The sequence below is a fragment of the Deinococcus murrayi DSM 11303 genome (assembly GCF_000482805.1).
GTDB lineage: Bacteria > Deinococcota > Deinococci > Deinococcales > Deinococcaceae > Deinococcus > Deinococcus murrayi.
This window is the reverse complement of the sequence record NZ_KI519503.1, coordinates 34620-90826: the sequence shown is the minus strand read 5'-3', so window position 1 is coordinate 90826 and position 56207 is coordinate 34620. Positions and strand designations below refer to the sequence as shown.

The 56207-nt window shown below is 68.9% G+C and carries 51 protein-coding genes and 1 riboswitch (1 of these 52 only partly in view); of the genes, 31 read left to right on the top strand and 20 right to left on the bottom strand.

Features of this window, described 5'->3' with window-relative positions; translation table 11 throughout:
* The 4 genes from H565_RS0111965 to H565_RS0111950 all read left to right on the top strand — a co-directional run.
* Positions 1 to 454: the final stretch of an MATE family efflux transporter gene (locus H565_RS0111965; RefSeq protein ID WP_027461242.1), read on the top strand. 908 nt of this gene lie to the left of the window's left edge; 454 of the gene's 1362 nt are visible here — the last part of the coding sequence; its start codon lies off the left edge, out of view; it ends in the stop codon at positions 452 to 454.
* Between the two features lie 53 nt (positions 455 to 507).
* Positions 508 to 1554 carry a UDP-glucose 4-epimerase GalE gene (galE, locus tag H565_RS0111960; protein WP_027461241.1) on the top strand — a complete coding sequence of 349 codons (1047 nt, stop codon included), beginning with the start codon at positions 508 to 510 and terminating at the stop codon, positions 1552 to 1554.
* A gap of 51 nt (positions 1555 to 1605) precedes the next feature.
* Complete coding sequence (locus H565_RS16145; RefSeq protein WP_245576222.1) at positions 1606 to 2895, top strand: sugar transferase; 1290 nt, start codon at positions 1606 to 1608, stop codon at positions 2893 to 2895.
* 160 nt (positions 2896 to 3055) lie between these two features.
* A riboswitch (cyclic di-GMP riboswitch) is annotated at positions 3056 to 3135 on the top strand.
* A gap of 8 nt (positions 3136 to 3143) precedes the next feature.
* The gene (locus tag H565_RS0111950) at positions 3144 to 4403 is read left to right on the top strand and encodes a hypothetical protein (RefSeq protein ID WP_027461239.1); all 1260 of its coding nucleotides are present in this window, start codon (positions 3144 to 3146) and stop codon (positions 4401 to 4403) included.
* Between the two features lie 78 nt (positions 4404 to 4481).
* Here H565_RS0111950 and H565_RS0111945 read toward each other — a convergent pair whose 3' ends face one another.
* The 3 genes from H565_RS0111945 to H565_RS15305 all read right to left on the bottom strand — a co-directional run bounded on the left by H565_RS0111945 (position 4482) and on the right by H565_RS15305 (position 8338).
* A complete protein-coding gene (locus H565_RS0111945; protein WP_027461238.1) occupies positions 4482 to 5777 on the bottom strand; it encodes an AMP-binding protein in 1296 nt (431 codons plus the stop codon).
* 99 nt (positions 5778 to 5876) lie between these two features.
* Complete coding sequence (locus tag H565_RS0111940; RefSeq protein WP_027461237.1) at positions 5877 to 7028, bottom strand: ABC transporter substrate-binding protein; 1152 nt, start codon at positions 7026 to 7028, stop codon at positions 5877 to 5879.
* Positions 7029 to 7228: 200 nt separating this feature from the next.
* Positions 7229 to 8338, bottom strand: coding sequence for a PucR family transcriptional regulator (locus H565_RS15305; RefSeq protein WP_034409438.1), 1110 nt, complete (start codon positions 8336 to 8338; stop codon positions 7229 to 7231).
* 134 nt (positions 8339 to 8472) lie between these two features.
* Here H565_RS15305 and H565_RS0111930 point away from each other — a divergent pair, with 134 nt between their 5' ends.
* Genes H565_RS0111930 through hpaI form a run of 9 tightly spaced genes read left to right on the top strand, consistent with a single transcriptional unit; the run spans position 8473 to position 16871 of the window.
* The gene (locus H565_RS0111930) at positions 8473 to 9273 is read left to right on the top strand and encodes a fumarylacetoacetate hydrolase family protein (protein ID WP_027461236.1); all 801 of its coding nucleotides are present in this window, start codon (positions 8473 to 8475) and stop codon (positions 9271 to 9273) included.
* On the top strand, positions 9258 to 10019 hold the full coding sequence (locus H565_RS0111925) for a hypothetical protein (protein WP_034409435.1): 762 nt from the start codon (positions 9258 to 9260) through the stop codon (positions 10017 to 10019). The genes H565_RS0111930 and H565_RS0111925 overlap by 16 nt, the downstream gene beginning before the upstream one ends.
* Positions 10016 to 11569 (top strand): 5-carboxymethyl-2-hydroxymuconate semialdehyde dehydrogenase, encoded by a 1554-nt coding sequence (hpaE, locus tag H565_RS0111920; RefSeq protein WP_027461234.1) that lies wholly within the window; start codon positions 10016 to 10018, stop codon positions 11567 to 11569. Before H565_RS0111925 ends, hpaE begins: the two co-directional genes overlap by 4 nt.
* On the top strand, positions 11566 to 12372 hold the full coding sequence (locus tag H565_RS0111915; protein ID WP_027461233.1) for an NAD-dependent epimerase/dehydratase family protein: 807 nt from the start codon (positions 11566 to 11568) through the stop codon (positions 12370 to 12372). Before hpaE ends, H565_RS0111915 begins: the two co-directional genes overlap by 4 nt.
* A 1-nt stretch (position 12373) precedes the next feature.
* Positions 12374 to 12751 carry a VOC family protein gene (locus H565_RS0111910; protein ID WP_027461232.1) on the top strand — a complete coding sequence of 126 codons (378 nt, stop codon included), beginning with the start codon at positions 12374 to 12376 and terminating at the stop codon, positions 12749 to 12751.
* A gap of 13 nt (positions 12752 to 12764) precedes the next feature.
* The gene (hpaB, locus tag H565_RS0111905) at positions 12765 to 14252 is read left to right on the top strand and encodes a 4-hydroxyphenylacetate 3-monooxygenase, oxygenase component (RefSeq protein ID WP_027461231.1); all 1488 of its coding nucleotides are present in this window, start codon (positions 12765 to 12767) and stop codon (positions 14250 to 14252) included.
* Positions 14245 to 15258, top strand: a complete 1014-nt coding sequence (gene hpaD, locus H565_RS0111900; protein WP_051363591.1) for a 3,4-dihydroxyphenylacetate 2,3-dioxygenase — start codon at positions 14245 to 14247, stop codon at positions 15256 to 15258. The genes hpaB and hpaD overlap by 8 nt, the downstream gene beginning before the upstream one ends.
* Positions 15248 to 16117: a 2-oxo-hept-4-ene-1,7-dioate hydratase gene (gene hpaH / locus H565_RS0111895; RefSeq protein WP_200870670.1), complete on the top strand. Its 870-nt coding sequence runs from the start codon at positions 15248 to 15250 to the stop codon at positions 16115 to 16117. Before hpaD ends, hpaH begins: the two co-directional genes overlap by 11 nt.
* Positions 16107 to 16871: a 4-hydroxy-2-oxoheptanedioate aldolase gene (gene hpaI / locus H565_RS0111890; RefSeq protein WP_027461228.1), complete on the top strand. Its 765-nt coding sequence runs from the start codon at positions 16107 to 16109 to the stop codon at positions 16869 to 16871. Before hpaH ends, hpaI begins: the two co-directional genes overlap by 11 nt.
* A gap of 89 nt (positions 16872 to 16960) precedes the next feature.
* Here the strand turns inward: hpaI and H565_RS0111885 are convergent, their stop codons facing one another.
* The 3 genes from H565_RS0111885 to H565_RS0111875 form a co-directional block, all read right to left on the bottom strand.
* Positions 16961 to 18367 (bottom strand): DEAD/DEAH box helicase, encoded by a 1407-nt coding sequence (locus H565_RS0111885; RefSeq protein ID WP_084542977.1) that lies wholly within the window; start codon positions 18365 to 18367, stop codon positions 16961 to 16963.
* A gap of 296 nt (positions 18368 to 18663) precedes the next feature.
* Positions 18664 to 18858 carry a type II toxin-antitoxin system antitoxin gene (locus H565_RS0111880; RefSeq protein WP_027461226.1) on the bottom strand — a complete coding sequence of 65 codons (195 nt, stop codon included), beginning with the start codon at positions 18856 to 18858 and terminating at the stop codon, positions 18664 to 18666.
* Positions 18859 to 18872: 14 nt separating this feature from the next.
* Positions 18873 to 19790 (bottom strand): SPFH domain-containing protein, encoded by a 918-nt coding sequence (locus tag H565_RS0111875; protein WP_027461225.1) that lies wholly within the window; start codon positions 19788 to 19790, stop codon positions 18873 to 18875.
* Positions 19791 to 20010: 220 nt separating this feature from the next.
* On the opposite strand from H565_RS0111875, the gene H565_RS0111870 reads away from it, so the two are divergent.
* From H565_RS0111870 to H565_RS0111850, 5 genes are read left to right on the top strand one after another with little or no spacing between them, the layout of a single operon-like run.
* On the top strand, positions 20011 to 21060 hold the full coding sequence (locus H565_RS0111870; protein ID WP_027461224.1) for a branched-chain amino acid ABC transporter permease: 1050 nt from the start codon (positions 20011 to 20013) through the stop codon (positions 21058 to 21060).
* The gene (locus H565_RS0111865) at positions 21057 to 22835 is read left to right on the top strand and encodes a branched-chain amino acid ABC transporter ATP-binding protein/permease (RefSeq protein WP_034409432.1); all 1779 of its coding nucleotides are present in this window, start codon (positions 21057 to 21059) and stop codon (positions 22833 to 22835) included. The genes H565_RS0111870 and H565_RS0111865 overlap by 4 nt, the downstream gene beginning before the upstream one ends.
* Positions 22832 to 23581, top strand: a complete 750-nt coding sequence (locus H565_RS0111860) for an ABC transporter ATP-binding protein (protein WP_027461222.1) — start codon at positions 22832 to 22834, stop codon at positions 23579 to 23581. The genes H565_RS0111865 and H565_RS0111860 overlap by 4 nt, the downstream gene beginning before the upstream one ends.
* 9 nt (positions 23582 to 23590) lie before the next feature.
* The gene (locus H565_RS0111855; RefSeq protein WP_027461221.1) at positions 23591 to 24313 is read left to right on the top strand and encodes an HAD family hydrolase; all 723 of its coding nucleotides are present in this window, start codon (positions 23591 to 23593) and stop codon (positions 24311 to 24313) included.
* Entirely contained in the window at positions 24307 to 24975 is a 669-nt protein-coding gene (locus H565_RS0111850; protein WP_051363590.1) for an MBL fold metallo-hydrolase, read from the top strand. Before H565_RS0111855 ends, H565_RS0111850 begins: the two co-directional genes overlap by 7 nt.
* Before the next feature lie 10 nt (positions 24976 to 24985).
* Here the strand turns inward: H565_RS0111850 and H565_RS0111845 are convergent, their stop codons facing one another.
* The 3 genes from H565_RS0111845 to H565_RS0111835 are packed head-to-tail and all read right to left on the bottom strand — an operon-like array spanning position 24986 to position 28105.
* Positions 24986 to 25864, bottom strand: a complete 879-nt coding sequence (locus tag H565_RS0111845) for a ParB/RepB/Spo0J family partition protein (RefSeq protein WP_027461219.1) — start codon at positions 25862 to 25864, stop codon at positions 24986 to 24988.
* Positions 25861 to 26652, bottom strand: a complete 792-nt coding sequence (locus tag H565_RS15300; RefSeq protein WP_034409430.1) for a ParA family protein — start codon at positions 26650 to 26652, stop codon at positions 25861 to 25863. Before H565_RS15300 ends, H565_RS0111845 begins: the two co-directional genes overlap by 4 nt.
* 34 nt (positions 26653 to 26686) lie before the next feature.
* On the bottom strand, positions 26687 to 28105 hold the full coding sequence (locus tag H565_RS0111835) for a replication initiator protein A (RefSeq protein ID WP_027461218.1): 1419 nt from the start codon (positions 28103 to 28105) through the stop codon (positions 26687 to 26689).
* A gap of 632 nt (positions 28106 to 28737) precedes the next feature.
* Here H565_RS0111835 and H565_RS0111830 point away from each other — a divergent pair.
* Together H565_RS0111830 and H565_RS15835 are read left to right on the top strand one after the other, a co-directional pair.
* Complete coding sequence (locus tag H565_RS0111830; protein ID WP_027461217.1) at positions 28738 to 30297, top strand: nucleotide-binding protein; 1560 nt, start codon at positions 28738 to 28740, stop codon at positions 30295 to 30297.
* Entirely contained in the window at positions 30294 to 31895 is a 1602-nt protein-coding gene (locus H565_RS15835; protein ID WP_157469041.1) for a hypothetical protein, read from the top strand. Before H565_RS0111830 ends, H565_RS15835 begins: the two co-directional genes overlap by 4 nt.
* Positions 31896 to 31950: 55 nt before the next feature.
* Here the strand turns inward: H565_RS15835 and H565_RS16905 are convergent, their stop codons facing one another.
* Genes H565_RS16905 through H565_RS15275 form a run of 4 tightly spaced genes read right to left on the bottom strand, consistent with a single transcriptional unit; the run spans position 31951 to position 38210 of the window.
* The gene (locus H565_RS16905) at positions 31951 to 34419 is read right to left on the bottom strand and encodes a glycosyltransferase (protein ID WP_051363588.1); all 2469 of its coding nucleotides are present in this window, start codon (positions 34417 to 34419) and stop codon (positions 31951 to 31953) included.
* A 13-nt stretch (positions 34420 to 34432) separates the two neighbouring features.
* Positions 34433 to 35755 (bottom strand): O-antigen ligase family protein, encoded by a 1323-nt coding sequence (locus H565_RS15285; protein WP_034409423.1) that lies wholly within the window; start codon positions 35753 to 35755, stop codon positions 34433 to 34435.
* Positions 35752 to 36912 (bottom strand): glycosyltransferase, encoded by a 1161-nt coding sequence (locus tag H565_RS15280; protein WP_051363587.1) that lies wholly within the window; start codon positions 36910 to 36912, stop codon positions 35752 to 35754. The genes H565_RS15285 and H565_RS15280 overlap by 4 nt, the downstream gene beginning before the upstream one ends.
* The gene (locus tag H565_RS15275) at positions 36909 to 38210 is read right to left on the bottom strand and encodes a lipopolysaccharide biosynthesis protein (protein ID WP_157469038.1); all 1302 of its coding nucleotides are present in this window, start codon (positions 38208 to 38210) and stop codon (positions 36909 to 36911) included. The genes H565_RS15280 and H565_RS15275 overlap by 4 nt, the downstream gene beginning before the upstream one ends.
* 61 nt (positions 38211 to 38271) lie before the next feature.
* Here H565_RS15275 and H565_RS16975 point away from each other — a divergent pair, with 61 nt between their 5' ends.
* Complete coding sequence (locus H565_RS16975; protein WP_051363585.1) at positions 38272 to 39588, top strand: LCP family protein; 1317 nt, start codon at positions 38272 to 38274, stop codon at positions 39586 to 39588.
* Between the two features lie 12 nt (positions 39589 to 39600).
* Here H565_RS16975 and H565_RS0111790 read toward each other — a convergent pair whose 3' ends face one another.
* The 6 genes from H565_RS0111790 to H565_RS0111765 form a co-directional block, all read right to left on the bottom strand.
* Positions 39601 to 40794 (bottom strand): hypothetical protein, encoded by a 1194-nt coding sequence (locus tag H565_RS0111790; protein WP_027461215.1) that lies wholly within the window; start codon positions 40792 to 40794, stop codon positions 39601 to 39603.
* A 139-nt stretch (positions 40795 to 40933) separates the two neighbouring features.
* Positions 40934 to 41410, bottom strand: coding sequence for a DUF6691 family protein (locus tag H565_RS0111785; protein ID WP_051363584.1), 477 nt, complete (start codon positions 41408 to 41410; stop codon positions 40934 to 40936).
* A complete protein-coding gene (locus H565_RS0111780; RefSeq protein WP_027461213.1) occupies positions 41407 to 41982 on the bottom strand; it encodes a YeeE/YedE family protein in 576 nt (191 codons plus the stop codon). Before H565_RS0111780 ends, H565_RS0111785 begins: the two co-directional genes overlap by 4 nt.
* Before the next feature lie 263 nt (positions 41983 to 42245).
* On the bottom strand, positions 42246 to 43043 hold the full coding sequence (locus H565_RS0111775; protein WP_027461212.1) for a sulfite exporter TauE/SafE family protein: 798 nt from the start codon (positions 43041 to 43043) through the stop codon (positions 42246 to 42248).
* Positions 43040 to 43357 carry a rhodanese-like domain-containing protein gene (locus H565_RS0111770; RefSeq protein WP_027461211.1) on the bottom strand — a complete coding sequence of 106 codons (318 nt, stop codon included), beginning with the start codon at positions 43355 to 43357 and terminating at the stop codon, positions 43040 to 43042. Before H565_RS0111770 ends, H565_RS0111775 begins: the two co-directional genes overlap by 4 nt.
* 94 nt (positions 43358 to 43451) lie before the next feature.
* Positions 43452 to 44858: an MBL fold metallo-hydrolase gene (locus tag H565_RS0111765; RefSeq protein ID WP_027461210.1), complete on the bottom strand. Its 1407-nt coding sequence runs from the start codon at positions 44856 to 44858 to the stop codon at positions 43452 to 43454.
* Positions 44859 to 44963: 105 nt separating this feature from the next.
* Here H565_RS0111765 and H565_RS0111760 point away from each other — a divergent pair, with 105 nt between their 5' ends.
* From H565_RS0111760 to modB, 3 genes are all read left to right on the top strand, one after another.
* On the top strand, positions 44964 to 45347 hold the full coding sequence (locus H565_RS0111760) for a rhodanese-like domain-containing protein (protein WP_027461209.1): 384 nt from the start codon (positions 44964 to 44966) through the stop codon (positions 45345 to 45347).
* Between the two features lie 114 nt (positions 45348 to 45461).
* Positions 45462 to 46226, top strand: a complete 765-nt coding sequence (modA, locus tag H565_RS0111755) for a molybdate ABC transporter substrate-binding protein (RefSeq protein WP_027461208.1) — start codon at positions 45462 to 45464, stop codon at positions 46224 to 46226.
* Positions 46227 to 46889 carry a molybdate ABC transporter permease subunit gene (modB, locus tag H565_RS0111750; RefSeq protein ID WP_027461207.1) on the top strand — a complete coding sequence of 221 codons (663 nt, stop codon included), beginning with the start codon at positions 46227 to 46229 and terminating at the stop codon, positions 46887 to 46889.
* Here the strand turns inward: modB and cas6 are convergent.
* Entirely contained in the window at positions 46853 to 47863 is a 1011-nt protein-coding gene (gene cas6, locus H565_RS15260; protein ID WP_084542973.1) for a CRISPR system precrRNA processing endoribonuclease RAMP protein Cas6, read from the bottom strand. The two genes, modB and cas6, sit on opposite strands and share 37 nt — an antisense overlap.
* A 156-nt stretch (positions 47864 to 48019) precedes the next feature.
* On the opposite strand from cas6, the gene cas3 reads away from it, so the two are divergent.
* Genes cas3 through cas4 form a run of 7 tightly spaced genes read left to right on the top strand, consistent with a single transcriptional unit; the run spans position 48020 to position 55964 of the window.
* On the top strand, positions 48020 to 50554 hold the full coding sequence (gene cas3 / locus H565_RS0111740) for a CRISPR-associated helicase Cas3' (protein WP_027461206.1): 2535 nt from the start codon (positions 48020 to 48022) through the stop codon (positions 50552 to 50554).
* Positions 50551 to 52284: a hypothetical protein gene (locus H565_RS0111735; protein ID WP_245576221.1), complete on the top strand. Its 1734-nt coding sequence runs from the start codon at positions 50551 to 50553 to the stop codon at positions 52282 to 52284. Before cas3 ends, H565_RS0111735 begins: the two co-directional genes overlap by 4 nt.
* The gene (locus H565_RS15255; protein ID WP_034409417.1) at positions 52281 to 53297 is read left to right on the top strand and encodes a DevR family CRISPR-associated autoregulator; all 1017 of its coding nucleotides are present in this window, start codon (positions 52281 to 52283) and stop codon (positions 53295 to 53297) included. The genes H565_RS0111735 and H565_RS15255 overlap by 4 nt, the downstream gene beginning before the upstream one ends.
* Positions 53294 to 54025: a hypothetical protein gene (locus H565_RS0111725; RefSeq protein ID WP_027461204.1), complete on the top strand. Its 732-nt coding sequence runs from the start codon at positions 53294 to 53296 to the stop codon at positions 54023 to 54025. The genes H565_RS15255 and H565_RS0111725 overlap by 4 nt, the downstream gene beginning before the upstream one ends.
* A gap of 54 nt (positions 54026 to 54079) precedes the next feature.
* A complete protein-coding gene (cas1, locus tag H565_RS0111720; RefSeq protein ID WP_027461203.1) occupies positions 54080 to 55090 on the top strand; it encodes a CRISPR-associated endonuclease Cas1 in 1011 nt (336 codons plus the stop codon).
* A gap of 3 nt (positions 55091 to 55093) precedes the next feature.
* Positions 55094 to 55387: a CRISPR-associated endonuclease Cas2 gene (cas2, locus tag H565_RS15250; RefSeq protein WP_027461202.1), complete on the top strand. Its 294-nt coding sequence runs from the start codon at positions 55094 to 55096 to the stop codon at positions 55385 to 55387.
* Positions 55380 to 55964: a CRISPR-associated protein Cas4 gene (cas4, locus tag H565_RS0111710; protein WP_027461201.1), complete on the top strand. Its 585-nt coding sequence runs from the start codon at positions 55380 to 55382 to the stop codon at positions 55962 to 55964. The genes cas2 and cas4 overlap by 8 nt, the downstream gene beginning before the upstream one ends.
* The last annotated feature ends 243 nt before the right edge of the window (positions 55965 to 56207 follow it).

Below are 56207 nucleotides of genomic sequence, written 5' to 3'. Positions count from 1 at the left end.
GGGGGGCGGCGCGGCAGACCGGGTGCGCCGCGCCGGGCTGACCGGCATCGGGCTGGCGGCGGGGGTGATGCTCGCCTTTGCTGCGCTGGAACTGCTCGCCCCCCGGCTCGTGCTGGGCGTCTTCGTAGATGCCGGGGACCCCAGCAATGCCGCGCTGCTGGCGACGGGCGCGGGCCTCCTCGCCATCGCGGCCCTCTTTCAGACGGTAGACGGGGTGCAGGTCACCGCGAACGCGGCCCTGCGCGGCCTGCAAGACACCCGCGTGCCCCTCCTGATTTCGCTCGTCTCCTACTGGGGGGTGGGGCTGGGGGTGGGAGCGCTCCTCGCCTTTGGGCTGGGGCTGGGGCCGCGGGGGTTGTGGTTCGGGCTGACGGCGGGCCTGAGCACGGCGGCGGGGCTGCTGCTGGGGCGCTTCCTGCGGCGCAGCCGAAGGCTCCTGCGGCCCCCCGCCTAAAGGCCACCGCGCCATCAAGAATGCTGTCAGGTCCTGGGGGCTATGCTGCCCCCATGAAAGTTCTGGTGACCGGCGGGGCCGGGTACATCGGCAGCACGGTCTGCTCGGCCCTGGAGGACGCGGGGCACGTTCCGGTTGTGCTCGACTCGCTGGTGACTGGGCCGGAGGCCTTCACGCGGGGCCGCACCTTCTACCGGGGTGACGTGGGAGACGCGGCCCTGGTGCGGCGCGTCTTGGCCGAGCATCCCGACATCGCGGCCACCCTGCACTTCGCGGCGCTCATCGTGGTGCCTGAATCGGTCGCGCACCCGGCCCGCTACTACCGCCAGAATGTGGTGGCCAGCTTGACCCTCTTCGAAACCCTGCGGGAGGCGGGGCAGACGCGGGTGATTTTCAGCTCCAGCGCGAGCCTCTACGACTCACCACCCGATTTCCGGGTCACCGAAGACAGCCCGCTGCGGCCCCTGAGTCCCTATGCCCGCTCCAAGCGCATGACCGAGGAGATGCTGGAGGACCTGTGCGCGGCTCCCGGCAGCGCGCTGCGGGGGGTGGCGCTGCGGTATTTCAACCCGCTGGGCGCTGACCCCCAGCTCCGCAGCGGGCCGCACCTTGCCGAGCCGTCGCACGTGCTGGGGCGGCTCGTCGCGGCCTCGCAGGGGCGGCAGGTGGCCTTTGAAATCACGGGCACCGACTATCCCACCCGTGACGGCACGGGCCTGCGCGACTACGTACATGTCTGGGACCTGGCGCTGGCGCATGTGGCGGCCCTGGAGGGGTTTGAGCGGGCGTTCGAGCGGGCCGCAGCAGAGGAGCAGGGGGCGAGCGGCTTTCTTCCCATCAACGTGGGCACTGGACGGGGGGTCACGGTGCGCGAGCTGGTGACGGCCTTTCAGGAGGTGTCGCCCACGCCCCTCACCGTGCGCGAGGGACCGCGCCGCCCCGGCGACAGCGCCGGAGCCTACGCCGACATCTCCCGCGCGCGGCGCTGGCTGGGCTGGGAACCCCGCCACACCACCGCCGAAGCCCTGGCCTCTGCCCTCGCCTGGGAAGCGGTGCGGGGGGAGCGGCTGGCGGGGGGAGCGGCCCTTGCCGGGACCTAAGCCCCTATGCTTGGCCACAGGGTCCCCGACATCCGCTAGGGTGACGCCGAGATGCAGGCTTCTCGTCCCCTCACTCCTGGCCGCTCCCGCGCCACAGTGACGCCCCGTGCTCGGCTGCGAATGCTGCGGTTCCTGCGGTACGCCGCCCCAGTCCTGGGCGGGGGGCTGCTGTGGGCGGGGCTGGTGGGGCGGGACCTCCCCGCCGAGCAGGTCCGCTCGGCGCTGTGGCTGTGGCTGATTGCCGCCGCGCTCGCCCTGCGGCTGGGGCGGGAGGCCGGGGGGCGGCCCTCTCCCCTGCCGTCCCATTGGCCCGTGCTCGCCCCGCCGCTGTGGGGGGCAAGCATCCTGGGGGCGACAGGGCTGGCGCTGGGCTGGACCGAGGTCCTGCGGGCCGCGCTGCCAGCGCTGGCGCTGTGGGGGGCACTCGCGGCGCTGGCGCTGATAGGCCAGGGCCGCCTTCCCCCGCGGCGGCTGGGACTGCTCAGCACCCCCGGTGTGCCCCCGCCGCCCCCCCACCCCCAACTGGAATACCTTCCTTTGGCCCCGCACGAACCCGACGTGCTGCGCGGCCTCGACGGGTTGGTTGTGGGGCACCGCGGCGGGCAGGTCCCCGCCGAGCACGCCCGGCTCCTGCATCATGCCCGCGTCATCGGGATGCCGCTTTACTCGCGGGAAATGCTCGCTGAGGTGCTTACCGGGCGGGTATCGCTCGACCTCGTCGAGCGTGACTGGCTGGATACCGAACGCTTCCAGTCGGGCTACCTGCCGCTCAAGCGGGGGCTGGACGTCGCCCTCACCCTGTTGCTGCTGCCCGTGCTGCTCCCGCTGATGGGTGCGGTGGCCCTCGTCGTGCTGGTGGGGGACGGGCGGCCCGTGCTGTTTTGGCAAGAGCGCATCGGCCTGGGGGGGCGGCCCTTCCGGCTGGTCAAGTTCCGCACGATGACCCGCGACTCCGAGCGGCGCGGCGCGGCCTTCGCCCAGCGAGGAGATGCCCGCATCCTTCCCGGCGGGGCTTTCCTGCGCAAGTTCCGGCTCGACGAGTTGCCGCAGTTTTACAACGTGCTGCGCGGCGAGATGAGCATCATCGGTCCCCGGCCAGAGCAGTTCGCCTTTGCCGCCGACCTCGAAGAGAGCATTCCGCTGTACGCCACCCGGCACTGGGTGCGGCCCGGCATCACCGGCTGGGCACAGGTCACTCAGGGCTACACCGGCAGCATGGACGAGTTGCACGAGAAGCTGCAATACGACTTTTACTACGTCAAGCACCTCTCGCCGCAACTTGACCTGCTCATCCTCTGGAAGACCATTCTGACCGTGCTGACGGGCTTCGGCGCTCGCTGAGGGCCGCCACAATCGGCCCACTGTGAACTTCCCCGCAGCGGGAAGGGACAGCTGTGCCGATTTTGTTAGAGGGTTTTCTTAAGCTGGTCTTGAGCTGAGGGACATCGGAGCTTCACCGGTCAATCCCCTCAGCGCCCGTCTCCTCCTTTTCCTCCCGTCTTCTCGACAAAGGCAAACCTCCCGTGAGGGAGGGACGCAAAGCCACGGGACTTCTGTGACGAAGTCAGCCGAGCCACCGAAGGAAGAACATGCACAAACTCGCTCCCCTCGCCTGCGCTCTGACCCTGTTTCTTGCGGCCTGCTCGGCCCCCTCGCCCACCAAGATGACGCTGCCCGCGCCGCCGGACACCGCCGCCCAGTCCGGACCCGCCGCAGAAGTTGCCACCGAGCAGGAAAGCGCCCCCGCCAGGGCCGCCCTCGAAGCCCTCAGCTTGAACCCTGCGCCGCTGGGCGCGGCGAGCGTACGGCCCGACGGCACGCTGCTCGTGGGCGGGGCACCGCTTTTCCCGCTGGGCTTTTATCACGTGTCGTGGGCGGCCGAGAAAAGCGTGCGGGTGCAAAAGCGCTTGCGTGACCTGCATGCGGTCGCTGACCTGGGCTTCAACACCATGAACGTGACGATGTTTGACCCTGAAGCGGACATTGCAGAGTTCGGAAAGCTGCTCGACGCGGCGCAGGGGCGGGGCATGAAGCTCCTGGTCGAGGACTTCGGCGAGGCGTCCATCCAGGCCTTCAAGACCCATCCCGCCACCCTGGGCTGGATGATTGCGGACGACTGCAACACCCGCATCACCCCCCAGGAGCTGGAGCGGCGGCACCGCGAGGTCAAGGCCCTCGACCCCCACCACCTCACCTACACCAGCATGGCGATTTCCTTCACCAACAGCCATCCGGAGTTTTTTGGGCGGGCCGACGCGGTGGGCAACCAGTCCTATCCGGTCGGCCCGGAAGGCTACGGCGACTCGCTCGCGGTGGTGTACCCGGTCATGCAGCGGCTGGTCGCCGAGGCGGCCCGCACGGGCACCCTGCCGGTTGCCAACCTCCAAAGCTTCCGCTGGCCGGGCGGGCGCTACCCCACCGCCACCGAGCTGAACTCGATGACCAACCAGGCCCTTGGCGCGGGCGTCAAGGGCATCTTGTACTACACCTACCTCGACCCCACCAACGACCTCTCGACCCACACGGGGCTGCGCACCGAACTGAGGACGCTCGCCGCCGAGATTAAGCTGCTCGCGCCCGTGTTGCTGAACGGCGAGCGCCAGACGCTGGCCCTGACCGGCAACCTGGGGGAAGCCCGCGCCACCCTTTGGAGCCATGAGGGCCGCCGGTACCTCCAGGTCCTGAGCCTCAACGAAACCCAGCGCCAGACCGTGAGCATCCGGGTGCCCGGCGGGGCCAGCACCCTCACCCCCCTCTTTGCGGGGCGGCCCAAGAGCCTCAGCCTCAAGGCCGGAGCGGTCAGCGGCAGCCTGCCCCCCCTCACCGCCCAGTGGTACGAGGTGCGCTGAGGCCCGCTCCTCGGTGAAGGCCGGACGGGAAGCCGCCCCCTGTCAGCGTGAGCGGGGGCGGCTTCCCGTCTGCCGGGGCTACAGGGCGGCTTCCCCCCGCAGGTCTGTCACCCGCCGCAGTTTGCCGCCCTCGCTGCGGGGCAAAGAGCCGGGCACGCACAGCTCGCAGCGCACGGTCACGCCAACTTGCACCTTGACCAAGCGCTCAATCTCGTGCCGCAGGGCGGCGCTCTCTTCTTCAGCTTCGACCCGCAGCAGCAACTCGTCACGGGTGCCGCTGCGGGTCAGAATCACGTGGTAGTGGGGGCTGACCTGGCCCAGGCTGACAAGCACGGCCTCCAGTTGGGTGGGGTACACGTTGACCCCCCGCAGGATAATCAGGTCGTCCGCGCGGCCCCGAATGGCGTCCATGCGGCGCAGGGTGCGCCCGGTGCGGTTGGGTTCGTCCGCTTCGGGCAAGAGGCGGGTGATGTCGCCCGTCCAGTAACGCAGCATGGGCAGAGCGGTGCGGCTGACCGAGGAGAGCACCAGCACGCCCCACTCGCCGTCGGGGAGGACTTCCCCCGTTTCGGGGTCCACGATTTCGGGATAGAAGTGGTCCTCCCACAGGTAGCTGCCGCGCTGCTCGGTCGCGTCCTCGTTGGCGACGCCGGGGCCGATGATTTCGGACAGGCCGTAGATGTTGGTCGCTGTAACGCCCAATCGGGCCTCCACCTCGCGGCGGGTCTTTTCGGTCCAGGGTTCGGCCCCCAGCACCGCGTAGCGCAGGGCGGTGTCTTCCGGCCCCACCCCCCGGCGGGCAAACTCGTCGGCCAGCACCAGGGCGTAGCTCGGCGTGCAGGCAATCACTGCAGGTTCGAGATCGAGGATGAGGCTGACCTGCCGCTCGGTGCTCCCGCCCGACACGGGCACAGTACACAAACCTAGCCGCTCGGCCCCCCCGTGCAGCCCCAGCCCCCCGGTAAAGAGGCCGTAGCCGTAGGCGTTGTGAAAGGTCATGCCGGGCCGCGCCCCCGCCGCGTACAGCGAGCGGGCGACGACCTCGGCAAAGACGGCGAGGTCATTCTCGTCGTAGGCGACCACGGTGGGCTTGCCGGTCGTGCCACTGCTGGCGTGCAGGCGGCGCAGCTCGTGGCGGGGCACGGCGCTCAGGCCTAGGGGGTAGTGGTCGCGCAGGTCGCTCTTGCGCGTGAACGGAAAACGGGTGAGGTCCTCCAAGGAGCGCAGGTCGTCCGGGGTGACCCCCGCCGCCTCAAAGCGGGCGTGGTGGGCGGGCACCCGTTCGTACTGCCGGGCAGCGGTCTCTTGAAGGCGGGCGAGTTGCAGGGCGCGGAGTTCGGGGAGGGGCATGGCCTCACGGTCGGGTTGGAACATCGGACCTCCGGGAGAAGTGAGAATGTCAGCGGGGAGAGCGGGGGCCAGGCTCCGGGCACCGGCCCCTGCTCGCGCCAACTTTCCTGGCTGACTTCTGGCTTACCTGAGCATCTTCCAGGTGCCGTTGACGACCTGCACCATCACGCGGCTGCGGGCGTCGAGGCCGAGGTGGTCGGTCGCGCTCATGTTGAAGATGCCGTGCGCGCCTATCACGTTGCGGGTGCCCTCGATGGCGTCGCGCAGCGCCGAGCGAAACTGCGGGGTACCGGGCTTGGCCTTTTTCAGGGCGGCCGGAATCGCCTTTTGCAGGATGAGGCCCGCGTCCCACATATGCGCTCCAAAGGTGCTCACGGTGCCCTGGCCAAAGCGCCGCTCGTAGGCCTCGGTGTAGGCCAGCCCAACTCGGCGGGTGGGGTTGGTCGCGGGCAACTGCTCGGCCACGAGCACCGGTCCGGCGGGCAGAATCGCGCCCTCCACATCTTTGCCGCCCACCCGCAGGAAGTCGGCATTGGCGACCCCGTGGGTGTGGTACACCTGGCCCGCGTAGCCGCGGTCATTCAGGGTCTTTTGCGGCAACACGGCGGGCACCCCGGAGGCCCCGATGAGCACCGCGTCGGGCCGGGCCGCCACAATCTTGAGAATCTGTCCGGTCACGCTGGTGTCGGCGCGGTTGTACTTCTCAACCGCGACCACTCGGATGTTGCGGGCTGCCGCCGCCCGCTGAAGCTCATTCAGCCAGCCTTCGCCGTAAGCGTCGTTGAAGCCGATGTAGCCCACCGTCTTCACCCGGTTTTGCGCCATGTGCGCGACAATCGCGTTCGCCATAATCGCGTCGGTCTGCGGGGTCTTGAACACCCAGCGCCGCCGAGCATCCACCGGTTTGATAATCGCTTCTGCGGCAGCGAGGCTAATCATGGGCACCTGCGCTTCCGCCACCACGTCAATCATGGCGAGGCTGGCCGGGGTGGTCGTCGTGCCGATAATCACGTCCACCTTGCTTTCCTGAATCAGCTTGCGGGTGGCCGTCACGGCGGCAGTCGTATCCGAAGCGTCGTCGAGGACCGTGTAGGTCACTCGTTGCCCGCCGATGGTCTGCGGCAGCAGGGAAACGGTGTTTCTCTCCGGAATCCCTAGGCTCGCCGCCGGCCCAGTGGCCGAAACGACCACTCCCACCCGAATCTCGGCGGCAGCGAGGGAGGAGGTCAGCAGCAGAGCGGTCACGAGCAGGCGGGCGGGGCGCAGGTGCTTCATGAAAAACCTCCACGGTGGGGAACGGACCGCCCGCGGGGAACGGACGGCAGCTGAGCTGAGGCTTGGTTCATGAAGCTTAACAGAAGGGAGCGGCCCCTAGCTCCCCCTCTCGAATCCTGCTGGGGGCGGCGGAACGCTCCTCACGGCGGGTTTGTCCAGCATGCTCGGCCACTGGGACGCAGCGCGGCCCGGCACCTGCCCTAGCCATCTGCAGCGGCTGTGGGGTCACTCTCTTCGGCCTCAAAGGCGAGGTAGAGCCGGGCGAGGAGCGAGGGGTCACGCAGGCTGCCCCCCAGCACTTCCTCGGCGCGGCGCAGGCGGTAGCGCAGGGTGTTGACGTGCACGTGCAGCCGCGCCGCGAGGTCAGGCAGCGGCCCGGTATGGGCGAGGTAGGCCCGCAGGGTGGCCTCGGTGCGGCCCCCGTCTTCCAGCGCGGCGAGGCGCGACCGCACCTGCCCCCGCAGCAGGGCGAGGGAGCCGTCCGCGAGCAGGGCATAGAGGGGGTCCATCGCGTGATAGGTCGTCATGCCCCGCGCCTGCCGGGTCGCGGCCAGGGCGTGCCGCGCCTCGCCCTCGGCGGTGCGGGCGTGCCGGGGGCCAGGATGCACAGCGCTGACGCCGAGGCGCACATCCTGCGCGGTGCTCGCGAGCAGGGCAGCGTGCAGGTCCCGCGCCTCCCGCGCCAGGTCATGGGCAGGCCACAACCACACCGCCCGGTCTCCGCGCACGGTGGAGTGGGCGGTCAGGCCGCGCTCCAGAAAGTACCCCTCCCCCACCGCTGCGAGCACGTCGAGGGCGTGGGCATGGGCAGTGCGAGCGGCGGAGCCGGGTGCGGGGGGGCGGGCCAAGGCCGCGACCGCCACGGCGACGGGTTCGGTATCGGGCCAGTGAGCTTCGGGCACGGTGCCGGAAAGCAGCGCGTCGAGCACCCTCTCCCCCACCCGCCGCCGTGCGGCTCCTGCCGCTGCCGCCTGCAAGCGGGCGAGCAAGGCGTATTCCGCCGCCACGGGCACCAGCGCGGCCCACGCTGGAGGCACCGCCAGGGTCAGGCTGCCGACATGCCGCTCGCCGCTCGCGTCCCCGTAGCTCAGTCGGCGGGTGACCTCTGGCCCTGCCGCCGCGCCCGCCGCCGCCACCACGTCCCCCCAACTTGCCCGAATCTCGGCCCGTCCCCCCGTGAGCCGGGCCAAGCGGGCCACGAGTTCGCGCTCTGGCTGCGGCCCGGCGACCGCCTCCCGCAAAAAGCTGAGCAGGGCCGCGACCCCCGGCAGCGCGAGCAGGTCGGGGGTGGGGGGCACTGGCTCCGCCATTTGTCTCAATCTACAAAAGGTGGGGGGCAACTTCACGTCTCCGCACAACCCAGGAGCGGACGAGCGGGCCGTATGCTGGGGGAACCTATCACCCCGCACCACTCAGCAAAGACCAGCAAGAACGGAGACCTGCTTTGAAATACGCCCGCTTTATCGCCGGGGGCCGCCTGCTCAACGGCCACCTGCAAGACGGCCACTTGATTGACCCCGCTGGCGTCGCCCACCACCCCGACTCGGTGCAGTTTCGCCTGCCGGTGGACCCCCCCAAGGTCATCGCCCTCGCGCTGAACTACCACGACCACGCGGGCGAACTGGGCCTCACGCAGCCCAGCGAACCGGCCCTGTTCTGGAAGCCGAACACCACCCTGCTGCCGCACCGGGGCACGGTCATCTACCCGCGCGGGGCCGAGTTCATGCACTACGAGGTCGAACTCGGCGTGATTATCGGGCGCGACGCCCGCCGGGTGAAGGCGAAGGACGCGATGGACTATGTCGGCGGCTACACGGTTGGCAACGACCTGGTGGTCCGCGACTACGTCACGAACACCTTCCGCCCGCCCCTGCGCGGCAAGGGCTGGGACACCTTCGGCCCACTGGGGCCGTACTACGTGACCGCCGACGAGGTGAAAGACCCGCACGACCTCGCCCTCACGGCGCATGTGAACGGCGAGCTGCGGCAGCAGGGGTCCACCCGCGACATGATTTTCTCGATTCCCGAACTCATCGAGCATATTTCCCGCTTCATGACCCTGAAAAAGGACGATGTGATTCTGACCGGGACGCCCAAGGGCATCAGCCACGTGCATCCCGGCGACGTGATGCGGCTGGAGGTGGAGGGCCTGGGCGTGCTGGAAAACGACATCCAGGAGGAGGACGAGGGGGCCGAACCCATCAAGGGGAAGGAGGCGAAGGAAGGCGAGTGGGACGGACGGTGAAGCGGGCGGGCGCGGTGCTGACCGCCCTGGCCCTGGCCGGGGCTGGCCTCGCCACGCCCCTGCGCTTCGAGATGCGCTCGTTCGTCAACCCGACTGGAGCGGTGGGCGGCGTGCGCCCCGCCTTCGCGTGGTGCGACGCGCCCGACCGGGTGCTCGCCGTCACCCTGCCTGCTCGCGCCCCTGGGAACTCCGCCCAGCCCGTCACCCTCTACCGCTGGCTGAAGCGCCCGCCCGCCGGGATGCTCGCCACGCCCGCCCGGCTGGGACCGAGCGAGGGGGCTGCTGGAAGCGTCTTTACCCGCCTCTCCTTTCCCGGCCTCTCCGGGCCGCAAGCGGACTTCTATATCCGCACCAGCAACGTCGAGAACGTCCTCGACCCCGCCTACCGCCTGACCCGCGTCAACGAGTTCCGCACGCCGGAAGGCTCCTTCCGCTGCCGCTATCAGCCGCAGGCCGCCTTTATGGGCGCAACGGCGAAGCGGACCGTCATCGTGTGGGACAACGGCAGGACAGCGACGTATGCCACCCGCAACTTTGACGGGACGCCGGGCGTGTCTGTGACGGGCGGGAAGGTGAGTGACGACGACCTGGGGCCGGAATACACCTTCCGCAGCGGAAGCTATACCTACCTCGTCAAATACCACCCCTACGCGGCCTTCGTCCTCGTGCAGCGGGGCGGACGCACCCTGCGAACCGAAACGTTTCTCGCGTACTCGTACAGCCAAGCAGTCAAGGAGAACCCATGACCCAGACCCTCAGCCCCAACCATGAGCTGGCGGCCCGCCTGCGCGAAAGCCGCCTGAAAGACGGCCTGAAGCACTTCATCGGCGGCGAATGGGTGGACTCGCAGGGCGGCGAGACCTTCCAGACCCACACGCCCACCGACAACTCGCCCCTGACGACGGTGGCGAGCGGGGACGCCACCGATATTGACCGGGCCGCCCGCGCCGCGTATGACGCCTTTCAAACCTGGCGCGAGGTGGGTGGAGCCGAGCGCCGCAACATCCTGCACAAGATTGCCGACCTCATCGAAGCGCGGGCGCAGGACATCGCGGTGCTGGAGAGCCTCGACACCGGGCAGGCCATCCGCTTCATGAAGTCGGCGGCGGTGCGTGGGGCCGAAAACTTCCGCTTCTATGCCGACCGCGCCCCCGCCGCCGGGGACGGCCAGAGCCTCCCGGCTCCCGGCTTCCTGAACTACACCCTGCGCCAGCCCATCGGCCCGGTCGGCGTGATTACCCCGTGGAATACGCCGTTCATGCTCTCGACCTGGAAAATCGCCCCGGCGCTCGCGGCGGGCTGCACGGTCGTCCATAAACCCGCTGAGTGGAGTCCGGTCACGGCCACGTTGCTCGCCGAAATCATGGACGAGGCAGGGCTGCCGAAAGGGGTTCACAACCTCGTCCACGGCTACGGCGAGAGTGCGGGCAAGGCGCTCACCGAGCACCCGCTGATTCAAGCGATTGCCTTTGTGGGCGAGACGGTCACCGGGAGCCACATCATGCGGCAGGGGGCCGACACCTTGAAGCGCGTGCATTTCGAGCTGGGCGGCAAGAACCCGGTCGTGGTCTTCGACGACGCGGACCTCGACAAGGCCCTCGACGCCGTGGTGTTCATGATTTACAGCCTGAACGGGGAACGCTGCACCTCCTCCAGCCGCGTGCTCATTCAGGAAGGCATCTACGACGAGTTCACCGCCCGCATCGCCGAGCGGGCGCGGAACATCCGCGTGGGCGACCCCCTCGACCCCGCCACCGAGGTCGGGCCGCTCGTGCACCCCCGGCACTTCGAGAAGGTGATGTCCTACTTCAATAAGGCCCGCGAGGAAGGGGCGACCGTCGCGGCGGGCGGCGAGCGCGTGGGCGGAGAGGGGAACTACGTCTCCCCCACCCTCTTCACCAGGGCCAGGAACGACATGCGGATTGCCCAGGAGGAGATTTTCGGCCCGGTCCTGACCGCCATCCCCTTCCGCGACGAGGCCGAAGCCCTGCACCTCGCCAACGACGTGAAGTACGGCCTGGCTGGGTATCTGTGGACAAACGACCTCACGCGGGCGCACCGCTTCGCGCACGGCCTGGAAGCGGGCATGATTTGGGTGAACTCGGAAAACGTGCGCCACCTCCCGACCCCCTTCGGCGGGATGAAAAACAGCGGCATCGGGCGCGACGGCGGCGACTATTCCTTCGAGTTCTACATGGAAACGAAGAACATCGCGATTTCGCTGGGGACGCACCAGACGGCGCGGCTGGGGGTAGGACAGCCGCCAAAGGTGCCGCAGGAGGGGGCAGGAGAGTGACCCACCGCGTCCTCCTCACCGGAGCCGCCGGACAGGTCGGCTCGGCCCTGCGCGAGGGCCTGCGCGGGCGCTTTCCGGTTCTGCGGCTGAGCGATACCCGCGACCTGGGTGAGGTGCGGGACGGCGAGGAAATCGTGCCCGCCGACCTGACGAACTTCGACGAGGTCCGCGCCGCGATGGAAGGCGTGGACGCCGTCATCCACCTCGGCGGCATCGCGGACGAGCACACCTACGAGCGCATTCGCGACGTGAACATGGACGGCACGTACCACGTCCTCGAAGCGGCGCGGCAGGCGGGCGTGCGGCGGGTCGCCTTTGCCTCCTCCATCCACACGGTCGGCTTTTACCCGCGCTCCGAGACCATCGGGCCGGACGTCCCCGTACGCCCGGACACCTACTACGGCGTCAGCAAGGTCTTTGGCGAGGCGCTGGGGCGGATGTATTTCGAGCGGTACGGCGTCGAGTTCGTGGGCGTCCGCATCTGCTCCTTTCAGCCGAAGCCGAAGGACGCCCGGCACCTCTCGACCTGGCTCAGCCCCCGTGACGCGGTGCAGCTCTTTGAGAAGGCCGTCACCGCGCCGAGCGTGGGCTTCCTCATCGTCGCGGGCATCAGCGGGAACACCCGGCGCTGGATGACCGAAGAGGGCTGGGATGTGCTGGGGTACGTGCCTCAGGACGATGCAGAAGCTTACGCCACCGACGTTGAGCACCTGCGCGGCGACCCTGCGCACATCACCGAGCAGCGGCAGGGCGGGATTTTTGTGGACCCGGAGTACCGGGGGCTGGCGGGGAAGGAGGGCTGACGTGGCCGTGCTGGAGCATGTCGCATTCAAGGCAAGTGACCTCAACCGAACGCGGGCTTTTTACGACCTGCTGGGCGCGGAGACTTCGCTCCACCGCGGGGGCCAGCGCCTCTTCGCCAGCTTTGGGGGCGGCACGCGGCTGATCTTCGACCACAGCGAGCAGGCCCCGGACGTGAGCGCCCTGACGTACCTGGGCCTGGAGCTGGACTCTTTTAACGAGGTGGACGCCCTGTTCGCCCGGCTTTCCAAACACATCCGCATCCAGCGTGACGTCCGTGAACAGTACCGCCACGCGACCGGCCCTTACGGCTTTTTCGTGACCGATCCCGACGGCTACGTCCTCAAGGTCTTCAAGTATCACGACGCCGACGAGGCGTAAGGAGGCACCCACCATGGCCGCCATCACCGGACAGCAGTTTCTCGACCGCCTGCGGAAAAACCCGCCCACCCTCTACATTGACGGGCAACGGGTCGAGGACCCCACCACCCACCCCGCCACGCGCAACATGGCTCACTCGCTCGCGGGACTGTACGACCTTCAGCATGACCCGGCGCTGCGCGACAAGCTCACCTACGAGGAGGGGGGCGAGCGCTACCCCATGAGCCTGATGGTGCCGCGCACCAAAGAGGACCTCGCCCGGATTGGCGAGGCGCACCGCATCCGCGCCAACTCCTCGCTGGGCTTTCTGGGCCGCGCCCCCGACTACATGAACGCGAACGTGATGGCCGCCGGGATGGGCGCGGAGTACTTTGCCCGCTGCGAGGTCGAAGGTGACCACCAGCCCGACTTTGCCGGAAACATGCGCCGTTACTACGAGTATGTGCGCGACCACGACCTGTGCCTGACGCACGCGCTGACCAACCCGCAGGTCAACCGCGCCAAGCTCGCCTCCGAACTGCCCGACCCCTATATCGCGCTCGGCATCGTCGAGGAGCGCGACGACGGCGTGGTGCTGCGCGGCGCGCGCATGATGGCGACCCTGCCCATCGCGGACGAACTGCTGGTGTTCCCCTCTACGGTCCTCAAGGAAAACGCCGACAAGAGCCGCTACGCGATGGGCTTCGCGATTCCCACGAACGCGCCCGGCCTGAGCTTCCAGTGCCGCGAACCCTTCGACGTGGGCCGTGACCCCGAAGACCATCCCCTCAGCAGCCGCTTTGACGAGCAAGACGCCTTTGTCATCTTTGACGATGTGCTCGTGCCCTGGGAGCGGGTGTTCCTGCTGTACGACGTGAACCTTGCGAACGGAGCCTATGCCGCCACCGACGCCGTGCTGCATATGGCCTATCAGGTCGTGAACCTGAAGGTCGCCAAGACGGAAGCCTTCTTGGGCACCGCCCAGAGCATTGTGAACGCCATCGGCTCCGGGGGGTTCCAGCACGTCCAGAGCAAGGTCGCGGAAATCATCATCATGCTCGAAATCATGAAAGCGCTGGAGGTCGCCGCCGTCGCGGGGGCCACCGTGAACGAGTACGGCGTGATGACGCCCGCCCGCGGCCCCCTCGACGCCGCCCGCAACTACTACCCGGCGGTGTACGCCCGATTGCCCGAACTGCTGCAACTCCTCGGCGCGTCGGGCATCATCATGATGCCGAGCAAGGCCGACCGCGAGGGACCGCTGGGGCCGCAGATTCAGAAGTACCTGCAAGCCGGAAACGCCAGCGCCGAGGACCGCCTGAAGCTCTTCCGCCTCGCCTGGGACATGTCCATGAGTTCTTTCGGCGGTCGCCAGAGCCTCTACGAGAAGTTCTTCTTCGGGGACCCGGTGCGGATGCACTCGGCCCTGTACGAGGTATACGACAAGGGGCCTTACGTGGAGCGCATTCGGGCTTTTCTGAACCGGAGTGCGAAGCCGGAGGGGGTGGCTGCCGATGACTGAGGGGAGCCGCCAGCAGCCAGCGGTCAGCGGCCAGCAAGGACCTGTCTCCGATGTGGTTCGCATCGCGCAAGCGGTCTTCACCGTCACCGACCTGGAGGCCTCGCGGGACTTTTACGTCAACCTGCTGGGCCTGAACGTGCTCCACGAGGAAGGGAGAGCGCTCTACCTGCGGGGCGTCGAGGACCGCGAGTGGACGCTGAAGCTGGAGCAGGCCCCCGAAGCGGGCGTGCGGCACCTGGGCTACCGGGTCAGGACGGACGCTGACCTCGACGGGCTGGTCGCCCTGGCCGAGCGCGAGGGTCTCCCCTACCGCTGGGAGGAGGAACTCGACCGCCCCCGGCTGCTGCGGATGCAGGACCCCTTTGGCGTTCCAGTGGCCTTTTACCGCGAAAGCCGCACGCATCCCTGGCTGCTCCAGGACTACCACCTGCACCGGGGGCCGGGCCTGCAACGGGTGGACCATGTCAACGTGATGACGCCCGACGTGGCCGCGATGATGGACTGGTACGGCTCCCGGCTGGGCTTCCGCACCTCCGAACTCACGGAGGACGAGGAAGGGCGCATCTGGGCCGCCTGGATTCAGCGCCGGGGCGGGGTGCACGACCTCGCCCTCACGAACGGGGCCGGGCCGCGGCTGCACCACTGGGCCTACTGGATGCCCGACGCCATGAGCATCATCCGGGCTTGCGACATCCTGGCTGGAGCGAGGCAGCCCGAACGCATCGAACGCGGACCGGGGCGGCACGGTGTCTCCAACGCCTTTTTCCTGTACGTCCGCGACCCCGACGGCCACCGCATCGAGCTGTACACCTCGGACTACATCACCGTGGACCCCGACTTCGAGCCGATTCGCTGGCAGCGCGACGACCCCCGGCGGCAGACGCTGTGGGGCGCCAAGACGCCCCGGAGCTGGTTCGAGGAAGGTTCGCGCATGGAAGCCTTTGGCGGCGGCTGGCAGGGGCTGACCGAGAGCGAGCTGAGGGGGATGCCCATTCATGTCATCTGAGGTCGAAGCGGCCAGCGGCCAGCCGCCAGCGGCCAGGGTGATTCCCCAGGAGGCGCTCTCCGGCCTGGCGGCTGAGCTGGAGGGGGCGGAGGCAACCGGGGTGCAGCTTCTCCCCTTCTCCGAGCGTTTCCCCGCCATGACGATTGCCGACGCCTACGCCGTGCAGCGGGCCTGGGTCGCGCAGAAGGTCGCGGGGGGGCGGCGCATCCTGGGGCACAAGATTGGGCTGACCTCGCGGGCGATGCAGATGGCCTCGCAGATTACCGAGCCGGACTACGGGGCGCTGCTCGATGACATGTTCTTCGAGCCGAACGGGGACATCCCCCTCTCGCGCTTCGTGGCCCCGAAGGTGGAGGTCGAACTCGCCTTCCTGCTGAAAGCCGACCTGCACGGCCCCGGCGTGACCGTGTTCGACGTGCTGCGGGCGACCGAGTACGTGACCCCTGCCGCCGAAATCATTGACGCCCGCATTCAGCGGGTCAGCCGGGAAACGGGCAGGCCCCGCCGGGTGACGGACACCATCAGCGACAATGCCGCCAACGCCGGGGTGGTCGTGGGTGGGCGGGCGATGCGCCCCGACGACCTCGACCTGCGCTGGGCGGCGGCCCTGTGCCTCCGCAACGGCGTGGTCGAGGAAACCGGGGTGGCCGCGGGCGTGCTGGGGCACCCGGCGACGGGCATCGCGTGGCTGGCGAACCGCCTCGCGCCGCACGGGGAGGGGCTGAAGGCGGGCGAACTCGTCCTCGCCGGGTCCTTCACCCGCCCGGTGGACATTGCGTCCGGGGACGTCTTCACCTTCGATTACGGGCCGCTGGGCAGCTTCTCGTGCCGCTTCGTGGGGACCGCGCGTGCCCGCTGAGAACCTGTTCAAAACGGCCCTCGCCCGTGGCGACACGCTCTACGGCTTCTGGCTCGCCCTCGCCGACCCCTACAGCGCCGAGGTCTGCGCGGGGGCGGGCTTTGACTGGCTGGTCGTGGACGGCGAGCACGCGCCCAATGACCTGAGGAGCATCCTCGCGCAGCTTCAGGCGCTCGCCGCCTCCCCCTCCGCTCCAGTTGTGCGCTTGCCCGTGGGGGACCCGGTGCTGGTCAAACAGGCCCTCGATATCGGTGCCCGCAACCTCCTGATTCCGATGGTGGAATCGGCGGCGCAGGCCCGCGAGCTGGTCGCGGCGACCCGTTACCCCCCGCAGGGCGTTCGGGGTGTGGCGAGCGCCCTGGTGCGGGCGAGCGGCTTCGGGCGGGACGCGGGCTACTTGCAGCGGGCGAATGAGGGCGTCTGCCTGCTCGTGCAGGTGGAGTCCGCGACCGGGTTGGAAGTGCTGGACGACATCGCCGCGGTCGAGGGCGTGGACGGCGTGTTCATCGGCCCCGCCGACCTCGCCGCGAGCCTGGGCCACCTGGGGCAACCCGCCCATCCGGACGTGCAGCAGGCCATCCGGGAGGCGGCCTCCCGCATTCGCGGGGCGGGCAAGGCGGCGGGCATTCTGGCGACCGACGAGGGCGCGGCGCGGCGCTACCTGGACTGGGGGTACACCTTCGTCGCGGTGGGCGTGGACGTGCTGCTGCTCAGCCGCGCCAGCACGGAACTTCTGGCCCGCTTTCGGGGCTGAGCGCGGCTGCTCGTCACGTGACGAGCAACTCCAAAGGGAGGGGAAAGCCATCCACGGCTCTCCCCTCCCTTCGTCTTGAGACCCTGCGGTCAGCGGCGGCGGCGTGCGGGCTGCGGCCCGACGCGCCCGGCTCCCGTGCCCGCGTCGGTCCGCTGGGACCCCTGCGGTTTGGCGGCCCGCTTCTGCCCCTGCTCGGCGTGGGGGCGGTTGGGCGCGGCGGCGTCACGCGGGGGGCTACTCCTGCTGGGGCCGCGGCCCTGACCTCCCCCGCGCCCGCCGCCGCGGCCCTGGCCCTGCTTTTCCTGGATGGCCCGGTCAATCTGGCCTTCTTCCGGGGTGAGGGGGGGCTGGAGGGCCGCGGGCAAGCTCCGGCGCACCGTGCGCCACAGCTCGCGCTGCTCAGGAATCAGGAGAACGAGGTTCACGCCGGGGCGACCCGCGCGGGCGGTGCGGCCCGAACGGTGCACGTGGTCTTCGGCGGTGGCGGCCACGTCCATGTGGATGACGAGCCGCACCTCTGGGAGGTCGATGCCGCGCCCGGCAATGTCGGTGGCCACCAGCACCCGCGACGCGCCGGAACGCAGCAGGTCCATCGTGCGCTCGCGCTTTTTCTGGTCCATGTTGCCCTGGAGGGCCGTGACCGTCTCGCCGGGCAGCAACTCCCCCAACCGCTCGGCCCGCCGCTTGACGAGGGCCTTGGTCCGGCAAAAAATCACCACGCAGCCGCCGGGAAGCCGCAGCGCCTCCCGCGCATGCTCGGCAGCGAGGTCCAGCACCGCCTCGCGGGTGGTGTGCCGCAGCTGGTGGGTCGCGCCCGTCGCCCCACCGAGAACATCCCCGGCAGCGGGCGCGGCGGCGGGGCGAGCCGGAGCGATGTCGATGCGCTGGGGCGAGCGCATAAACCGCTCGGCGACCTCGCGGATGGCGGCGGGAAAGGTCGCGGAGGCCATCGCCACCTGGAGACTCTCCCCCGCCGCCTGCCGCGCCAAGCGCAGAATGTCCCCCACGTCCCGCAGAAAGCCCAGCGAGAGTAGCTCGTCGGCCTCGTCGAGAACCACGTAGCGCAGCCCGGCGAGGGACAGTTCGCCGCGCGTGATGAGGTCCTTGAGGCGGCCCGGTGTCCCGGCAATCACGCCCTTGCCGCTCGCCTCGGTGCGAGTTTGATTGGGCGTGATGCCCCCGGTAATGCGTCCGGCGGGCATGCCGAGGTCGCGGGCCACATCGCGAATCTGCACGGCAAGTTCGCGGGTGGGCGTGACCACCAACACTTCGGGGCGCATCCCCCGCGCCGGGGTCATCCCGATGCCACGGGCCGCCGCCGGAATCAGGAAAGCGAGCGTCTTGCCGCTGCCGGTGCGGGCGGTGGTTATCACGTCGTGGCCCGCGAGCAGGGCGGGAATCGCTCCGGCCTGCACGGGCGTGGGGGTGCGGCCCCCCAGCCACTGCTGCCAGTCGGCCAAGGGGATAGGGCGGGGTGAGGTGGAAGAAGGGGTCATAGCAGTCCTGTCAGCAGAACACGCCGGAAGGGCACGGGAGAGCCACCGGCGGGGCGCGGCGCTGGAGAGAAGCGCCGGAAACAAGGAAAGGGCAAGCGCTGCAACCGCCGCGTCTGGGGGCTGGCTCTCCGCGCCCGTAGAGGAGGGGGTCTGCCTGCTGGAGATCTGTTCTGCCTAGGGACGCCGACTTCACAGACAAACCCCGGCAGTATGCCGCATCGGGGCGGGGAAGGGGGAGAGGCAGAAGGCCGGGGAGGGCCACTGGAGACCGCCGCCCCCTCGTGCTGGGGCAGCGGTCATTCCTCGGTGGGGGCCGGGGCCTCCTGGGAGTTCGGCGGCTTAAGTCGGCCCGCCCGGCGCACGCTTTGGGTGAGCAGGTACTCGATTTGGGCGTTCACCGAGCGCAGGTCATCGGCGGCCCAGCGCTCCAGAGCGGCGTAGAGGTCGGGGCTGATGCGCAGCGGAAAGTTCTTCTTCGGGCGGGCGGGCATCTCTGGCCCTCCCGCTAGTACAGGCTGCCTGCGTTGACGACCGGCTGAGTACCGCGCTCGCTGGTCAGCACGACGAGCAGGTTGCTGACCATCTGCGCCTTGCGCTCCTCGTCGAGCTGAACGATGCTCTGGCCTTCGAGCTGGCGCAGGGCCAGCTCGACCATCCCGACCGCCCCCTGCACAATCTGCTGCCGCGCGGCGATGATGGCGCTCGCCTGCTGACGCTGGAGCATCGCGCCCGCGATTTCGGGCGAGTAGGCGAGGTGCGAGAGCCGCGCTTCGAGGACCTCGACGCCCGCGTGCCGCAGCCGGGCGGCGAGTTCGCGGCCCAGGGCCTCAGCAACCTCGTCGGGGTTGCCGCGCAGCGAGAGGGTGCGGCCATCGTAGTCGTCATAGGGGTACCCGGCAGCGAGGTGCCGCAGAGCGGTTTCGGACTGGATGGCGACGAACTCGGAGTAGTCCTCGACGTCAAAGACCGCCCGCGCCGTGTCCACTACCCGCCACACAATCACGGCGGCGATTTCGATGGGGTTGCCCATCTGGTCGTTGACCTTGAGGCGCTCGGAGTTGAAGTTGCGGATACGCAAGGAGACCCTGCGGCGCACCGTCAGCGGGTTGGTCCAGAAAAACCCGTTGCGGCGCTCGCTGCCGACGTACCGCCCGAAGAGGGTAATCACGCTGGCTTGATTGGGCTGAACGATGAAAAAGCCCCCCAGCGCGACGAGCAGCAACGTGCCCAGCAGGGCCGCTGGGAGGACCCACCCCGGCCCCAGCCACAGCCAGACAGTCAACCCCAAAAGCCCCAGCCACAGCAGCACGGCGGGCATCCCCGGCAGCCCAAAAGCCGGGCGCTCAGCGCTCGCCACGCCGGGAATGGGGGAGACCCCTCCCGCAGGACCGACGGTAGGGGGCGCTTGCTCCAGTTTGCTCATGCGAACCTCCCAGCACCGGGAAAGAGTCGGCACCTATCAAAGTGATATCACATTGACACAGCTCGTAGGGCGACAAAGGACATGAGCGATGGACAGGACTGTTGCCGAGGCGGGGGACAGCCCGTATCGTGAAGGTATCCACAATCTGCCGGACCTTGCCGGGAGGGGTTTTCCCGCTGTTCTCCCCCGTTCTCTCAGGAGCGCCCTATGGAGTCACGTCATGGATATCTTTGACCCTGCCATCTTTCCCGTCTTGGCAGCGGACGGCCTGACCAATGGGGCTGTTTACGCCCTGCTCGCGCTCGCGCTGGTGCTGGTGTTCGCGGTGACGCGGGTGGTCTTTATCCCGCAGGGCGAGTTGGTGGTGTTCGGAACGCTGACGCTGGCCGCGCTGCAACTGGGACGGGTGCCGGGGACCCTGTGGCTGCTGCTGGGGCTGCTCGCGCTTGCGGCGGTGCTGGAAGCCGCCACGCAGGTCCGCCGGGGACAGGCGGGCCGCGGCCTGCTGACCTTGGCGGGGGCCGCCGGGGTGGGGGGAGTGGTGTGGGCACTCACGACCTGGGCCGCGCCGCTGGGCTGGCCGCTGTGGGCGCAGGCGCTGCTGACGCTGGCGCTCGTCACCCCGCTGGGGCCGCTGCTCTACCGCACGGTGTACCAGCCGCTGCGGGACGCGACGGTCCTCGTCCTGCTCATCGCGTCGGTGGCGCTGCACCTCGCGCTGACCGGCCTCGCGCTGGTCTTTTTCGGACCGGAGGGGTCGCGCACGCCGCCCTTTGCCCCCGGCACGCAGACGCTGGGGCAGGTCACCCTCAGCAACCAAAGCCTGCTCGTCATCCTGCTCTCGGCGGGGCTGATGCTGGGGCTGTTCTTCTTCTTTGGGCGCACGATGGCGGGCAAGGCGCTGCGGGCCACCGCCGTCAACCGCCTCGGTGCGCGGCTGGTGGGCATCAGCCCGGCCTCAGCGGGCCTGCTGACCTTTACCCTCGCGGCCCTTATCGGCGCGGTTGGCGGCATGATGATTGGCCCCAGCGTGGCTCTGAACTACGACTCCGGCTTCCTCATCGGCCTCAAGGGATTTATCGGGGCGATTATCGGCGGGCTGGTGAGCTACCCGCTCGCGGCGGCGGGGGCGCTCCTTGTCGGCCTCATCGAGAGCTTCGCCTCGTTCAGCCTCTCGGCCTGGAAGGAGGTCATCGTGTTCACGCTCATTCTGCCCGTGCTGCTGTGGCGCAGCCTCACCACCCGGCACGTTCCGGAGGACGAGGAATGAACGGGCGACTCGTGCTGTCGGTCGTCGCGGCGGCGGTCGCGCTCGCGCTGCCGCTGGTGCTGCCGCTCTTTCAGGTCACGCTGCTCGTCAATATCCTGATTTTTGCCGTCGTCGCCGTGGGGCTAGTCCTCCTCACGGGCATCGTGGGGCTGACCTCCTTCGGGCAGGCGGCCTTTATGGGGGTGTCGGCCTACACGACCGCCCTGCTGACGACCCAGGCGGGATGGAACCCCTGGCTGGCCCTCCCCGCCGGGCTGGCTCTCACGGGCCTGGTCGCCTGGCTGTTGGGGCTGCTCACCCTGCGGATGCAGGGGCATTACCTCCCGCTTGCCACCATCGCTTGGGGCATGAGCCTCTATTACGTCTTCGGCAACACGCCCGCGCTGGGGGGCTTTACCGGGCTGACGAATATCCCTCCGCTCGCCGCGTTCGGCATGAACCTGACCTCGCCCCGCGCCTTTGCCTACCTCGCGCTGCTGGCGCTGGGGCTGACCGCCCTGGGAGCGCAGTTTCTGCTCTCCAGCCGCACCGGGCGGGCAATGCGGGCGCTGCGGAGCGGGCCGCTGGTCGCCGAAGCGTTCGGGGTGAATGCCTTCCGGCTGCGGGTCCAGGTGTTCGTGCTCGCGGCCCTGATGGCGGGGCTGGCCGGGTGGCTCTACGCCCACAGCCAGCGCTTCGTCAACCCCACCCCCTTCAGCCTTCAGGCAGGGATTGAATACCTCTTCATGGCGGTCGTGGGCGGCTCCGGCTACGTGTGGGGGGCGCTGCTGGGGTCGGGGTTGATTACCGGGCTGCGCGAATGGTTGCGGGGCGTGCTGCCAGAGCTGCTTGGGGCGCAGGGCAACTTTGAGGTCATCGTGTTCGGGGTGCTCGTCATCCTGACCCTACAGTTCGCCCGGCGGGGGCTATGGCCCCTGCTGGAGCGTGTCCTTCCCCAAGCGCCCCTGCGCTTGCTGCCCGAACGAAATCGGCTCCCCGCGCGCCAAAAGCCCGTGCCGGGCACGCCCCTGCTCACCGTTGAGCACGCCGTCAAGCAGTTTGGCGGGCTGCGGGCCGTGAATGACGTGTCCTTTGAGCTGCGGGCCGGGGAAATCCTGGGCCTGATTGGCCCGAACGGCGCGGGCAAGAGCACCCTGTTCAACCTCGTGACCGGGGTGAATCCCGCGACCTCCGGGCGGGTGACTTTCATGGGCCGCGATATTACCCGGCTCACGGCGGGGCAGATTCATCGGCTGGGATTGAGTCGCACCTTTCAGCACGTCCATCTGCTCCCCGAACTCTCCTTGCTGGAAAACGCGATGATGGGCGGCTACGCACGGGGCCGAGCGGGGCTGCTCGCGAGCCTGCTGCACCTGGAGCGGAGGGAAGAAGCCGCCCTGCAACACGAGGCGCTGCGGCAACTGGAGCGGGTGGGGCTGGAGGAGCAGGCCCACATCCTTGCCGGAAACCTGCCGCTGGGACAGCAGAGGGTGCTGGAGGTGGCCCGCGCCCTGGTCGCCGACCCCGCCCTGCTGCTGCTCGACGAACCCGCCGCCGGGCTGCGCTACGGCGAGAAGGGAGAGCTGGCGGCCCTCCTGCGGCGGCTGCGGGACGAAGGAGTGACGGTTTTGCTCGTCGAACACGACATGGACCTGGTGATGGGCCTGGTCGACCGCCTCGTCGTCATGAACTACGGGGAGAAGCTCGCCGAGGGCACCCCCAGCGAAATCCGGGCGCATCCCGCCGTGCGTGAGGCGTACCTGGGCGCGGACGTCAGCGGGGAGGAGGTCGCGTGACGGCCCAGCTCGCTGGAACACCACTGCTGGAGGTGCGCGGCCTGCACACCCGCTATGGCCGGGTGGAGGCTCTGGGCGGCGTCAGCCTGGAGGTGCCCGCCGAGCACATCGTGAGCGTGATTGGAGCGAACGGGGCGGGGAAGACCACCCTGCTGAACTCGGTCATGGGGATTCTGACTCCGGCGGCGGGGGAGGTGTTTTACGCGGGCGAGCCGCTGCGGGGGGTCCCGCCCGAAGCGCGGGTGGCGCGGGGCATCACGCTGGTGCCGGAGCGCCGGGAACTCTTCGCGTCCATGACGGTGGCGGACAACCTGCAACTGGGGGCCTACACCCGGCGGCGGGGGGGCTGGCGCAGCGACCTTGACGGCGTGTACGCCCGCTTTCCGCGCCTCGCCGAGCGCCGCCGCCAGCTTGCGGGGACCCTGTCGGGCGGCGAGCAACAGATGCTGGCGATTGGCCGAGCGCTGATGGCGCGGCCCCGGTTGCTGCTGCTCGATGAGCCGTCCTTGGGCCTCGCTCCCCTGATTGTGCGCGACATCCTGCGCATCGTGCAGGGGCTGCGGGAAGAGGGCGTCACCGTCCTGCTCGTCGAGCAAAATGCCCGCGCTTCCCTCGCCATCAGCGACGAAGGCTACGTGCTGGAAACTGGCCGGGTACGGCTGAGCGGCCCCGCGCACGAACTCGCCCGTGACGAGGCGCTGGGGGCAAGCTACCTGGGGGGTGAGGGGCGGGCGCAAGGGGCGTAGAGTGCCCGCATGGTGGTCGCTTTTGTCAATCCTGCCGGACTCCTGACCCGTCCCCAACCGGACGACCCTGAGGACGCCGCGTCCGCCGCGCTCGCGAACTTGCTGGGAGCTGGGGCGGAGCTGATTCCCGTGACCGGGCGGGACGAGGAAGAGCTGCTGGAGGTGCCCGCCCCCTTCACCTCCTGGCAGATTCTGCGCCACGGGGCGGTGGTGCTCACGCCGGAGGGCGAGGAGGACCCAGCCTGGCGGCGCCTCACCCGCGAGACGCTGCGCGAGCGGGAAGCAGCCCTGCGGCTGGCGCACCAGGCGGCGCAACACATCGGCATGCTCCTTCACCTCGGCACCGAAACCGAGCTGCAAGAGCGCGGCGGCCTTCCCCTGCGGGTCACCTTGCGGCACCCCCAAGGGGTAGCCCCCGCCCTCGCAGCGGCGGCGCGAGAATGGCGGGCTTGGTTGGAAGAAAGCCCCTTTGCGGGCGAGTTGCGGCTTCTCGAAGACGCCGCAGAGCTGGTGCTCTTGCCCCGCGAGATTACCCCCGAAAGCGCCGTGAACTACGTGCTGGAGCAGCTCCCCACCGAGGTGAGCTTGCGCCTGGGCATCAGCGCGCTCCCCAGCGACGCGCCCTTTCTGGCCCTGTGCGATTACGCGGTCGTGCCGGGCGGAGGGGCGCTGCTGCGGGCGGCGCTGGAAGCGGCAGAGGCTCCAGAGGAGGGGGAGGCCCCGGCTTGGTAACGCCCCCGCTGCCCCCCTTCATCCGGCGCTTTTCCCTCTACGCCAATGTCTACCTGCTGGACACCCCCCATGGCCGCCTGCTGGTCGATACGGGCACCCTGGCCCACCTGCCCCGGCTGGCGCGGCTGCTGACCGAGTTCCAGCCCGATGCGGTGGTGCTCACCCACCACCACCCCGACCACGCGGGGGGTGCCCCCCTCGCGGCGCGGCGCGGGCTGCCCGTGCTGGCCCACCCGCCAGAGCACCCCTACCTCACGGGCGAGGCGCACGATCTTCCGTATCCGGCGGGACGCCCGCAAGTTGGGCGGGCCATCTCCCGACTGCACCCCAAGGTTCCGGCGCAGGCCCTGCGTTCCATCTTTCCCGGTGAGGAGGTCCTGGGGTGGGAGGTCGTCGCCCTTCCCGGCCACACACCGGGGCAGATTGGGCTGCTGCGCGCCGGGATTCTGATTGTGGGTGACGCGCTGGTGAGCGGCCCTGACGGGGCGCACTTGCCCCGCGCCGCCTACAACCACGACCACCACGAAGCGGTCCGGACCCTGCGCCGCGTCGCCGCCCTGGACCTCCAGTGGGTGCTGCCGGGCCACGGCCAGCCGCTCACGCCGGAGCAGGTGCACCACCGGGCCGCACGCGACCAAGACCCCGCCCTGCTCGTCACGTGACGAGCAGGGGTTATTCGCCGTCCAGCAGGGCTTGCACCTGCGCCAGCAAGCGCTCCAGCTTGCGGCGGCGAGCAGGGTCAAGGGCGGCGAGGGCGCGGCGGTCAGTGAGGCGGCGAGCCACCGTCCGCACCGGGTCGGCAGCAGTGTCGGCGGGCGGAGAGACCTGCTCGCGCAGGGCCTGCACGGTCGCGCCGTCCGCGGCGGCCCGCAGCAGCTCGGCGCGGCGGGCCGCGTCCTCCACCCGCCCGATGACGAGCGCCTTGCGGTAGTCCAGCCCCCCTTCCACCGCCGCTTGTACGTCCTCTGGGAGTGACAGGAGGGCGGCGCGATTTTTCACGAAGGAGCGCCAGCTCTCGCGGCCCAGCGCCCTGAAGACCGTGTCCAGACGTTCGACGGCCTGCGGGTCAGCGTCCGGGCGGCGGTCAAGGGCGAACAGGCGGGGCACCGCCTCGGCGGGGGGCAAGCCCAAGACCGCCGCGGCGACGCTCAGGCGGGCACGGACCTCCTCCAGCGGATTGAGGTTCTCGCGCTGGAGGTTTTCGACCGCCGCCGCGAGCCTCGCTTCCTCGTCGCCGAGGTCGCGCAGCAAGACGGGTACCTCGGCCAATCCCGCGAGCTGGGCCGCCCGCCAACGCCGCTCGCCCGCCACAATCTCGTAGGCGCCGCCGGGCCGGGGCCGCACGAGCAGCGGCTGCAAGACGCCCTGCTCGCGGATGCTGGCGGCGAGGGCCTCTAAGCCCTCCGGGGCGAACTGTACCCGCGGCTGGAACTGGCCCGGCTGGAGGGCCTCCAGCGGCAGGGTGGTCGTCGCGGGCTGGCCCAAGGCCCCCACCCCTTCCACCAACCCGCTGAGGCGAGCGCCGATGGCCGGACGGGGTCGGCGGGTCACGCGTTCCCCCGGCGCTCTGAAAGGGCGGAGGCGGCATAGGGAAGCCCCACCGCCCCGGCGATTTCGGCGGTCACCCGCTCTACATCGCGGTGCACGGGCGAACCGGGCGCGTACACGCCTACGGGCTGTCCTGCGCTCGCGCTGTCGTTCCACACCGCTCCCCGGTCGGGGATGGGGCTGGCGAGGGGCCGCAGCATCCCTTGGAGGGCGGCGAGCGCCTCGCGGTCGTGCGAGCGCCGCGCGTCGTACAGGGTGGGGACGTAGAGGGCCACCGTCAGGTCTGGGCGCAGCTTGCGGTAGGTCGCCATCGCCTCGGAGAGGCCCGCGAGGGCATTCATCCCCTTTTGGCGGGTGGGCACTGGAACAATCAGGTGGTCGGCGGCGAGTGCCCCCAGAATCGAGAGCTGGCCCAAGCTGGGAGGGCTGTCAATCAAGGCCACGTCGAAGGCGTCAGCGACCCCTTGCAACGCCTGGCGCAGGTGCAGGTGTGCCCCCACCACCCCCATCATCTGCCCTTCGGCGAGCGCAAGCGACACGTCGCTGGGAATGAGGGCGAGGTCGTGTACCCACACGGGGGAGGGGAGAGCCTCGCCCCGCGTGGCGGTGGCAAAGACCGTTTGCTCTGGCCCCACGCCCGTCACGCCCAGCCAGTCGGTGAGATTGGCTTGCGGGTCGAGGTCCACAAGCAGCACCCGCAGCCCCGACCGGGCCAGGCTGTGGCCCACGTCGCGCGTGAGGCTGGTTTTCATCACGCCGCCCGCGTGGTTGAAGAAGGTCAGCGTCCGCATCGCGCTCAGCCTACCCCGCCGGAAGCGCGGCGTATCACGCGCCCTCTCCCGGTGCCTCGCCCAGCCGTCCGCGCAGCTCCCGCACGAAGCCGGGCAGGTCGCCCCGCGCCGCGTGGGTGCTCGCCTCCCGCACCAGGCGGGTCGCCGACAAGGCCCCGGACGAGCAGGCCGCTTCCAGGGCATTCCACTCCCCCTCACGCAAACGGCGGCGCAGCAGGGTCCGCAATGTGGCCTCTGCGGCCTCCCATTGGCCCCTAGGAGGCAGAGCGAGCAGCACCTGCTGCTCCTCCTCGAACTGCCGCTGCGCGGCCTGTTCTTGGGCCTCCTGTTGCCTTTCTTGCCGGGCGCGGGTCTCTTCCAGGTCGGCGTGGGGGGCGGGCACCGCGTCGACGGGCAGGGTGTATTTCTCTGGATGCTCCAAAAAGTCCGCAATCAGGCCACCCGGATTGCGAATGGGGGTGGGGCTGGCAGAACGCCGCTGCCGCAAGAAAGCGATGGCTTCTTCCACCCGGTCGGGGTACTGCTTGGCCAGGACGTTGGCGCGGGGGGCCGACACGCCCGCCTCGCGCAGCGCCTGGACCAAAGCCGGGTCAGGCGTGTCCTCGGTGCGGAAGCGGTAGGTGATGTGCGCCGCACCCCTGCCGCCCCCAGTCTCCACGCTCTCCAGATATCCCTGGGCAATGAGTTCCTGGTGGGCCTCTTCCAGGGTGCGAATCACCCGCGATGGCTTGCCCTCGCTGATGCCGCAAGCGGCCCGCCAATCGTTCAGCCCCGCCGTGATGCTGTCGGCCCTTACCCCCGTCTCCCGGTACCGATGAGCTTCGAGGAGGCGATACAAGGCCCGCGCGGGCGGCTGCTCAATCTGGTGCAGCAGCCGCCCGTCGAGGGCCTGGGTATAGCCCGCGCGGATGCTGGCGGCGAGTTGGTCGCCCAGCTTGATGCTGAGGGTCGCGTCAGGCACAAGTTGCCGAGCGCGGTCAGCATCGGGGTCAGCGCCCTCGCTTTGGTCCCAGTAGGTGATGCGGTCGATGAGGCGCAGGGTCTGATTGGCCCAGGTCGTGCGGCCCGTCTCGGCCACCCAGCCTTCGCTGACGATGAAGCCCGTCGACCACAGCCGCAGCAGCGACTCGCGCAGGCGGTGGTAGTTCTTGCCGTTGTTGGCGAGGAAGCTGGCTTCCCGCAGCTCGTAGGCGGAGGTGTGCAGCCAGTTGTCTTCGGGCATGCCCTTTTGGGCAAAGAGGGTCTCAATGCCCAGGATGACATTGGTATCGCCGCCACGCGGGCGACCGTCGGCGGAACGGCCTTCCACCCGGAAGCGGCGGTCAGCAATCTGGAACTCGCTGGTCCAGCGGGTCTCGGAACTCAGGCGAGTCTGGATGCTGACAATCCCCAGGCGGGCGATGTTGCGCTCGTCGAGCAGGGTGACCTGGTTGGGTTTTTTCGCTGGACGCATGTAGTGTTGTTCCTTTCTGTTTAAAAGATATAAAAGAACAACAACAAGGCGGCCCCCGCTTCGCGTCCTGGACGGCATTTTTCGGCAAAAACGGACCAAAGGTATCGCTATTTTGGCCCTCAACGGACCAAAGGTATCGCTAATTTTGGCCCTCAACGGACCAAAGGTATCGCTATTCCGAGTCCGGAGGGGGGATTTAGACGCCCCCCGCTCTCATTTTTCGTTTTTTTTCCTCCTGGAGCGGAAAAGAAGGCGAAACGGACCAAAGGTATCGCTATGGGTCCAAAACAGAACGGACCAAAGGTATCGCTAGTTTTTGGCCCAACGGACCAAAGGTATCGCTAGTGCGAAAAAGTCGTCCCACAGCGAAAAGATTCCGTTTGGTGCTCCAAAGGGACCAAAGGTATCGCTAGTTGGACGCAGGTACAAAATCGCCCATTTGTGATTTGGGTCACTCCTCCTAAGGGCCAAAACGGACCAAAGGTATCGCTAGTGGCGGGGGCCTCTTAGCCCCCCTTTTGCGGGGACCAGGCGGTCCTTGCCTCATCTGCGCTCAGGCGGAGGCCAGGGCCGGGGTAGCATGGCGGGGCTGACCCTCCCTCTCGCCCTTGAGGGCTGCCCCAAGGACTCCCATGCCGACTGACCAGCCCAAGGACCTCGACCTAACTGCCCTGCTGCGGGTGCTGCGCCGCGCGGCCCTCCCCCTGCTCGCCACGGCCCTGCTGCTCGCTGGCTTGACCTACCTGCTCTCTGGCAGTCGCCCCGCCGTCTACGAGGCGACCGCGAGCCTGGCCGCCCTCCCTACCGGGAGCGGCAACTCGGTGATTGTCCAGACGCTGGTGACGGCTCCGCCCCTGCCCCCGGCGGTGGTTGAGCGGGCGCTGCGCTCTCCAGCGGTGTGGGGGCAGGCGCTGCGGGACCTGCGCGAACGCACCCCGCCCTCGGCGGCCCGCAGCGAACTTTTTGCCGCGCTGCGGGCGGAGGCCGCAACGGGGGAGGGGCGGTCCGTGCGGCTGACCCCCGAAGTCAATCAGGAGTTCGTAGGAGTGTATGAAATCGCGGTGCGGGCACCCACCCCCGCGCTGGCTCAGGCGGGGGCGAACGCTTTTGCCGGGGCGCTGCTGGAGTGGGACCGCGAGCGGGCGCTGGGCAGCGTCGTGCGGGCGCGGCAGAACCTGGTCACCGAACGCGACGACCTCACGGCCCGTCTGAGCCAGGCGGCCTCGGCCCTCGACGAGCGGACCCTGGAGCGGCTGCGTGCCGACGTCGTGCAGCGGCTGCAACAGGTCGAGGTGCTGGAGCAGACGGTCAGCGGCACCCTCTCGGCGCTCGCGGAGGCGGTGCCGCCGCAAAACCCGGTCGCCCCCCGGCCCCTGCGGGACGCGCTGCTCGTCTTCGGAGCAACGCTGGTCTTCGGAATGCTGCTGCTCTCGCTGCTCGACAGCCTGCGCCCACGGGTGCGCGGTCCCGAAGACCTGCGGGCGCTGGGGCTGCCCGTGCTGGGGACCCTGCCTCCCTTTGCAGCGCGGCGCGGCAGGGGGGGCGGCCTGGGCTGGGCGCGGCAGGGGGCCTTTCGCGAGCAGATTGAGTTCGTGCGGGTGGGGCTGCTTTCCGGGCTGGGGGCTGGGGCGCAGGAGTCGGCGCTGGTGGTGTCGAGCGCCGGGGTCGCCGATGGCAAGAGCACGGTGACGGCGGCGCTAGCCCTGAGTCTCGCCGAGCACGGCTTGCGGGTGCTCGTGGTGGATGCGGACGTGTTTCGCCGCACCCAGGAGAGCTACTGGCTGAGCGCCGATGCCCCCCTGGCCGCACAGGAGCGGTCCGGCAGCTACCGCTTTTGGCCAGAGGTCGCTCCCGGCATTGGGTTGCTCTCGTCGCGGGCCAGCACCCTGGACCCCGCCGACTTCGACCGGGAGATTCACCGCCTGCTGCCGAGTTACGACCTCGCGCTGGTGGATACCCCACCCGCTCTGAAAATCGCCGACACGCTGGCCCTGGCCCGGCGGCTCGACGGCCTGATTCTGGTGACGGACGCTGCGGCCCCCCGCGCCCCGCTGGAGCGCCTGGTGGAGGACGCGGGGCGGCTGGGGGTGCCGCTGCTGGGCTTTGTGCTTAACCGCTTCCGCGACGCGGTGACGGGCAGTGACTACGCCTACGCCGCGCCGGGCCGCGCACCCGCCGAGGTAACGCGGTGACCAGGCCGGGTGCCCTGGACCTCACGCCCTTCGTGGAAAGGGGGCGGACACTCCTCGCGCGGGCGGGGGGCGACCCTGTGGATGCGGCGCGGCTCGCGGCGGCGCTGGGCGAGCCTGAGCTGGCCCGCGCCCTCCTCGCGGGCGGTGGCGGCTTGCTCGACCATGCCGACGCCGCACGAGTGCTCGCGCAAGCGCCGGGAACGCCCCTCCCCGCGCAGGCTCTGGCCCCGTTCCGCTTCCCCTCCCTGACCCCCGGCGAGCGGGAAGTGTTCGTGCGGGTGCTGGCCTCCGCCCTGCTGGGGACGGAGGGCGCACCCCGGCCCGCCCCGGTGGGGCTGCCGCCCGGCCTGTGGGTCCTGCCCGCCGAGGCCCACGAGGAGCGGCGACAGCGGGCCGGGCTGGACGTGCTGGGCGCCATGCCCGGTACCCCGCTGACCCTGGCCCTGGCCTCCAGAGTAGGGGTGCCGGGGGCAGCCACTCGGCTGGGCGCGGCGCACCCCGGTCCCCTGCGGGTGGAGGTGTTGGAGGATGTGGTGCGGACCTTGGGGGCAGCCTGGAGCTGGGACCTGCCGGACCTCGCTGGGCTGCTGGCGGGACCGCTTCTCCTCGATGGCCTGCATACCCTCCCCGCCGAACTGCTGGAGACGGTCGGGGAACTGCTCGCGGACGCGGCGCGGCTGTTGGGGTGGACGGTGGTGGGGCTGCCGGGGGTCGAGCGGCGCTGGCCCGCCTCTTTCCAGCTGCTCTCGTCTTCTGACACGCGGGGGGCTTCCTCCCCGGCTCCCCGGCTGAGCGTGTGCGAGACGGCGCTGCCCCGCCTCGCCGCTGACCTCGCCCGGCTGCCGGGGGACACCCTGGCGCTGCTGCCCTCGCGGGCGAGCGCGGCGCGGCTGGCGGGGCTGTGGCCGGGCAGCGTGCTGCTCTCGACCAGCCTGTGCCCGGCACATCTGGCCGAGCGGGCGGCGGCGCTGATGCAATCCCGCGCGCGGGGTGAGGCCGTGCGTGTGGTCGCCACCATCCTGCCTCCGGCGGCGGCAGGGTCCTTCGACACGGTTTGGCAGGTCGCCTCGCCCCTTCCGCACGTCGTGGAGGCGGCGGCGCTGGCTCGGCGCGAGCTGAAGCTTTGCCGCCTGCGCGACGTGGCCATTCCCCAGGGTTGGCGGCGCGAGCTGCACCTGACCCGCGAGTGGCTGGGAGACCCCCCGGTTCTTCCCGGCCCGGAGGGGCAGCGGGCTTATGATGCCGCCCTCCTTTCCGGCGGGGTCAGCTGGGCCGCCGGGCTGCGAACACACCGTGAGACGCTCGATTACGCCTCCTTCGCCGCCGAGTTGCGGCCTCGCCCCGGCACGTCGTTGCCCGTCTTGATTCCCTACGATGGCCGCGCCCGCTCGCTCATCGCGGCCTACCGCGAGACGGGCCGGATGTCCGGCGAGGCCCTGAACTACGCCGCGTGGCTGACCCCCACCGAGGCGCAGCGGGCCGTGTCACGAGGACAGGCCGAGGCGCGGGGCTGGGCGTTGGTGTGGACCGGCCCCTACGACCCGGTGTACGGCCTCGCGGGAGAAGCGGTGCGGGGGGCAGAGGTGGAAGAAGCGTGACGTTCACCATTCTCCGTCGCTAGGCGGGCGCGTGCTCAGCGGAGCGGCCCGTTCCTTAGCGGCGTCCCCGTTTTGCCCCCAGCAAGAGCAGCAGCAGGCTGCCGCCCGCGAGCCACGCCAGGCGGAAACGGCGGGAGCGGCGGGCCGCCTGACGCCGCGCCCAGGCCTCCGCATAGAACTCGTCCCACAGCGCCCAGACCCGGCGCTCATCGAACTGCTCGCGCACCCAACGCTGCGCTCCCTTGCCCAGCCGCTGAGCCTCGGCGGGGTCGGTGAGGAGGGCGTGCAGCGCCCCCGCGAGGGCCGGGACGTCCCCGGTGGGGACCTGTAAGCAGGTCACGTCCGGTACTCCCGCGTCGCGCACGCCGGGGGCGTCGGTCAGGACCGCCGGAACGCCCGCCGCCCCCGCCTCCAGCACGACCATGCCCAGCCCCTCGTGGCGGCTGGGGAGGGTGAGCAGGGTCATCAGGGGGTAGAGGCGGCTCATGTCGGCTTCGAAGTCCACCTGCACCACGCCGGGAGCGCGGCGGTAGGCCTCCAGCGCCCGCGCCGAGAGGGGATTGGCGGGGTCGGGGGTGCCGACGAGCAGCAGCCGCGCCCCCGGCAGGTCCCGCGCCACGGCTTCCCAGGCGAGCAGCAGTTCCTCGACGCCCTTTTGCGGGGCGAGGCGGCCCACAAAGCCCACGACCGGGGTGCCCTCCGGGAGGCCGAGTTCGGTCCGCGCCGCGGCGACCCCGCCAGGGTCCGGGTGCGCGTAACGGTCGACATTCAGCCCCGCCGGACTCCCCGCGCCCAGCACCCGAATCTTGTGCGCGGGCACCAGCCCCAGCGCGACTGCCTCGGCGCGGTTGGATTCGCTCACGCACAGCACCTCGTGGGCACACGCGCAGGTCAGGCGCTCGGTGAGCCGCAGCAGGGGCCGCAGCCGCGCCAGCGCTCCCGTCGCCGCCGTTTCCGAGCGCAGCCCGTGGATGAAGTACACCCGCAGCGGGACCCCCGTCAGCACGCCCGCCAGCCCACCCAGCAGCCCGGCCTTGGGGGTAGAGAAGTTCAGAATCTGGGGCCGTACCCGCCCCATAATCCTCAGCATCCCCGCCAGCGCCCGCAAGTCCCGCCGGGGCGCTATCTCGCGGGCCATCGGGAGGGGATGAAAGGTCGCGCCCCCCACCGCTCGCGCCCGCGCGACCAGCTCGGCGGGTTCGGGCGGCGTGACGAGGTGCACGTCATGGCCCTGCTCGCGCAGGTGGCGCAGTTGCGGGGCAAAGAAAGCCAGCGCCGCGATGGGCGTGGTCGTCGTGTAGAGCATCCGCAGGGGAGGTAATCGGGACACCCGGCAGGATACGGCCCCAACCCGCCCGGTCCGCGCCCGCACCACCTGCAGGAAGCGCCCCCGCTCGCGGTCGAGCACGTCGTCCGCGTACTGCCGGGCCACGCTGAGATTCCGGGCGCTCTGGGCGCTCAGCCAGGCGGGGTCGGTGGCACGAGCGTGCCAGACGCGGGCCAATGCCGCCGGGTCGCCGGGGGGCACCAGCGCGCCGGGGGCCAGCAGTTCGGGGATGCCGCCCACCTCCGACCCGATGGCGGGCAGCGCCTGCGCCATGCCCTCCAGCAGGGCGCGGGGCAGCCCCTCGGTGCGCGAGGGCATCAGGTACAGCTCCGCCGCCGCGAGGTCGCGCCGCACCTCGGCGGGCGTGCTGCGCTGCCCGGCAAAGGTGCAGGCGCCCGCCACCCCCAGGGCGCGGGCCTGCGCCGCCAGCTCCGGCAGCAGCTGTCCTTCGCCCACCACGGTGAGGTGCGCGTCCAGCCCGGCCTTCCGCACGGCAGCCAGCGCCCGGAGGGCCACGTCCACCCCCTTGTGCGGCTGCTCCAGCGCCCCGACGAGCACGGCGTGGCGAGCTGGCCCCCGAAAGGGGCGGGGCGCGTCCGCAAACGCCTCCGGCGGCAGGTGCACATCGGAGACGCCGAAGGCAGGGACCCCCTTCCCCGGCGGATAGCGGCGTTGCAGCGCCCCTCGCGTCACGTACTGCACGGCGGCGGCCCCGCGCACCTGCCCCCAGGTGAGGGCCGTCATCAGCGCTCGGAAGAGGGGGCGCAGGGGGCCGCGCGGCCCCGGTCCCGGCGCGAAGCCCAGGAAGGGGTCATTGACCACCTCCGCGGCGTAGGGCCGTCCCTGCGCGGCTCGCACGCCTGCCGCGAGGTGCCCCAGCACGCCGCCCAGCCGCACAATCACGGCGTCTTCTGGCCCCAGCGCCCGCCCCAGCGTCCGCAGCACCGGGCCGAGCCGCCGCAGCAGCCCGCCCGGTCCCTCGTAAAAGGGTACGTGCGCGACCCGCACGCCCGGTCCGTCGACCCGGCGGTCACCGGGGCGGGGCCGCGCCACGAGCTGCGACCGGGCTACGACCTGCACCTCCTCGAAGGCGCTCAGGTAGCGCTGGAAGTGGGCGTAGGTGGCCTGCCCGTTGTCGTAGGTGGCCCCGTCGGGGGTGTGGATGAAGCGGTGTTCGAGAACGATGCAGACGCGCAAGGTGACAGACTCCTCAGGAGGGGAAGGGGCGGGGGGAACGGGCCAGCGCGAGCGCCAGCGTGAGCGCGAGCAGCGGCAAAAAAGACCCGAAAGCCGAGTTGGGATAGAAGGTATCGGTCGTCAGGGCGGTGAGCCACAGGGCCGCGAGCAGGTGCGTGGCGACCCCAGCGGCGTGGGTTCCGGCCTGCCGCAGCCGCGCGAACAGCAGTCCGAACAGCAGCCCCAAGATGGCCAGCCCCGCCAGCCCCGTCTCGTACAGCACCTGCAGGGGCAGCAGGTGGGCATAGGCCCCGATGTTGCCCATGCCGGAGCCGAAGCCGCTGCCGATGAGGAGGCGCAGCGGCTCGTCCCGCAACGAGGCCAGGTACGCCGCCCAGATGTCGGTCCGTCCGGCGAGGTTCCCGGCGTCGGTGGCCTCCAGCAGGGTGGACTGCCGGGCAATCAGCCCGTCCAACTCCGCGCCCAGCCAGGGACTGGCGGCCACCGCCCCCGCCGCAAGCACCGTCAGCGCCAGGGTCGCGAGGACGGGCGTGCGGAACCCCTGGAGCAGCACGAACAGCGCCGCCCCCGCGAAGCCCGCCCGCGACCCCGACAGAAAGGACGCGACCAGAATGCCCCCCAGCACCCAGGGAGTCCAGCGCCCTGGCCGCAGCAAGAGGGCCAGGGCACCCCCCAGCAGCACCATCGCGGCCACGTGGCCGTGGTTGTAGCCAATCGTGCCCAACCCCAGTTCGTAGTGGCGGTAAAACCCCTCCCACGGCCCCGCCACCCCCTGGCCGCGCGGCAGCACCTGCCCCAGCGTGTCCGGGAGCCAGGAGGAAACAGTCGTCCAGACCACCCCCACCACCATCAGCCAAAAGGACAGCAGCGCGAGCTGACCCCAGCGCCGCCGCAGACCCAGAGAGGCGCTCCCGGCCAGCGGCAACCGCGACACCAGCCAGAAGGCGGCCAGCGTCTGCGCGAGCTTGTAGAGCTGAAAGAGGCCGAAAGGCACCGCCACCCCGAAGTGGCCGTCGCGCAGGGCAAGCAGCAGCCCGAAGGACAGCAGGCACAGCCCCCCGACGAGCAGCAGCGCCCGCCACACCGCCCGGTGCTCCGGGGCGGGTGAGCGGCGGTAGAACAGCCCCAGCCCCAGCGCTCCCCACAGCAGCAGGTCCGCCAGACTGGGCCACAGCGCCCAGCTCGGTCCGGCGGCAAGGACGGGGGGGCCAAACCACTGCACGAACACGTAAGCCCCCAGCAGCCCGGCGACCGCCCGCTCCAGCAGGGGGGCGAGGACCGGACGCGCTCCCCCATCCGCTGGCGTCCGTCGGGGCGCGGGCAGGCTGAGGCTCATCGCTGGCTCCGCCCTCCCCCCCGCGCCGCGTCCGCATAAAAGGCCAGCAGCTCCCGCGAGGTGCGGGCGACATCGAAGTCGACTGCTTCCGGCCCGGTCCGGCCCCCCGCCAGGGCGCGGGCGAGGGCGTCCGTCCAGGCCTCCTCCCCCGCGCCGAGGTCCAGCACCGTGACCCTCTCCAGCCGCATCCGGGGGTCGAGCGGGACCCGGTTCGACACCACCGCCGCGAGACCCGCCGCCTGCGCCTCCAGCAGCGCGAGGCTGAGGCCCTCGTGGGTGGAGGGAAAGGCGAAGACGTCCATCGCGTGCAGCAGCCGGGGCACGTCGGGCCGCGAGCCGACGAGGTGCACCCGCCCGGAAAGCCCCAGCGCCCGGACGCGGTCCTCGATGCGGGGCCGCTCGCCCCCGTCCCCCACCAGCAGGAGGTGGGCCGGGCCATGCCGCTCCAGGAACGCCGCGAACACGTCCAGCAAGAAGAGGTGATTTTTCTCCGCCCGGAACTGGCCCACGTGCCCGATGACGGGTTCGCCGGGCGGCAGCCCCAGCTCGCGCCGCACGGCGTCGCGCTCGCCCCGCGCCGCCCGCACCGCGTCCAGGTTGACCCCCAGGGTGACGAGCCGGGTGCCGCGCTCTCGCCAGCGCGGGCCGAAGAGGGCGGCGGCAGCTTCGGCGCTCACCGCGAGGCGGTGGGTCACCCCTGCCGCCAGCGCCCCGCGCATCACCCGCAGATAAAGGCGGCGGCCCCGCCCGGCGACGGCGTCCTCCCGGCGGGTGTCCGAGTGACTCGTCGCGGCCCGCACCCTCACCCCGGCCAGCCGCGCGACGAGGAGCGCCAGCCCCCCGAAGTGGTGGATGTGGCTGTGCACCACGTCGTAGGGGCCGTGCTCGCGCAGGTGTCGCCACAGCGCCAGCAGGAAAGCGGGCAGCCGACCTGGCGGCGGCGCGTGAAAGACCCGGCCCCCCAGCCCCCACACCAGTGGGTCAAGCTCGCCGGGCCGGGGGGCGGGCGAGACGACGAGCACGTCCATGCGGGCTGCGGCGGGGGGCGTGTGGGCCAGCAGGTTGACCAGCCAGCTCTCGATGCCGCCCCGGTCGAGGGTTCCGGTGAGGTGCAGCACGCGCAGGGGCCGCTGGGGGAGGGGAGGGGGACTTTTCATGCGTCTCCTGGAGACGGGGAAGGGGTGGGGGGAGCCGCCCGCAGCGCCGCTCCCACGATGAGGAGGCTCCCGGCGAGCTGCGCCCCCGCCCCGATGAGGCCGGCGAGGGCCGCCCCGGTCACCCCGTAGGGGGGAATCAGCCACGCGCAGGCGAGCGTGAGGAGGAGGGTCACCCCGGCAAAGAGGGGCAGTTGCTCGCGAAAGCGCCGCGCCGCCGTGACCGCAAAGCCCGCGCAGGAGGCGAGGTACCCCAGTGCCCCCGCTGCCGCGAGCCACACGAACGCCCGGCCCTCGCCCGCGTACTCCGGGCCGTAGAGCAGGCCCAGCACCCTCTCCCCGGCGAGGAGCGACAGGGCCACCAACCCCAGCCCGAAGAGGGCCGCCGCCGCGCTCAGTTGCCCCAGGAGGCGCACGAACCCCCCCCGGTCGCCCGCCGCAAAGCGCTGCGAAAGTCGGGTCGTAAAGGCGGTGCCCAGCGCCACCACGACCACGCTGCCCGCCACGGGGACATACCCCAGGGCGGAAAACACCCCGACGGCGGCGCTGCCATGGCTCCGTTCCAGGAAGAGGCGCGGCAGGGTGCCTCCCAGCGACACCAGCCCCATCACCACCCCCAGCGGCAGCGCGAGCCGGGGCAGGTCGGGCGGAATGTGCCGGGTCCACCAGCGCCCCGGCGCGAGCCGCCGCGCGAGCGGCAGGTCATGCGCGAGCAGCACCCCCAGCCCCGCCAGCGCGACCCCGGCGGCCCCCAGCGCCACGCTGCCCGTCGCGGCGTAGAGGGCCGCGAGCAGCCCCAGCCCCAGCCCCCCGCGCAGCATCGTGGAGCGCGACACCCAGTCGAGCCGCTCCTGGCGCTGCATCAGCCCGTAGATGACGTCGCTCAGGCCCTCCAGCGCCTTGGCGACCCCCAACCACAGGGTCACGCCCGCCGCCTGCGGATAGAGCGCCGCGAGACCTGCGGTGGCCAGCAGCGCCAGCCCCATGCTCCAGGTCCGCAGGCTGAAATACCCCCCGAAGGGGCGGGCCTCGCCCGCATCGGTCGCCTGCACGCTGCGCAGTTGCAAGCCCAGCAGCAAAAAAAGGGGACTCACCAGCCCCAGCCCCAGCGCGTAAGTCCCCACCACCTGGGGGCTGCCCAGCCGGGCCAGCAGCGCCACAATGCCCCATTGGGTCGCCGCGTACAGGCCCTGGCCCAGCACCGTCCAGACAACGCCCGCCCGCAACCCCACCCGGCCTGAAGGGCCGCCTTCCGCCGGGGGCGGCGAGGGGCGAGTGGAGGGGGCAGGCGGGGTCGGCATGGACGAAGTCCCTGCAAGATACCCCGCTCCCCGTGCCTTGACCCCCCGCTATAGTCCCCCCATGTCCCGCCGCTGGTTGACCGCCATCCTGTTGCTGGTCCTGGCTGCGGGCGGGGGCGGGTACCTGTACCTCTCGCATGAGCGGGTCTCGGCGGTAGGCCAGGCCGTCTACCACGAACTCGATGGCGACGGCCTGCCCCCCCCGCCGGGCGTGCTCGACGACCCCGCTTTTGCCGACCTGCCGCCCCCCGACCCCAGCCGCCCGGTGTCGCTGGGCCGCTACCTGCCCCCAGAGCGGCCCGCGACGCCGCAGCCGCAGAGCGCCCCAGCCACCGCAGCCCCCCAGCCTGTGCCGGAGACGGCGGCCAAGTCCCCCCCGTCAAAGCCTCCGGCCCCGCCCGCCGCAGCGCCCGCACCGCCAGAATCCCCTCCGCGCTCGGCCCCCCCGGTGGCTCCGCCCGCCCCGGCTCCCGCCAAGACCGACCCGCCTGCCCCCGCTCCGGCAGCTCCGGCCCCCCGCGAAGCCCCCCAGCCGGCCCAGACTCCCGCACCCCCTCTCCCCCCCGCAGAGCCTGCTCCGGCCCCTGTTGGCCCTGCCCCAACTCTCCCGGCCCCCGCGTCCGCGCCCCCGGTCGCGCCCCGCTGGTTCAACGACCGCCTGGAGACGACGGCGCGGCTGCGTATCCTCCTGATGGGCACTGACCAGGAAGAGCTGGGGTCAGGCCGAGCGGACGTGCTGCTCGTGCTGATGCTCGACCCGGTCGCCCGCGAGCTGACCCTCCTGAGCGTGCCGCGCGACACACGGGTCACCTTGCCGGAGCACGGCCCCGCCAAAATCAATGCGGCCTACGCCTACGGCGGCGCCCGGCTCCAGACCGAGGCGGTCGAGCGCTTCTTGGGCCTGCCGATGGACAAGTACGTCGAAATCAGCCAGGGGGGGTTTCGCCGCGCCATCGACGCGGTCGGCGGCGTGACCGTTAACCCCCCCTTCGCCTTTACCCTCGACGGCCAGAGCTTCGCGCCGGGGCCGGTGCGGCTGAGTGGCGAGCAGGCCCTCGCCTATGCCCGCATGCGCAAGGAGGACCCCCGCGGCGACCTGGGCCGCAATGCCCGGCAGCAGGAGGTCATCCGCAGCCTGATGCGCGAACTGGGGAAGCGCTCGACGAACGAACTCCAGGCCCTGCTGGAACAGCTCCAGGGAGACCTGCGCACCAACTTTTCACCCAGCGAGGTGGTGCGCTTGCGCACCCGCCACAGCTACCTCACCGAGCGCCAGCGCACCGAGACCGTGCGCGGGGCAGGCCGCACCATCGGCGGCACGTGGTACTACGTGGTGCCGGGTAGCGAGCGGCGCAGGTTGCACCTGGCGCTGCGCTAGCTGCCTCCAGGTTCACTGGGACGATGAGGGCATTCGGTAGACCACCACCTCCAGCGGGGCCAGAGAGCCGCTGACCTGTGCCCCCCGCCGAGTCAGGGCCGCCCTCCGGCCCGGCAGCACCTGCCAACCGCTCGGCACGCCGGAGAGCGAGACGTGCACCGTCTGGGCCGCGGTGCGGCTGTTGTTCAGCGCGAGCAGAAAGCTTTCGCCCTGGCCCCGCAGCAGCACGACCACGGGCTGCCCCGCTTGGCCGCCACTGAGTTCCTGCCGCTCGCCATTCAGCAGCGCGGGCGAGAGCTGGGCAATCTCGCCCGCCAGCGTACCCGCGGCCTGCCACAGCCTCGGCTGGCGCCCCAGGTCCACCTCAGGCGAGCGGTAGGCGTAGTACACAATGCCTTTTACCCCGGCCATCAGGGCCTGGTAGGTCATGTTGCGCAGCTCGGTTTCGCTGGGCAGCGGCCCGCCCTCCCAGGCAAAGGTCTGGAGGTTGGCGACCGGCACGCTGCGCCGCGCCCGCGCGCTCTCGACCGCCGAGCGCATCACCCGGTAGGTCACTGCGATGTCGTCGCTCCCCACCGGGTAGCTTTGGTTGCCCACCATGTCGGCCACCCCAAAATAGGCCGTCTCTGGGCGGCCATAGCCCACCGACAGGCTGATGTAGGTCAGCTTCTGCGGCGAGAGGGCCTTGAGCTGGGCGTGACGCCGCCGCACCTCCTCCGGCCTCACCAGGGCGTTGCTGTCATCGGCGAGCTTAAAGCCCAGCACTGCCGGATGACGGCCCACCCGCCGCACGACGGCTTCGCTCAGGCCGTAACTCAGCACATAGACTCCTTGCTGCTGAGCGGCGTCCAGCGTCTGCTCGAAGTCGCTTACGTCGCGGTCGTTGATAGGCTCGGTGACCATCAGGTTGAAACCCGCCTCGCTCAGGCGCCGCAGGTCCTCGCGCCGCCCCTGGATGGTGCCGCCCCCCGCCCAAGAGACGTGATAAAAGCCCAGGGGAAAAAAGGGCCGTCCCTCCACCAGCACGGTGCCGTCTTCCCGGTGGCTGACCGTGGTAGATGCCCGCGCCAGCAGCGTGGGGTCAGGCGCGAGTCGCTGCGGGGGAGGAGCGGCTTCACCCCCCCGCAGGGCCGTGACCTGCGAGACCAGGGCGCAGCCACTCACCGTACCCACCAGCAGGCCAGCGGCCACCAGGCGTCTGAACATGGCTGTTACCTTAAGCCAGCTTCATGAGCCGGGGTGAGGGGGTGGGGGCATTCCAAAAGCCCCTTTGTTCCCCAAAAGGGGCAGTCCCTGGGAAACCCTTTCCCAAGGACCACATGGAAGCTTGCGGACACCGCCGGGGCTAGTGCGGCAGCCGTTCCTTAAACGCCCCGTACAGGTAGGTTCCCAGCAGCGCGAAGGCCAGCACCACGAGCATGGGCCACACGCCCGCGCCGAGCAAGGTAAAGACGGGTCCCGGACACACCCCGGCCAGGCCCCAGCCCACCCCGAAGGTGACCCCGCCGAGCACGTAGCGCCGCCAGCCCTTCTCCTTGGGTGTGACGGTGATGGTTTGCCCGTCGCGGCTCTTGGCTCCGCTGCGTCGCAGCAGCGCGGTTGTCACCATGCCGGTGAGCACCGCCGAGCCGATGAGACCAAACATATGGAAGGACTCAAAGCGGAACATCTCCTGGATGCGGTACCAGCTCGCCGCCTCCGACTTGACGAGCACTACCCCGAAATACAGGCCAGCGAGCAAGTAGGCCAGCAGGCCGGTCGCGGTGCGGCTGCTCGAAGTGGGCGGTGTGTGAACGCCAGGAATAGGGGGAGAAGGGGTCACCGAATCACCGCCATGAAGAGGGGGAGCAGGAAGTTCGCGCTCAGGATGCCACCCGCAAAAAAGGACACCGTGGCCATCAAGGAAGGGCCTTGCAGGGTCGAGAGGCCCGTGATGGCATGCCCGGAGGTGCAGCCGCCGCCGTAGCGCGTGCCAAAGCCCACCAGCAGCCCGGAGACAGCCAGCAGCAGCCACACGCCAGGGTTGGAGAGGTCCGTCAGCTCGGTGGGCACCAGGCCGGGGCGCACGGTCACGCCGAGTTCTTGCACGGACGCCGCGCCCGCCGCGCTCAGGCGGGTCGGCTCCGGGTTGGCAAGCAGCACGCCCGCCACAAAACCGCCCAGCAGCAGCCCGCCCGCAAACATCAGGTTCCAGCGCTCCTTTTTCCAGTCATAGCGGAAAAAGCTGGGCTTGGCCCTTTCGGGCAGCAAGATGGCGCAGGCGTGCCGCAGGTTGGAGGAGATACCGAAAGACTTGTTGCCCAGCCACAGCAGCAGCGGCACCGTCAGGCCAATCAGGGGGCCGCCCACATACCAGGGCCAGGGCGACCGGAGAAAGTCGAGCAGCTCAGTCATGAACACCTCAGATAAAAAGAGAACATAAGACAGCCGGAGGAAGCAGACAGGGTGAAGCAGAAGGAGGAGGGAGGAACCGGGCAGGTGTGCTCGCGGTCCGGTCATGGAGATGCCGTTCGATTCCTGAAGGGGGTCATGCTTCAGCTCTCTGCCAGAATCGCGACCTTTGCCTCTCCCTCTGCGGCGCAGCTTGGCAAGTTTGGTGAGAGTTCAGCGTGCCCAGGGCACCCTTTTCGTCGGAATGGGGGGGCGGGAGGGGGATATCAGTGCCGCAACTGCGCTTCGGCGGCGGGCGGATGGAGGACTTTGGGCACGTTGGTCGCGAGCACGTACAGGCCCATCACAACCAGAAAGCCCGCGAACCCGCGCTTGAGGCGCTCGTTGGAGAGGTTTTTGCCCAGCCGTGCGCCCAGAAAGCTCCCCAGGATGCCAATCGCCGTGAACATCACGATGAGGTCCCAGTGCATGGTGAGGTTCTGGGCTTGCAGCACGTGCACGTACTTGTAAAAGCCCGCGAAGCTCTTGACGGCGATAATCAGCAGGCTCGTTCCTACGGCCAGGCTCATGGGCAGCCCGCCCAGCAGCACCAGAGCCGGGATAATCAGGAAGCCCCCGCCCACACCCACGAGGCCGGTGAGGACGCCGACCGCCAAGCCCTCCAGCCCAATCTTCAGGGGCGAGCGGTGGTGGGGCACGCCCTCGGCTCCCGCCTTGGCGGGCCGGAACATCATCACGGCGGCAAGCAGCATGACGGCGGCAAAGAGCATCAGCTGCACCACGCCGCTGAGGTACACGCTCAGGGCCGCGCCCAGGTAGGTTCCCGCCACCCCCGGAATGCCGAACCACAGCACGCTGCGCCAGTCAATCTGCCGCCCCAGCGCGTAGGGAAGCGCCCCCACCAGGCTGATGCCACCCACGATGGCGAGCGACTCGGCGATGGCCAGCTTTTCCGGCTCGCCGACGAGGTAGACGAGCACCGGCACCGTGAGGATGGAGCCGCCTGACCCCAACAGCCCCAGCGAGAGGCCGATCAATGCCGCGCCGATCCAGGCGAAGATCATGGCTGCTCGCCGCCCTTCACTTCGCGGCCTTCCCGCAGCCAAGCCGCCGTGCCGCCGGAGAGGTTCATCAGCCCGGTCTTGCCCTGCGAGGCGAGGGAGGCGGCTGCCTGCGAGGAGCGGCCACCGCTCGCGCAAATCAGCACCGTGTTCGGCCCGATTTCGTCCTCGCGCCCGGCGAGTTCGCTTAGGGGAAGGTTGACGGCTCCGGGAATGTGGCCCTGGGTGTACTCGTCGCGCTCGCGCACGTCAACAAGAACCGCGCCTTCACGCTTTTTCTGTTCGAGTTCGTTGGTGAAGATGTCTTGGTAGGTCATGGGGTGGTTCCTCTGGGGTGGGGGGGTGTGGCCCGCTTGCCGTCAGGAGAACTGGAGGCGGGCCGGGCAGGCGACCGCCTCCAGCACGGGAAGGTCAGACGGGCTGGGCTTCCTTTTTCGCTTCGCCCTGCGCCTTGGCCCAGGCGTCGTAGCCCCCGGCGAGTTCCTTCACCTGGAAGCCTTCGGCCCGCAGCAGGCTGGCAGCGGCGGCGCTGCGTGCTCCGCCCTGGCAGTGCACGATGATTTCGCGGTCCCGCGGAAGGGTACCCAGTCTCCAGGGCAGGCGTCCGGCGTGCAGTTGCTGCGCTCCGGGGATGTGCCCGTCGTCGTACTCGGTCTTGGCGCGCACGTCGAGAATCAGGGCGTCCTCGTGCTGCGGCAGCTCGCTGGCGGGGATGGGCTGGGCGGGTGCCGTCTCCAGGCCCTCAGCGCTGGGGAGAAAGCCGACCACGTGGTCGAGGCCCACCATCCACAGCTTGCGGCGCAGCACCTCGGCGCGGTCCGCGGGGGCGAGCAGAATCAGGTCATGGTCGGGGGTCAGCAGCCAGCCCGCCCAGGTTTCCAGGGTGCCGCCATCGGGGATATTCACGCTGCCCACGGGCGCGGCGGCGTGGTGTTCTTCTTTCTTGCGGGTGTCCAGCAGGCGGGCACCCGCCGCGAGCTTCGCCTTCACGTCCTCAGCGCTCAGCTGCGGCAGCGGCTTTACGTCACCGAGCAGGGCCGGGCCGTCGCGATTTTCCTTCTTCATGCGCCCGTAGTACAGGGGCGCGTCCGGCTGGCCAGAAAGCAGTTCCTGGGTAAATGCCTCCTCGTCGCCCTTCTCGACGAGCTTGCCCCACCAGCTCAGCGCCCGCTCATAGCCCACCGTGGTCGTGGGCACCGCGCCCAGCGCCTTGCCGCAGGCGCTGCCAGAGCCGTGGCCGGGCCACACCTGCACGTAGTCGGGCAGGGTCAGGAACTTGTCGCGCAGGGAAGCGAACATCTGCTTCGCGCCCACGTAACGGGTGTCCTTGCCGCCCGCCGCCTCGTCAAGCAGGTCCGGACGGCCCAGGTCGCCGACGAACACGAAGTCGCCCGTCAGAATCATGCTGGGGCGGTCGCCGCGGGGGGTATCGGTCACCAGGAAGCTGAGGTGCTCCGGCGTGTGGCCGGGGGTATGCAGCACGTCGATGCGGACGTTGCCCACCATGAAGCGGTCGCCGTCATGCAGCTTCACCTGGTTGCCGTCGTCGTAGGTGTACTGCCAGCCCTCGCCGCCCTCATCCGAGAGCAACAGCTTCGCGCCCGTGGCCCCCGCCAGCTCGCGGCTGCCGGAGAGGTAATCGGCATGAATGTGCGTCTCGGTCACGTGGGTGACGCGCAGCTTCTGGCTCTTCGCCTCGTCGAGGTACTGCTGAATGTCGCGGATGGGGTCAACGACCAGGCATTCGCCCGTCTTCTGGCAGCCAATCATGTAGGAAGCTTGAGCGAGGTCCGTGTCGTAGAAGCGTTTGAAGAACATGCACTCCCTCCTTGGGTGGCTTGAAGGTATACCCCCCCACGGTATAGAGTCAATCAAATCTCAGGGATATCGATACGTCCTATAGCACCCATCAGGAGAACCGATATGAAGATCTGGCTTTTGCTGTCTCTAGCCGCCACGCTCGCCGCCTGCGCTCCCCAGACTGGGACCTCCTTTCCCAACGTCTCCGTGACCGACCTTAAGGCGGCGGTGGACGCGGGGGCTTACGTCCTCGATGTCAGGACCCCTGCGGAATATGCCGAAGGGCACATCGCGGGCGCGGCGCTTTTGCCCCTGGATGAGGTGGCGGCCCGCGCCGATGCGGTGCCCGGAGACCGCCCGGTTTACGTCATCTGCCGCAGCGGCAACCGCAGCGCCCAGGCCAGCGAGCTGCTTGTCAAGGCGGGAAAGGACGTGCGCAACGTTGCGGGGGGCATGAATGACTGGGTGGCCGCGGGGTATCCGGTCAAGACAGGAACGCAGCCCTGATGCGGCTTTCCCGTGAACAGCCAGCGAGCTGAGCCGGAGCGGTGGCCCCCGCAGCGGACGTGCTTGGTTGGGGAGGCAAGAATCACGCCACTGTTCCCGATAATGAACAACCCCATGTCCAGACGGAAGCGACTGACCCTGCTCTTGGCCTTGGCCCTGTCTTCTGCCTCCGCCGAGACGGTGCAGGTCGCGGCGGCCTCCGACCTCAAGTTCGTCCTCGACGAGCTGGCCGAGCGGTACCGCAAGGCGTACCCGCAGGCTGACCCCGTGCGGGTCACCTACGGCAGCAGCGGCCACTTCGCCGCGCAGATTCAAAATGGCGCGCCCTTTACCCTCTTCCTGAGTGCTGACAGCACCTATGCCAAACGGCTGGAAGACGCGGGCCTGACGGTGCGGGGCACCCGGCGGGATTACGCGGTGGGCCGCTTGGTCATCTGGGTGCCCAAGGGCAGCCCGCTGAACGTGGCCAAGCTTGGCCCCGCAGCCCTGCGAGACCCCCGTGTTCGCCGGGTCGCTATCGCCAACCCCGACCATGCCCCCTACGGTCAAGCGGCGCTCTCGCTGCTGCGTTACCACCAGCTCGGCGCGGCCCTGCAGGGCAAGTTCGTGCTGGGCGAAAACATTGCCCAAGCCGCGCAGTACGCCTCGACCGCCGCCGACGCGGGCATCCTGGCCTACAGCATCGTCAAGGCCCCCAGCTTCGCCGCGCTGGGCGGCACCTACTGGCTGGCCCCCCTGAAGGAGCATATGCGGCTGCAACAGCAGATGGTGATGCTCAGAAACGGCGAGAACACCCGGCGCTTTTGGGGCTTCATCCTCAGCCCGCAGGCCCGTGAGGTCTTTCGGCGCTACGGCTTCGTCCTCCCCAGGGAGCCGTAGTTGGACGCCGCGCTGCGCGAGGCCCTGCTTCTGACCCTCAACCTCGCTGCCGTCACCAGCGCCCTGCTGTTGCTGCTGGGCTACCCGCTCGCCCTGCTGCTGGTGCGCCGCCCCGGTTGGACGAGCACCGTGCTGCGGGCGGTCATCAACCTGCCGCTGGTGCTGCCGCCCACGGTGCTGGGCTATTACCTCCTTGTCGGCCTGGGGCGCAACGGCTGGGTGACGGAGCTGACGGGCGTGCAGTTCGCCTTCAGCTACCCCGGCCTCCTGCTGGGGTCGGTGCTCTATAGCCTCCCCTTTGCGGTGGGGCCGTACCTCAGCGCTCTGGAGGGCCTGGACCCCAGGTACGAGGACGCGGCGCGGGCACTGGCCCTGAACGGTTGGCAACGGCTGCGGTTTGTGGTGCTGCCGCTCACGCTGTCGGGGGTGGTGACGGGCACGGCCATGAGTTTCGCGCACACCCTCGGCGAGTTCGGGGTGGTGCTCCTGGTCGGCGGCAACATCCCCGGCGAGACCCGCACGGCGGCGATTTATCTCTTTGACCTGGTGCAGGCTCTGGAGTACGAGCGGGCCGGGCAACTCGCCTTCGGCCTGCTGGTGGCGTCGGCCCTGTTGCTCGTCCTGATTCAGGTGGTGGGGCGGAGGCTGGCGCTGCGGACCTGAAGGGCCGCTTCTGTGTCTTTGTCTGTTGCGCCCTCCAGGTCATACAGGCCCGCCCCGAAGTGTGCCCACTTGCCCACGCCGAGCTGTTCTCCCAACCGCAAGAGGGGGGCAAAGGGCGTAAAGTCGCCCCGATATTCCACGCTGCCCACCCAGCCCTCCATGACGGTCTTCTCGCCAGGGCGAGTGCCCTTGCGAGCTTGCGAGACGAGGCGCAGCTCCTGCCGGACCGTTTCTACCCTTCGCGCTTGCAGCGGCAGCCTCGTGAAGTCAGCCCCCAGGCTGGCGGCCCCGCCATGCACCTGTTCGAGATTGCTCATTCGCCGCTGGAGCGCTCGCAAGAGCACCGGGAAATGCAGCGCTTGCGCCAACTGTCCGCCCACTTTGAGGTGGAGTGGAGAACGCAGCTGGAGCCGCAGCCCGTCCCCGGCGACGGGAGGCAAGGCTCCGGGTCGCAGGATGATGGGGCAGAGGTTGACCTCCAGTTCTCCGCCCCGCAGCAGGGTGACCGTCTCCCCGGTATAGGGCTGCACGCTCCGCACTTCTTCCAGCTCCAATCGGCCCCGTGTGCGCCCCAGGCCGTCCTGGCCCATCTCGCGCAGGGTGGCGAGCAGGTAGGGCAGTTGCGTGGTCGCGCGGCCCACCACCACCAGGCCAAAGGTCAGCGCCTCACCGGGGGTCAAAGACCGCTCTGTACCGTAGGCCACCCGGAAGATGATGGGGCGCGGCGGTGTCCCCAGCGAGGCCACCCGCAGACTTTCGGGAAGCACGGGCGCGTAGCTCAGGCCGTAGGGACAGATGCTCTGAAGAGGACAACCCTGGCACGTCTCCCGCTGTGGCTGGGTGCAAGCCAGGCGGTAGAGTGCCCGCCCAAAGGCCCCCTCCAGCTTGGAGCCGGGGAAGGGCGGCAACTGCACCGGTTCGAGCGCCCGCAGGGTGACGCGCAGGACGGCGAAGGGGAGGTCAAGCGGGAACATGCGCGGAGTCTAGGGGAGGCCACGGCGCTGGGAGAGAAGGTTGCGGTGCAGAAAAGCGGACGTCGGGAAGGCGCGGGGCTGGTAGGGTAAAGCAGCAGACTGGCCACTTCTCTCCACCCGTCACTCAATGACGCCTTCCCCTGCCAAGGTGAACGTATGGACACCCCTTCTGCTCTGCAAGCCCTGTTCGGCAACCCGCCCTACGCCTACCAGGTGCGCGTCGCAGAAGCCCTGCTGAAAGGCAAAAACGTCGTCCTGCGAGCCCCCACTGGAGCGGGCAAGACTGAGGCCGCTCTCGGTCCTTATCTCCTGGCTCGGCACCATGAACTAAAAGAATTTCCATTGCGCTGCATCATCGCCTCGCCCATGCGAACGCTGGCGAAGGACCTGCACGCGCGGGCGCAGAAGGCGGGGGATAACCTGGGGCTAACGGTAAAGCTTCACACAGGTGAGGACCCCACTGACCCGCTGCTAGAAGCCGACATCATCGTGACCACCGTGGACCAGCTTCTGAGCAACTACCTCCATGTGCCGTACTCACAGAGCTGGCGGGGCCGCAACATGGGGGCTGGGGGCGTGGTGGCGAGCTACGTGGTGCTGGACGAGTTTCACCTCTTTGACCCCCAGCGGGCCTTTCGCACCACGCTGGAGATGGCGCGGGCGCTCGCGGGCGTCACCCCTTTTCTCTTCATGACGGCCACCATGTCCAGTGACCTCACGCAGAAGCTGGCCGGGGCGGTGGGGGCCGAGTTCATCACGCCGAGCCAGGCGGAACTGGAGGTGATGACCAGCCAGCAGAAGACCCGCCGGTTTCGCCGAGTGGAGGCCCCGCTAACCGCGCAGGCTGTGGCCGAGGCGCACGAGCGGAGGAGCATCGCCATCGCCAACACCGTGGACCGCGTGCAGACGCTGTATACCGAGTTGCAGCGGCTTCAGGACGAAGGGCACCCGAATCTGCGGGGCGTAACCCTCGCCCTGCTGCACTCGCGTTTCTTTCCCACGCACCGCAACGCCCACGAGGAGAAGTTGAAGGCGCTACTGGGACGGGAAGCCAGCGGAAATGTCATCCTCGTCGCGTCCCAGGCAATCGAAGTCGGCCTCGACATCAGTTCCGAAAACCTGCATACCGAAATCTGCCCCGGCAATGCGTTGCTCCAGCGGGCCGGGCGGAATGCGCGGTACGCGGGAGAACACGGCGTGGTCAGCGTCTACACACTGCCCCGTACCGAAAAAGGCGAGTGGGACGTGTTGCCGTACAGAGGGCAGGAGGACCTGATTCGGGCCACCTGGGAGGCGATGGCTGACTTGCCCTCGCCTGTTCGGCCCGAGGCCGAGGAACGGCTGGTCGATGCGGTGCACACAGCGGGTGACGAGAAGAACTGGCAGGACTATCTGTCCGTTTGCAAGATTATCCACGGCGACAAGATGAAGTCCGCCTTCCAGGGCGACCGGTCCAAGCGCCCCGACCTCATCCGCGACATTCAGAACGTCAGCCTGCTCATCGTGCCGCCAGAAACCGACTTGTCCACCTGGGATGAAGTGAACCGCCATGAGCGGATCGGAGTCACCTGGGTCAACTTCGCCGCGCTGGAAGAAAACCGCCGGGCGCTGGACCGGGAACACGACCTGGAGGAGAACTGGCTGGCGAGGATTCCCCGCGAGGTGGAACCAGAACGGCGGAAGGGCGCGGAAGAGAGTCGGGAACCCACCAAGCTTGACTGGATGGTGGTGACAGACGTCGACGAGCTGAAGTTGGAGCCGCTGGTGCAGGTCAACCCCAGATTCGTCTTCTATACCGCCCAGGAAGGTTTTCGCTGGCAGGCACCCGCAGACCGGGCGCTGGGGGTCCAAGACTTCCCGCCCGTCCATCCTCTCCGCAGTTCTGGTGACCCTCCCGACTACTGGTACACCTACGAGAGTTACGAGCTGCATATTCGGCGCGTCTTGGAAGCGTCACAGAAGCACGCCGCCGACGTTTGGCATCTGTGTCCAAAGGTGGATGCGAAGTTCGGCCTGCCAGCCGGGACCACCGAACTGGCCCTCAGAGCCGCAATCGCCGCCCACGACATCGGCAAACTGTCGGAAGGCTGGCAGAGGTGGACGCGGCGTTGGCAGGCTGAGCAGGTAGAAGAATATGCCGGACGGCTCCTCTGGAATGGCGCGGAAAAGGCCGCGCGGCATGGAGCGACCCCACAGGGCCAGGGTGAATACTGCGCCCACACGGATTACCACCCGAACTACGACAGGCAGCGGAACAAAGCTTTTGAGAAGGCGCAGGGGCGCAGGCCGCCGCACGCGGGCGAGTCGGCTGCTGTCCTTTCCGAGAGCTTCGGGGACTTCCTGATGGACCGGCTGGGGGAAGACCAGGGGCTGAGTGTGTTGCAGGGCATCCTGGGAGCCATTTGTCGCCATCACGGGGCAGACCACAAGGGCGAGGTGGCCGCCTGGAAGCTGGACGCGGGCGCAGCGGCGGAAGCTGGCCGAGTCTTTGAGGAGTTGACGGGTGTGCCGCTGGACACCGAGCGCCTGAACGAGTTGCAAAGGCGTGGCGTGCCAGCCGTCACTGAGCCGGAGATGCCTGTCCCAGACGACGCCTTGGCCTGGATGATTTACACCCTGGCCTCGCGTGCCCTGCGCTTGGGCGACACCCGCTCATTTGAAGACGTTCGCCAGAAGGAGGCCGTCACTTGAACACCTTTACCGTACCCCGCTCGCAGGGGACCTACGCCGACACCCTGATGGCGCTGGGGCTGGGGCGTCTTCTCGCGGCGCTCGGCCCCTCGGAGAAAGTCACGGTGCGCCTGGATGCTGCGCAAGACGCTTTTAGGCTCTCCACAGAGCAAAACGTCGCGCTTCCGTCTGGCGTTCCTCTTCGACTCTACGAATACATCAAAAAGGACGGAGACAGCTCAGCTCCAACTGATGCCTTCGACTATGAGTATGAAAAGGAACGACGGGACAGATTTTTTAAATGGCGCAAAGAGAATAAGGGTTCGACCGAGCTGCCTGACAATCTGGAGCATCCTCGTCCAGACTATTCCCTGTACTCCAGCCTGGTTGACATGCTCAAGCCCGTGAACACTAGTGGCTATGCCACTGCGTACCGTGAACTCGCGTCTGAGCGCTTCGCCAGTCACGTTCAGGTGGCCTTGGAGGCGCTCGGAGGGGACCCCTCCAGGCAGGAAGGCTCTTTGGCCGAACGTGCCGAAAGGAGCCTAAAAAAGCACTTGAAAGGCAACAAGACCAATGAGGTCTCGATAGTGCAAATCTTCAATCCCATGACCGGGAAGGGCATGAACGCGCCCAAGGCCAACAGCATCGGCATGGGGAAAGAAAAAGCGCCGCTGATGTTGGAAGCTCTGAAATACACCGGCTGGTTTATCGGCGCGGTGGCGGTCACACCCAAAGGCAGCAAGGACCTCAAGGTACTGGTGGTCCAGCCCACCGACATTGAGGTGGGGACGCTGGGGCGCGTCATGAACGAGTTTCGACAGAACTTCATGGGGGGCGGGGCCATCCAGGTGGACATCCTCGCGGCGCTCACCCTGACGGAAACGCTGCTCAGACACGACGAACACAAGACCTTTAGGCGCGGGCGACCCCGCGACCTGCTTTCGGGCTTCCAAACCGCCTACTTCCAGAATCTCGGCAACGCGAAGGGCGTGACCAACATCTCCTTTATCGCCCTGCCTGCCTGGGTACGGCTGGAGGCTGAGAATGCCGACGAGCAGCGCCGGGCATGGCTGGAGGTGCTGGCCGAACACCGCTTGAGTATCCGCAATCTGGACGAGAGCCACTCGGAGGAGCGCAACCTCCTGGAGAAGTACCGCGAGTTTCTGAGCGGGCAGGACGTTCGCGCTTTTCTGGATTTTCTCTCGGACTATGGACCGCACATGCTTCGGCAGGCGGATAGGGGCAAGTTTGCCCGCTGGATGACGACCGAACACATAGGGAGGGTGCTGAACCATATGGGCAGAAACGACATCACGAGCATCATTTCGGACTCCGGATTTCAGAACGTGGCGGGAGCCATTCGGCGGGCGACCCGCACGGCCCTGTATGCCCGTAAGTTCGGCAATGACCGCACCTATGACGTGCATTACGGATTGGCACAGGAACTTAAGCGCAGCGCCGTCACCAAGACCAGATTCATGGCAGCCCTCTCGGACTTTCTGACTGAATACATGACAGAAAACCTACGGGCCGCCGACCGGGGCAAGCGCGAGCGGACCGCCGTGACGACGGAAGACCTCCTGCAAGCTGGCCAGTTACTCGACGAACACGACCCGCAGATGGTGGCGATGCTGCTGATCGCCTACGGCTACGCCAAAGAACCCAGAGAAGAAACGCCCGGACTTGAGGCCGTCACTCAACCTGAAACTGAAACCCAGCTTGAAGCCGATATGGAGGAGCAAGCATGACTCTGAGAACCCTGTCCATCTCCGGCCTCGCTACCCTGAACTTGCATTCGTTGAACAATGAGGGCGGCGAGGGCAACCACATCCAGACCCGCATGGTGGATGTAGTGGCGGCAGACGGTGAACTGCACCCCGTCAACGCCGTGTCGGGCGACATGTTCAAACACATCTTCGCCGTGCATTTTCAGGCCATCGCGCAGGAGATGGGATTGACGCTCTGCCTGGGATGCCAAGTTATCAACGCAAACCGCATCAATGCCGACCAAAGCTTCATTCAGTCCATCGGATCGGCGAAGAATGGAAAATCCGACCCAGAAGCCCTAACGATGGCCTTAAGGCATTGCGCTTTAGACGATGTGGCAGGCGTACTCATCACATCAGCGCCAAGCAAAAAGAGCAACAACAAGGCTGCCAATGATGAAGACGCCGAAGACTCTGGAGCGGGAGGAGGAAAAAAAGGACGCGCCTTAGGCCGCAAGAGCGTAGTGGAGTTCTCCTGGGTGCCGGGCGTGCCGGAGAGGGTCAAAACAGGCAGCTATTTTCATGTCAAGTACGACCCGCACTTAAGAGAAAAAACTGGCGCTGACGATGGTACTAATCTCGGTCAGGCCATCTTCCACCGCCCCGCGTCCAGCGGACAGTACGCACTGGTCGCCCATGTGGAGGCGTACCGTATCGGCCTGAATGACATCACGCGGGAATATGCCATCGATGAGGCGGAGCGTCTTAAGCGCCTGACTGCTGTATTGCGGGCGCTCACGCACACCTTCTTGCACCCCGGCGGCGCGATGCGAAACACCCAGAGTCCTCACCTCACCGACTTCCGGGGCGTGATCACGACCAGTGACCACAGCGTGCCCGCGCCGACCGTCAGCGCCCTGAACCCCGAGTTCGAGGCGCAGGTGAAGCAGATTGCGGAAGCGCTTTCCAGGATGAGCTGCAAGTCTATCGGCGTCCAGGAATTCGGCTCTCTGGGAGCCTTTGCCGAGGCAATGAGCCAGACCCTACCGTCATGACCTGGCTGGTGGCAACGTACGAGCCGACGGCCCTCTTCAGCCTGAAGGACTCGCAGGCGACGAGTGCCGCCGGGAAATCTTTGCTGGTGCCCAGTCCCTACGCGGTCAAGACGGCCTTGATTGACGTCGCCGTGAATTGGCAGGGCGTGAGCTTCGCGCAGGAGGTTTTCCGCTGGCTGCACGCCCTGCCCGTGCGGAGTAGCCCGCCGGAATGGGCGTGTGTGACGAATGCGTTTATCAAGGTGCAGCGGCCCTGGGAGGCTCCAAAGAACAAGGGCACAGATAAGGAGGTAGCAAGAGCGAAGGCGGTACGGGAAGGTAAGGCACCCTGGCAGCCCACTATTGCTTTCCGCGAGTACATTCAATTTCGCGGCGAGTTGCGTTTGGCCTTCCAGGTTTCCAGGCTGGGCGAGGAGGAAAAGCAGACCTTGACGGGATTGCTGCTGCGCCTAAACATGCTCGGCAAACGCGGCGGCTTCATCCAGTGGCTTGACGTAGAGGAACGGCCCGAACTGGACGCCGCGTTCGTCACCCACACGGGCGACCCGCGCACCACCCTGAGCGGGGCCGTGATGCACTATCTGGACGACTACGGCTCGAAGATGACCTGGGATAAGCTCAGTACCTTCACGACGGACAAACCCGACCGGGCAGTGGTTTCAGCCCTGGTGCCCTACCGCCTGGTGCGCTCCAGCAAGCGGTCTACGCTGTATCGGCGCACAGCTTGAACACCATTGTACTAAACGTCACTCACTGACGCGCTCCTGTGTCACGCTCCCGGCATGAACCTCGTCATCTCGGAGCGTGGCACCTTTTTGGCCCTGCGCAGCGAGCGGCTGCAACTGCGTCACCCACAGCAGGAGACGCAGGAGGTGGCCCTGCGCGACCTCGAAACCGTCACCGTCACCACCACGGCCTGCACCCTCAGCGCCGATGCGATTCGTGCCTGCGCGAAATTCGGCGTGCAGATTGACCTGGTCGACGGCCTGGGCGCACCCTACGCCAAGTTCAGCAGTCCATACCTGGTGGGTACGGTCAGCACCCGCCGGGCGCAGATGCAGGCGTACCTGACCCCGGTGGGCGTAGAGGTCGCTCGGCACGCCGTTCGTGCTCGCCTCAGGAACCAGGCCAGCCTGCTCAAGTACTTCGGCAAGTACCGCAAGGAGGCCGACCCCGCCGCGTATGAGGCGTTCCAGCGTGCCCTGCCTGGCCTCAGCGCCCTGGAAGTTGAGTTGAACGCGCAGCGGGGCGAGTGCATCGACGCCTTGCGCGACGTGCTGCTGGGCATCGAGGGACGCGGCGGCGTGGTGTATTGGGGAGCGGTGGCGGCCATGCTGCCCGCCGACCTCGCCTTTCCGGGCCGCCTGGGGCGGGGGGCGACCGACCCCACCAACATGACGCTGAACTACGGCTACGGCATCCTCTATGCGCGGGCAGCTGGTGTGCTGGCGACGGCGGGCCTCGAACCCTTCGCGGGCTTCCTCCACACCGACCGGCCTGGCAAGCCCAGCTTGGTGCTGGACTTCGTGGAGGGCTTTCGCGCCGCCTGCGTGGACCGACCCGTCTTCGCCCTGCTGGGACGCGGCTGGCGGCCCGAAACGGACGAACACGGCAAACTGACCCCAGAAACCCGGAAACGAATCGCCACCGCTGTTAACGACCGCCTGGACACCCGTGACGTGGTGGGAAACAAACGCTTCCGCCTCCAGAACATCATGGTGATGCAAGCCCGCCGCCTCGCCACCTTTCTACGCGGGGAGGGCGACTACCCCGTGTACGTCGCCAGTTGGTGAGCCATGGCGAAGCTGCTGCAAGACCCTCGCAAGGCGGGCCAGCCCACCTTGGTGCTCTATGACGTGCGGGACGACAAGCGCCGCGCCAAGGTCATGAACGCCTGCAAGGATTACGGCCTCGCCCGCTGGCAGTACAGCGCCTATCAGGGCAGACTGACCGGGGCGGCACGCCGCGAGCTGGAAGTACGGCTGGAACAGGCGATGGGCGAGAGTCCGGGTCTCATCGCTATTCTTCAGCTCGAACAGTGGCAGCTTGAGGACGCCACCATCCTCTATCAGGAGGCCGACGATGCCTGAGCCGCTGCTGGTCACCCCCACCGAGTTGCGCCAGCACCATTACTGCCCCCGCGTGGTCTTCTTCGAGCGCTGCACTCCCGTCCGGCGACGCGAAACCGTCCTGATGACGCACGGGCGCGAGAAGCACCAGGCCGAGCTGCTCAAGGAACGGCGGCGCACCTTCAGCCGTTACGAACTCACCGAAGGCGAGCGCCGCTACGACCTGCGGCTGACCAGTCCCGCCCTCGGCCTGACGGGTGAACTGGATTTGCTGATTGTGGACGGCACGCGGGCCTTCCCAGTCGAGTTCAAGCACACGTCGCGCCCCCCCGACCCCGGCCACAAGCTGCAACTGTGCGCCTACGCCCTGCTGGTCGAGGCCGAGCTGAACCTCACCTGCCCGCACGGATACTGGCACAGCAGCCGCACGCGCCAGACGCATACCATCCCCTTTGACACTCGCTTAAGAAACCGAACGCGAGCGGCCATCGCTACCGTGCGTGGCTTCATTCAGGCTGAGCAGTGCCCCCCGCCCACAGCGCAGCCCGTCAAATGCCTGGAATGCGAGTTGCGGAACTTCTGCGGGGATACCCTGTGACGTCGCAAAAGGCTGTCCTGCTTCCAGAGGCCGCCGATTTGCGAGACGTGCAGGACGCGGCTTCTGAAGTTTGCTGGACTACGGACGCTGCGGCTATGTCACCCAACAGAGCAAATGGCGCTGGGGACAAATCGCAGATGACAGCGCCCGGTACTGGTGCCTGCCACCTGCGAAACTGCCCCATCAACTATGCTGGAGGCCGTCGCCACTGCGCGACGCGCCCCATGACAACTGGCAAAGTGA

Excerpts from the sequence above, each read along its gene's own strand:
- galE (WP_027461241.1), top strand. The coding sequence starts at position 508 with ATGAAAGTTCTGGTGACCGGCGGGGCCGGGTACATCGGCAGCACGGTC.
- H565_RS16145 (WP_245576222.1), top strand. The coding sequence starts at position 1,606 with ATGCAGGCTTCTCGTCCCCTCACTCCTGGCCGCTCCCGCGCCACAGTG.
- H565_RS0111950 (WP_027461239.1), top strand. The coding sequence starts at position 3,144 with ATGCACAAACTCGCTCCCCTCGCCTGCGCTCTGACCCTGTTTCTTGCG.
- H565_RS0111945 (WP_027461238.1), bottom strand. The coding sequence starts at position 5,777 with ATGTTCCAACCCGACCGTGAGGCCATGCCCCTCCCCGAACTCCGCGCC.
- H565_RS0111940 (WP_027461237.1), bottom strand. The coding sequence starts at position 7,028 with ATGAAGCACCTGCGCCCCGCCCGCCTGCTCGTGACCGCTCTGCTGCTG.
- H565_RS15305 (WP_034409438.1), bottom strand. The coding sequence starts at position 8,338 with ATGGCGGAGCCAGTGCCCCCCACCCCCGACCTGCTCGCGCTGCCGGGG.
- hpaE (WP_027461234.1), top strand. The coding sequence starts at position 10,016 with ATGACCCAGACCCTCAGCCCCAACCATGAGCTGGCGGCCCGCCTGCGC.
- hpaB (WP_027461231.1), top strand. The coding sequence starts at position 12,765 with ATGGCCGCCATCACCGGACAGCAGTTTCTCGACCGCCTGCGGAAAAAC.
- hpaD (WP_051363591.1), top strand. The coding sequence starts at position 14,245 with ATGACTGAGGGGAGCCGCCAGCAGCCAGCGGTCAGCGGCCAGCAAGGA.
- hpaH (WP_200870670.1), top strand. The coding sequence starts at position 15,248 with ATGTCATCTGAGGTCGAAGCGGCCAGCGGCCAGCCGCCAGCGGCCAGG.
- H565_RS0111885 (WP_084542977.1), bottom strand. The coding sequence starts at position 18,367 with ATGACCCCTTCTTCCACCTCACCCCGCCCTATCCCCTTGGCCGACTGG.
- H565_RS0111880 (WP_027461226.1), bottom strand. The coding sequence starts at position 18,858 with ATGCCCGCCCGCCCGAAGAAGAACTTTCCGCTGCGCATCAGCCCCGAC.
- H565_RS0111875 (WP_027461225.1), bottom strand. The coding sequence starts at position 19,790 with ATGAGCAAACTGGAGCAAGCGCCCCCTACCGTCGGTCCTGCGGGAGGG.
- H565_RS0111870 (WP_027461224.1), top strand. The coding sequence starts at position 20,011 with ATGGATATCTTTGACCCTGCCATCTTTCCCGTCTTGGCAGCGGACGGC.
- H565_RS0111865 (WP_034409432.1), top strand. The coding sequence starts at position 21,057 with ATGAACGGGCGACTCGTGCTGTCGGTCGTCGCGGCGGCGGTCGCGCTC.
- H565_RS0111855 (WP_027461221.1), top strand. The coding sequence starts at position 23,591 with ATGGTGGTCGCTTTTGTCAATCCTGCCGGACTCCTGACCCGTCCCCAA.
- H565_RS15300 (WP_034409430.1), bottom strand. The coding sequence starts at position 26,652 with ATGCGGACGCTGACCTTCTTCAACCACGCGGGCGGCGTGATGAAAACC.
- H565_RS0111835 (WP_027461218.1), bottom strand. The coding sequence starts at position 28,105 with ATGCGTCCAGCGAAAAAACCCAACCAGGTCACCCTGCTCGACGAGCGC.
- H565_RS0111830 (WP_027461217.1), top strand. The coding sequence starts at position 28,738 with ATGCCGACTGACCAGCCCAAGGACCTCGACCTAACTGCCCTGCTGCGG.
- H565_RS15285 (WP_034409423.1), bottom strand. The coding sequence starts at position 35,755 with ATGAGCCTCAGCCTGCCCGCGCCCCGACGGACGCCAGCGGATGGGGGA.
- H565_RS15280 (WP_051363587.1), bottom strand. The coding sequence starts at position 36,912 with ATGAAAAGTCCCCCTCCCCTCCCCCAGCGGCCCCTGCGCGTGCTGCAC.
- H565_RS15275 (WP_157469038.1), bottom strand. The coding sequence starts at position 38,210 with ATGCCGACCCCGCCTGCCCCCTCCACTCGCCCCTCGCCGCCCCCGGCG.
- H565_RS16975 (WP_051363585.1), top strand. The coding sequence starts at position 38,272 with ATGTCCCGCCGCTGGTTGACCGCCATCCTGTTGCTGGTCCTGGCTGCG.
- H565_RS0111790 (WP_027461215.1), bottom strand. The coding sequence starts at position 40,794 with ATGTTCAGACGCCTGGTGGCCGCTGGCCTGCTGGTGGGTACGGTGAGT.
- H565_RS0111780 (WP_027461213.1), bottom strand. The coding sequence starts at position 41,982 with ATGACTGAGCTGCTCGACTTTCTCCGGTCGCCCTGGCCCTGGTATGTG.
- H565_RS0111775 (WP_027461212.1), bottom strand. The coding sequence starts at position 43,043 with ATGATCTTCGCCTGGATCGGCGCGGCATTGATCGGCCTCTCGCTGGGG.
- H565_RS0111770 (WP_027461211.1), bottom strand. The coding sequence starts at position 43,357 with ATGACCTACCAAGACATCTTCACCAACGAACTCGAACAGAAAAAGCGT.
- H565_RS0111765 (WP_027461210.1), bottom strand. The coding sequence starts at position 44,858 with ATGTTCTTCAAACGCTTCTACGACACGGACCTCGCTCAAGCTTCCTAC.
- H565_RS0111760 (WP_027461209.1), top strand. The coding sequence starts at position 44,964 with ATGAAGATCTGGCTTTTGCTGTCTCTAGCCGCCACGCTCGCCGCCTGC.
- modA (WP_027461208.1), top strand. The coding sequence starts at position 45,462 with ATGTCCAGACGGAAGCGACTGACCCTGCTCTTGGCCTTGGCCCTGTCT.
- cas6 (WP_084542973.1), bottom strand. The coding sequence starts at position 47,863 with ATGTTCCCGCTTGACCTCCCCTTCGCCGTCCTGCGCGTCACCCTGCGG.
- cas3 (WP_027461206.1), top strand. The coding sequence starts at position 48,020 with ATGGACACCCCTTCTGCTCTGCAAGCCCTGTTCGGCAACCCGCCCTAC.
- H565_RS15255 (WP_034409417.1), top strand. The coding sequence starts at position 52,281 with ATGACTCTGAGAACCCTGTCCATCTCCGGCCTCGCTACCCTGAACTTG.
- H565_RS0111725 (WP_027461204.1), top strand. The coding sequence starts at position 53,294 with ATGACCTGGCTGGTGGCAACGTACGAGCCGACGGCCCTCTTCAGCCTG.
- cas1 (WP_027461203.1), top strand. The coding sequence starts at position 54,080 with ATGAACCTCGTCATCTCGGAGCGTGGCACCTTTTTGGCCCTGCGCAGC.
- cas2 (WP_027461202.1), top strand. The coding sequence starts at position 55,094 with ATGGCGAAGCTGCTGCAAGACCCTCGCAAGGCGGGCCAGCCCACCTTG.
- cas4 (WP_027461201.1), top strand. The coding sequence starts at position 55,380 with ATGCCTGAGCCGCTGCTGGTCACCCCCACCGAGTTGCGCCAGCACCAT.